Here is a 57671-nt window from a genome sequence, read left to right on the forward strand (position 1 = left end):
GGATCTGGAACCCTGGCGCGCCGTCTATCGGCTATACGGCCTCTATCTGGCAGATCAGGTGTTCAATGCGCTGGACTTGTGTCAGGATCCCGCTCGCCACTTCTGGCCCGAAGTGGATGATCTGCTGACGAGCTGGCAATGATTTCTCGAATGACTTTTTAAAAACCCACAAAAAAGCACGACCGTTCGCACACAAAACAGACAGGACCATCATGAGCAGCAAGATCTACTTCAACACCCGCCGCTTCAGCCCGATCAAATGGCTGCTGGGGCTTGGCACCCGGTTGCATCACAGACTCGCCCCCGCTCACGCCAGGCGCACTGCCAGCAAGCTGCTGCTCACCCCCCAGCGCAATCAGCGGGATGAGGCGGCGCCTGCGGGCCTGGTGAAGCAAGCGGTGCACACCAGCGAAGGGATATTGATGAGCTATCGGCTCGGCCAGGGGCCGGTCTGGCTGTTGATGCACGGCTGGTCCGGCAGTGCCAGCCAGTTTTATCCGCTGATGAGCCATATCGCCGCCCAGGGCTTCACCGCCATCGCCTATGACCATCCGGCCCATGGCCATAGCGCCGGTCATACCGGTCACCTGCCCCGCTTCGTGCGCGCCTTTGACGAGCTGGTGGCCGAACAGGTCGCCAAATTCGGTCCCCTCAGTGGCGTCATCGCCCACAGTATGGGAGGTGCCGTCACTCTCTCCAGTCGCCAACAAGCCCTCGACCAGTTGCCGCTGCTGCTTGTTTCGCCCGTGCTCGACTATGTGCCCCAGCTCTACGGCATGGTGGCCCGCTCCGGCTATTCCATCCGCCTGTTCGATGCGGTAGTGAAAGAGATTGAGCAGGAGTACCAGCATCCCCTCAGCACGGTCGACCCTCTGGGGCGTCTCGCCAGCCGCAGCGGCGCCGCCATCATAGTGCACGACGAGGAAGACAGGTTTGCCCCCTACGGCGACTCCCAACGAGCAACCCTAGATGGCCGCACCCGACTGGTCAGCACCCGTGGGTTGGGTCACGGCCGAATCCTTGCCAGTGCCCCCCTCTTTGCCGCCTTCGATAGCCTGGCAGGCTCCCATTCACCGGCATAACCACCGTTGAAACCAGCCTGCTGAAAAAATGGTGCGCAGACCTGTTTTTATATTCGATACAGCGCCTTATAGTTAAATTGCTCGGTGGCAACACCTTCAGTGGCAACCATAAGGCGCAGTATCATGGCCAGACCCAACACAGCTCTTCTCTTGACCGGTGGCGGTGCTCGCGCGGCCTATCAGGTCGGTGCCCTCAAGGCCATCGCCGAGTTTTATCCCCGCAATCTCGGCATTCCATTTCCCATACTGTGCGGCACCTCGGCCGGTGCCATCAATGTCACAGCGCTGGCCTGCTATGCCTCCTGTTTCCACCTGGGGGTACGTAAGCTGGAGTGGGTCTGGCGCCGTTTCGAAACCCACCATATCTTCGACTTTCACCCCGGCAGATTGCTGTGGCGGCTGTTGTATGAAGGCTCGGCCGGGCTTATCAATCCTCACACCAATCACGCCTTTCACCTGTTTGACAACGCCCCCCTGCGCCGCCTGCTGGATCAGCTCATCGACTATCACCGCATCGACGACAACATCCTCTATGGCAGCCTGGAGGCGCTGGCCATCACAGCGTCGGACTATGATGACGGCCTCTCAACCACCTTTTTTCAGGGACGGGCCGACCATCTGCCGTGGGAGCGAGCCAGACGGCGCGGGGTGCGCACCCTGCTCACCTCGGATCACCTGCTGGCCTCCTCGGCGTTGCCGTTTGTCTTTCCGGCGACCCATATTGGCGACAAGTTTTACGGCGATGGTTCCATTCACCAGTTGAGCCCATTAAGCCCAGCCATCCATCTGGGGGCGGAGCGGATCCTGCTGATTGCGCTGGATCCACCTGCCCACTCGGCCCCCACCTTTCGCCATGGCCACCTGACCAGCTCCAACATCGCGAGCCACCTGCTCGATACCGTCTTTACCGATACCCTGAATTCGGATCTGGAGCGGCTATGGCGTATCAATCAGACCCTGGATCTCATACCCGAGCGGGAGCGCAGACGCCTGAAACTCAAACGGGTGGAAACCTGCGTGCTGAAACCGAGCCAGGATCTCGACACCATAGCGCTGGCCTATCTGCGCAAACTGCCTGTACACCTGCGCCGCCTGTTGCGGGTGCTGGGAGTGTCGGGGGACGAGACCAGCAGCCTGGCCAGCTTTCTGATGTTCTATCCCGGCTACTGCCAGCAACTGATCAAGCTGGGTTACAGGGACACCCTCAACGAGCGGGCGCGGGTCGAACAGTTTCTAGGGATTGAAGAAATGATGCGGGAAGAGGCGTAAATCAGCTTGTCGGCCTTGTGCAGCGCAAGGCCTAACGCCCCTCCAGCAACTTTTGTTCCGCCTGCTCCATCGCTACCGCATTGCCAAACAGCACCAGCCTGTCCCCTGCCGCCAGCCGCAATTCGGGCCTGGGCTCCAGGCTCTGTTCACCGCGTTGCACCTCTTTTATTCGCACAGCGTCAAGCGCCAGCGCCTGGACAGTCTGCCCCACGGCCCAGGCCTGATCGTGCAGCAGCACGGGATGCAGACGCTCGAGCAACTGATCCGTCTCCAGATTGCTGGCACTCTGGTCCCCCCAGTAGAAGCCGTGCAAAAAGCGATACTGGCTGCTGCGTTCCAGCTCCATGCGCCGGATCACCCGGCCGATGGGGATGTCGCAATTGAGCAATAGATGAGAGACCAGCATCAGGGCCCCTTCCTGGGATTCCGGGATAACCTCATGCGCCCCAGCCTGCTTGAAGGCCTCCAGAAAGCTGTCGTCCCGGGTCCGTACCAGTACCCTGACCTGCCCCGCCAGCTCCTTTATCAGCGCCAGCATGGCCTCGACCCGCTTGCGATCGTCGAAGGTGATGATCACCAGGCGAGCCCGCAGCAGACCGGCGGCCAGCAGGATATCGCGCCGGCTGGCATCGCCAAATGCCACCTGCTCCCCCGCCGTCTTGGCTTCGCCCACCCGCTCGGGATCGAGATCCAGCGCGAGGAAGGGAATGTCTTCCAGCTTGAGAAAACGGGCGCATGTCTGCCCGGCACGGCCAAAACCGGCGATGATGACGTGTTGATGTTTGCTCAGCCCCGACTGCGCCACCTCGGAGCGAGTCAGCAGGGCCGAGTCGGTGAGCGAGCGCGCCAGACCGTGCGCCTTTTGCACCAGCCAGGGGGTCATGGCGATGGAGATCACCCCTATGCCAATCAGCAGGGAGACCAGCTGATGGTCGAGCAGCGCGTGGTGGTTGGCCAGCGCCAGCAAGACGAAGCCGAACTCGCCGACCTGGCTCAGCATGATCCCCGCCGCCATGGCATCCCGCTTGCGCTCCCCCATCAAACCTCCCGCCAGCAGTACCAGCAGGGATTTGATCAAGATGAGGCCAAATACGCAGAGGATAACCTGCCACCAGGCCAGCGCCACCAGTTGCCAATCCATGGTCATGCCGATGGTGATAAAGAAGAGTCCCATCAACACATCCCGAAACGGCCTTATGTCCACCTCCAGCTGATGGCGATAGTGGGACTCGCCCAGCATCATGCCCGCCAGGAAAGCCCCAAGCGCCATCGACAACCCCAGCGAATGGGTCATGAAAGCCGCCAGCAAAGCCACCAATAGGGCACTGAGCACGAAAAGTTCATCGGAGCGGGCCCGCGCCACCTCGTGAAACAGCAGGGGCAGCAGCCACTTGCCGACGGCAAGCAGGCTGAACAGGGCAAACAGGCCTTTGAGGGTGGCCCAGGCGATCTCCGCCAGCAGGGCACTGCCCTGGATCTCGGGTCTGGCCAGTATGGGGATCATCACCAGCAGCGGCACCACCGCCAGATCCTGAAACAGCAGCACGCTGACCCCTAGTTGAGCGCGGCGGGTATGCAGCTGTTTTTGCTCTCCCAACTGCTTGATCACCACGGCGGTGGAAGAGAGCGCCAGGGTGCCCGACACCACCAGCGCCTGAGGCAGGCTCAGCCCCCACCACCAGCCAAGCCAGAAGAACAGCAGGGAGGTGAACAGCACTTGCAGACCACCGACCCCCACGACCAGCATCCGCATGGCGATCAGACGCGGCAACGAGAACTCCAGCCCCAGTGAGAACATCAGAAAGACGATGCCAAGCTCGGCGATGGTCTGCATGTTCGCCTGCTCGGAGAGAACGGCGGCCCCATGGGGACCCAGCAGAACCCCGGCGACCAGGTAAGCGAGGATCACCGGCTGGCCGAGGCGCCGGAAAATCGCCACCAGCAAGACGGCGGCAAACAGCAGGATCAACACATCTGCGTACAAATTTTTCCTCCCTTTTTATCCACTTAAGCCTAGTCAGCCGCCCTTGCTCACATTGAACATATTTTAGGCACAGGGATTGCAGAGAAGTGGCAGGTAGTAGGATGTATGAGGGCTGTACCGTGGAAAACACATCGTCATTGAATGGTTTGGGGCATGGCATCGAGTTGTGGGTTCGGCAGATGGAGCGGCTCACGCCGCTGGCAAGTCAGGATCGCAACCAGTTGCTCGAGCTGTTGCTGGCACAGTCGGATCTCGACAGCCTGCTGGCAACCTTTGCCGATCGTGCGGCAAGAGTTGTCCGTATACATAGCCTCTATTTTGACAACCCCCAGCCACAGAGGCTGATCCAGCAGCCACCCCAGGCCAGCCTGACGCTCCACAGCTACCCGTTTGAACTGCGCGGCCAGCACGGTCAGCTGTTCGGCCAGTTGCACTACACCCTGGAACACATACTGAGCGGCAGCCAGCAGCGGATCCTGCAGCAATACCATCAGCTGCTCTGCCAACCGCTGCCACTCTACCTGCGGCTGGCGCAGCTGGAGCAGCAAGTACGACTCGATCACCTGACAGGGCTCGGCAACCGCTCCTATTTCGACGAGGCCATAGGTCGCGCCGTGGAGCAACACAGCCGGGAATCCCACGGTCTGGTGCTGGTGCTGCTGGATCTCGATCACTTCAAACAGATCAACGACACCTGGGGTCACCCGGTCGGCGATCTGGTGCTGAGCCGCTTTGCCCATCTGCTCCAGAGCTGCATCCGCAGCACGGATCAGGCCTTTCGCCTCGGTGGCGACGAGTTTGCCCTCTTGCTGCAACCCGCCGAGCCCGAGGCCTGGCGCCCGGTCTGGCTGCGGCTGCAACACATGCTGCTGACCCACAAGGAACTCAGTACCTTCTCGGTCGGTTGCAGTCTGGGGGCGGCCAGCTGGCAATCCGGGGTCGCAGTCCAGAGCCTGTATGAGGCGGCCGATGCTCACCTCTATGCCCGCAAGAAAGCCGGAAAAGCGGGTCTGTTGGACTGAGCACCACAGCGCTATGGCCTTAAAAAAGCCCGCCAGGCTAGCTGCATGGCGGGCCTGAGCTCACTGCGGGATGCCGCTGTCGGCCGCTGGCAGCCACTGCCATCCCATCCCCGCTTCTTGCGTCATAAATCCGTCACAGATAAAGAGTCCGGCCACTGCCGCCACCTGCTCGCCATAGTAGAGGATGGGAATACGGCCCCGCAGCCAGGAAGGTACCCCATACTCTTGCAGCAGCTTCTTGGAACGGCGGCTGCCGCTGCGCCCCACAGGTTTGAGCATGACACCGGGCGTCACCTGAAAACGCACCGACAAAGGCTCCCCCATCCCTGGCAACCTCAGCCCCTCCCCGTCCGGCCTTGCCGACACTTGCACCCGCCCCAGCCCATCGGGCAGGATCACGGACTCGCCGATAGTGACAGCCAGTTGTTCGTGACGGGGCGTCAACCCGGGCCGAACCAGATGCAGCCGCCCCTGAAAACGGCGGCAATCGAGGTTTTTCAGGCTGAACTGAGGGTTGGCATCCTCCCGCGCCAGCGCCACCTCCTGCCACAGCAGAGCGAGCTGATCCCGGGAGGGCATCTCGCCCCCCAGGCGGCGGATCCAGTAACGCAGCAAGTTGTTGCGCCGGGTGGGCGACAGGGTTAGCAGGGGCACAATCTGCAGCGATGAAGCCGGTAATGATGAAACGTGTAGCGCCTCCCCCCCACAGGCCAGCTGCCAGTCTTCTTCGGCCAACTCCTCCAATAACGCCTCCTGCTCGGCGCACAGTGCCATGCTGCGGGCGGCGGTACGAGCCATGGCCGGCCAGCGAGCCTTGAGCTGGGGGATCAACTGCTGACGCAGAAAATTGCGGTCATAGCTCACGTCCTGATTGCTCTCATCCTCCACCCAGCCGAAGGGGAGGGTCGCCGCCGCCTCGGCCAATTCGGCGCGGCTGAACTCAAGCAGGGGGCGCAACAAGAGGCCACCGGCAAAGGGCTGGCTCGGCAAGATCCCCGCCAGACCGCGCAGACCGGCACCTCGCTTGAGGGCCAGCAGCAAGGTCTCCAGCTGATCGTCCTGATGATGAGCGGTGAGCAGCCACTCCCCTTTTTCCTGCCTGGCGGCCAGCCGCTGATAACGGGCATCCCGCGCCTGTGCCTCCAGACTCTCGCCATTGCTACGCACCAGCTGCACCCGCTCCACCATGAGCGGCACCGCCAGTTGCTGACACACGGCTTCGCAGTGGGCAACCCACTCATCGGCGTGGGGGCTGAGGCCGTGGTGGACGTGCAAGGCGCGCAGCGCAAGCCCATGCTCGCGGGCAAACTGCGCCGCCAACGCCAGCAACACTGTGGAATCGAGCCCGCCACTGAAGGCTACCAACAGGCCCCGGGAACCTTCCGGCTCAGGCAGGGTCTGACAAAAACGAGAATAAATACGAGAAATCATAGGCTTCCCCAAAACGACCTGGCCGATCTTAGCAGAGTCGGGCTTATCAAGCTGTAACCCGACTGCTAGAGTGATGTGCGCCCTGCATGGGCAAGGAAGCTGAATAACCCGAATTGGAATCCAACAGAATGAACAACAAGAAAAGCATACTGGCCGGCCTCATTGGGTTGGCCCTGTTAGCCGGTTGCAGTCAGGCGCCGGACACGGCAGACAAGCACTCGGGCCTGGCACTGGCCAACATGGATACCCGGGTCAAACCCGGTGATGATTTCTTCCGCTACGTGAACGGTCACTGGCTGGCCACCGCCAAGATCCCGGATGACAGGCCCGCCGATGGTGCCTTCTATATGCTCAGGGACAAATCCCTGGCGGATGTACGAGTGCTGGTGGAAGGGCTTGATGCCAAGGCCCCCGCCGATACCCAGGCCCGGCAGATCCGCGATCTCTACACCAGCTATCTGGATCAGGCTGGTCGGGATGCCAAGGGCACCACACCGCTGCTGCCCCTGCTCGGCGAAATCGATCAGATCCGCGATCAGAACGGACTGGCTCGCGCCTTCGCCCGCTCGGGCCAGCTGGGGGGCGGCGCCCCGTTCGGCTTCTGGATCGGTGCCGATGCCAAGGCACCGGACAGCCATGCCGTCTATCTCTATCAGTCCGGGCTCAGCCTGCCGGACAGGGATTACTACCTCAAAACCGACGCCAGCAGCCAGGCCCTGCGCCAGAAATACGAGCAGCACATCGCCGGTATGCTGACACGCTTTAGCGAAGCGGACGCGGGCGCAAAGGCCAAGCGTATCCTGGCCCTTGAGACCCAACTCGCCCAGATCCAGTGGGACAACGTGACCCTGCGGGACAGGGAGAAGAACTACAACAAGGGCTCCCTCGGCGAGCTCAAGCGTCTCGCACCCCATATCGACTGGAACGGCTACCTTGGCCAGGCCGGTCTCGCCGGTCAGCAGAGCCTGATCATCGGCCAGCCCAGCTATCTTGCTGCCCTTGATGGCCTGATACAGCAGACTCCCATCGGTGATTGGCAGGCTTACCTCAAGTGGCAGCTCATCACGGATTATGCCCCCTATCTCGACAGCCAGACCGACGCCCAGAATTTCGCCTTCTTCGGCACCACTTTGAGCGGCACCCCCAAGCAACGCGCCCCCTGGGAACGCGCCCTCGGCATACTGGACGATCACCTTGGGGAAGCGGTGGGCAAGCTCTATGTGGAACGCTACTTCCCGCCCCAGGCCAAGGCCCGCATGGAGCAGCTGGTGGAAAACCTGCGCACCGCCTACGGCCAGAGCATTCAGGAGCTGGACTGGATGTCACCGGCCACCAAGACCCAGGCACTGGAAAAGCTTGCCAAGTTCAGGCCCAAAATAGGCTATCCGGACAAATGGAAGGATTACAGCGCCATCGAGATCCGCGCCGATGACCTGGTAGGCAACCTGCAACGGGCTCGCGCCTTTGAATATGCCGACAGCCTGGCACGCCTGGGCAAGCCGGTGGACAGAGACGAGTGGCACATGTCGCCGCAGACGGTGAATGCCTACTACAACCCGAGCAACAACGAGATCGTCTTCCCGGCCGCCATATTGCAGCCCCCCTTCTTCGACATGCAGGCCGATGATGCCGTCAACTACGGTGCCATCGGCGGCGTCATTGGCCATGAAATGGGTCACGGTTTCGATGATCAGGGGGCCAAATCCGACGGTGATGGCGTGATGCGCGACTGGTGGACACCGGCCGACCTCAAGGAGTTTCGCTTTCGTACCAGCCGACTGGTTGCCCAATACAACCGCTTCGAGCCCATCAATGGCCAGTTCGTCAACGGCCAGTTCACCCTGGGGGAGAACATAGGCGATCTGGGCGGTCTCACCATAGCCCACAAGGCCTATCTGCTGTCACTCAAGGGCGAGGAAGCCCCCGTGCTGGACGGCTTCACAGGCGAACAGCGCTTCTTCCTCGGCTGGGCCCAGGTGTGGAAAGGCATGTACCGCCCCGAGCTGATGCAGATGCTGCTCTCCTCGGATCCGCACTCCCCGCCGGAGTACAGGGTCAACGGCGTGGTGCCGAACATCCCCGCCTTCTACGAGGCATTCAACATCAAGCCGGGGGACAAGCTCTATCTGGACCCTGCCAAACGGGTCAAGATCTGGTAACGGACGCCCTGTGCGAAGAGCCGGGACAGGCATCACCTGAACCCGGCTCACATATCAACATCCGTGACGGGCAGGAGATACCCGCCCGTCACCACAGTCACAAGGATCACATCCATGAAAGCCTTGCTCATGACACTCGGTCTGCTCACCCTGCCACTGACTGGTCAGGCGGCAGAAGGGTTCTTCAAACAGCTGACACTGCCCACAGGTCAGGTGCTTGCCATCAGCGAGGGGCGCGGTGAGCCCGCCTCCATCGGCAGCTACGACGTGCGTCTCTATTCCGGCGCCAACCCCCAGTTTCCCCTCGATCAGTTCATCGATGGCAAGGTACTGGCCCGAGATGGCAGCATCAAGGAGCTGAAGTTGCAGGATCTCAATGGCAACAAGCAGCCCGAGCTCATCGTCATCATCGAAAGCGCCGGCAGCGGCAGCTATCGCAGTGCCGACGCTTTTACCATCAATCCACAGGAGGGGCTGGAGATCTTCAACCACGTAGAAGGGCTGGCCCCCGACGAGGATGTGATCCAGGCGCTCAAGACCCCCCGCGATTGACCCACCACTCTCATACAGCCAAGGCCCCGCAATGCGGGGCTTTGACTTTGCTGGCGCAGCCGATAAGGCCACTGTCTCCGTGTACCCGGACCCACCTCACCACGGGGGCAAGAGACAGAGGCCCCCGATGGACGGCTATTTTTTCTGTGCTTATAATCGGCACACCTTGTCATCACAAAAAATAAGGAGGTAAAAAATGGTTATCCAAGCGTGTCCGATGTTCTCGGCTCGCCTGTTCGGCACATTCCAGTGCTCTTGCCTGCATACCATCGCGCTGCGATAGCGGGTTCGAGCAAAGCCGATTCCCTTCCAAACCGAGACCTTTCTCGACTCTGCCGTTGTCGCCAGCGCTCCTGATGACAGGGATTTTCGATCCCGTGATTTTAGAGAGCAAGAGCATGACAACCCTGATGAGTACCCATTCCCTGCACATGACGGCAGGACACCTGCCTCTGTTTGACAGCGTCGACCTCAGCATCCGCAGCGGTGATCGCATCGGCCTTATCGGTGCCAATGGCAGCGGCAAGAGCACACTCCTCGCCCTGCTGGCCGGTCAGCTCGATCCCCATGACGGACGCGTGCATCACGCAGCGGCTTGCCGCTGTGAATTCGTGGCGCAACATCTGCCCGCACGCCTGCAGGCGCTCACCGCCCGCGCCGTACTGCTCGATGCAGTGGACGGGGATCCCGCGCTCGACTGGCAGGTGGACAAGATGCTGACCGAGCTGCAACTTGAAGCACAGGCCGCGTTACCGGTCAGCGCCCTGAGCGGCGGCCAGCACACCCGATTGCAGATAGGCCACGCCCTGCTGCGCCAGCCCAATCTGTTGCTGCTCGATGAGCCCAGCAACCACCTGGACTTGCCCGCCCTGCTCTGGCTGGAACGCTTCCTGCTGGGCTGGCGCGGCGCTTTCGTGCTGGTGTCCCACGATGGCCGCCTGCTCGACAGGGTCACCCGCGAGACCCTGATCCTGCGGGATCGATGCCTCTATCGCTTCGCCCTGCCTTGCAGCCAGGCCAGGGCGGCCCAGGCCGAAGAGGACGAACAAGCCCGTTTGCGCCGGGCCGACGAGCAGAAGGAGATCGACCGCCTGAGCGCCAGCAGCAAACGCCTCGCCATCTGGGGGCGGGAGCATGACAACGAGAAGCTGGTGCGTCAGGCCAAATCCATGGAGAAACGGATTGCCAGGATGCAGGAGGAGCAGAGCGTTGTCGGTGCCGGCGCCCCCTGGCGCCTCGAACTGCACGGGCAGGCACTGCCCGCCGATGCCCTGCTGCGGCTGGACGCCCTCGACGTGCGCCCCGCTCCCGGCTTGCCTCCCCTGCTGCGGGCCGAGGATCTCGGACTGCGAGCCGGAGACAGGGTTGCCCTGCTCGGTGCCAATGGCACCGGCAAGTCCTCCCTGCTGCGTCAGTGCTGGCACGATCTGCACGCTCAACTACCGGGTGAAGGCTGGCACCGCCACCCCGGCGCCAGCATCGCCTACTACGATCAGTCCCTGCAGCAGCTCGATGACGCTGCAACGCTGACCGATGCCCTCTATCCTCTGGCCCCCCTGCCCGAGGTGACGCTGCACCAGGCCTTGATCCGTGCAGGTTTCCCCTACTCCCGTCACGGGCAACGCGTGCATAGCCTGAGCGGTGGTGAGCGGGCCAGGCTGCTGTTTCTCGCCCTGTCGCTGGCGAGCCACCATCTGCTCTGGCTGGATGAACCCACCAACCATCTGGATCTGGAAGGAAAAGAAGATCTGGCCGAGGCGCTGTCGCGTTTTGCCGGTGGCGTGCTGCTGATCTCCCACGACCGGGATCTGATCGAGCGCAGTTGCAACCGGTTCTGGGTGATCAGGGAAGGCCGGATTGTCGAAGCCCACAGTGCCGAGCGGGCCTATGCCGAGTTGCTCTGTGATGAACCCATGGACCTTTCAATCAGCCCCGCCACCACTGGCAGTCCGCAGGAGCAAGCCACTGTGGAGGATGACGAAGAGGCGCTGCTGGCACGCTGGTACGAGCTGGATGCCCTGCTCGCCGCCGACCTCGCCCGCAAGCCCAGGCATCAGACACCCCGGCTGCAACAACAGTGGCGCGACGAGTTGCAGCAGCTGGCCGGTTTGCTTGGCCTCGCAGCGAACTGACACCAGCAGTCACACCTTCACACGACTGTCTTTCCCAATCAGGCGGCCTGCCAACACAGGCCGCACAGGAGAAGAGCATGAATTCACGACAAGGGAGCGAACTGCGGCTCGACCCTATCACGACTGCCGATCTGCCCCACATCTATCGCGGCCTGTCGGATCCAGAGGTTATTGCCCACTACGGCATCAGTTACGATAGCCTGACGGCCTGTGAGGCCCAGATGGCGTGGTACGCCGACCTGGTGCGTCAGGGCACTGGCGGCTGGTTTCTGATCCGCAGTCAGCACACCGACCTCCCCATGGGGGCCATCGGCTACAACGATGCCGATCCGCAGCACAGAAAGGCCGAGCTAGGTTATTGGCTCTATCCCGAGTACTGGGGCAAAGGGGTAATGGGCAGGGCCCTGCCCCTTTTCCTGACCCACTTCTATGGCACCACTACGCTGCACCGGCTGCAGGCCCTGGTGGAGGAGCCCAATGTCGCCTCCGCCCGCGTCCTGCTCCGCGCCGGATTTCGCTACGAGGGGACGGCGCGGGAGTGCGAATGGAAGGGGGATCAGTTTATCTCCCTGCAACACTACGCCCTGCTGCGCAGCGACCAGCCAAGCGCCAGGTAGCCAACACGCCTGATAGACAAAGAACCCCGCACTGCGGGGCTCTTTGTCGGGCTGGTTACTTGATGGCGCAGATATTCTCCGTGGCCCGGGTGCGGCGCAGATAGCGGCGCCACAGGGAGAAGAGACCGTAACCTGCACTCAGCAATACGGCATAAAACACCTGGGAGGCGAGCGCCACCAGCACGGCGAGGCAGAGCAAGACGCTCAATCCCGCCAGCCCCTTGCCCATGCCGCCTAGCAGGCGCCAGCCTGCCGCCATGCAGAGCAGGTAGACCAGCACGAAGTTGCCGTTGGCGTAGCGGATAAGCTCATCCAGCGGCAAACGCAGCCAGAGGATCAAGGTGATGGAGACAAGGCAGATGGCGAGCACCCAGCACAGAGCATTGAGCGGCGCCCCCCGGGCCGAGAGACGAGCCAGCGAGGTGGGCAGCTTGCCCTCCCGCGCCATGCTCCAGATAAGGCGCGCAAACCCCTGCAGATAGATGTTGATGCTGGCAAAACAGGAGAGATAACCCAGGATTGCCACCAGCCACTTGGCGGTAGGGCCGAACAGCAGCGAGAGCAGGGCCGGAATGGCGGTGGCGTTTTTTGCCTCGTCGCCATAGAGCCCATATTTGAGCACCACCAGCGAGTGGACCCAATAGATAAGCCCCGCCAGCAGCACGCCACCAAGCAGTGCCAACGGGTAGTCCCGCTCAGGTCGCTTGAACTCCTCCCCCATGTGGGCGAAGGCTTCCAGCCCCACGAAGCACCAGAACATCACTGCCAGCGCCGTGCCCATGGCGGGCCATTCGCTTGCGGTCGGCAACGGCTGGGCCCCGTCGCGCCAGCTGAGATCACCCTTGAACCAGATGAGCAGGGTCAGCCCCAATATGGCCAGGGCGATCAGCAGTTGCAGGTTGCCGGAGGATCGTGCCCCGCGCAAACCCAGCAGAAACACCCCGAGCAGGGTCAGCAGCTGTATGCCCCACAGGGTCCACTCCTCCATCTCGAACAAAGCATGCCAGAAGCCGGCGGCAATGGTGAGTGCGGCAGGCAATCCCACCGGCAGCACAGCCAGAAACAGGAAGGCGGAGAAGCGCTCGGCGCCGTTGCCAAAAGCAAGACCAATCAGGTGCGGCGCCCCGCCTGCGTGAGGATAGCGACGGCCAAGCCGGGCGAAGGTAAAGGCGATGGGCAGCACCAGCACGATGAGCAGCACCCAGGCCCAGAGCGAGGCCCCACCGGCCAGCGACGCCGCGGTCGCCGGCACCACGAAGATACCGGTACCCAGCAGTGAGGTGGCGAGCAGCCCCATTCCCTGCCAGAGCCCGAGATCCTTTTTCAAAGCAGACATATTCCTTTGTCCCGATTAATAAACACACATCGGGCCATGTTAGGCCGCAACCCCTTGCTTGTTAAGGACTATCCCTTGCTCAAACAAAAAAAGCCGCCTCTTGCGAGGCGGCTTCTTCATTCAACAGTGTAACCGGAATTATCAGGCAATCAGCTTGTAGATGATACCGGACATGGCGATCAGGCCAATCAGGGTCACGAAGCCGTTGCTGATGTTGCCAGCGTATTTGCGCATGGCAGGTACCTTGGTGATGGCGTACATCGGCATCAGGAACAGCAGCATGGCGATGATGGGGCCGCCCAGGTCTTCGATCATGCCGAGGATGCTGGGGTTGACGGTAGCCACAGCCCAGGTGGTCAGGATCATGAAGACGGCAGTCACCTTGTCCAGTTGCTTGATGTCGACCTGCTTGCCTTTCTCGCGCAGCGCCTTGGCCATCAGACCGTTCATGCCCTCTTTGGCACCCAGATAGTGGCCGAGGAAAGACTTGCTGATGGCAACCATGGCGATCAGCGGAGCCGCTGTGGCAATGAAGGCGTTATCGAAATGGTTGGCCAGGTAGGACAGAATGGTGATGTTCTGTTCCTTGGCGGCAGCCAGATCAGCCGGGGAGAGGCTCAGTACGCAGCTGAACACGAAGAACATGACGGTCATGACCATCATGACGTGGGCACCCAGCAGTATGTTGCCGCACTTCTTCTCGGCACCGGCGCCGTAACGACCCTTGTTGTCTACCGCGAAGGAGGAGATGATCGGGGAGTGGTTGAAGGAGAACACCATCACCGGAATGGCCAGCCACAGGGTCTTGATGAAGTCGCCGTTGAAGGCATCGGACAGGGCCGGCGCTTCTGTGATGATGGCGCCGTTCCAGTGTGGAACCAGATAGAAGGCCAGGCCCATCAGGGTCAGCACGAACGGGAATACCAGCACGCTCATCGCCTTGACGATGAACTGGCCACCGAGGCGTACCACCGCCATCAGACCCAGGATCAGTGCCAGCGACAGGACGGCACGGGGTGGTGCTGTCATACCGAGTTGGTGAACCAGCAGGCTTTCAACCGTGTTGGTGATGGCGACCGAGTACATCAGTACTATGGGATAGATGGCAAAGAAGTAGAGCAGGGTGATGAACTTGCCTGCGGTCTTGCCAAAGTGCTCTTCCACCACTTCGGTGATGTCGCCATCACGGGTGGAGCCGGACAGTACGAAGCGAGTCAGACCACGGTGTGCAAAGAAGGTCAGCGGCAACGCCAGAAGCGCCATGGCCACCAGCGGCCACAAACCACCTACGCCGGCGTTGATCGGCAGGAAGAGTACACCGGCACCGATAGCGGTACCGTACAAACCCAGCATCCAGACCAGATCGGCCTTGGTGTTGCCACGGGAAGACGCATTACTGGCTGCGCTGCCTTCTACTGCAATGTTCATGTCAGACATAGTGGTGTTCCTGTCATCAAGGAAAATAGAAAAAATCTAGTCAACCGGGCGCAATGCCCTGTCCCATTTCCCTGGAACTCCTGCCGTTCATCCCTGTTTTTTCTTCCCCCCAAACCCGGCAAGGTGGTCATTACTCCATGCAATAACCAAATTGCAACAAACAGGTCAGTGGGTCATCAGCCTGGGGCTGTCAGCGCGTCAACCGTTACAACTCGTTAACGCACCTTTGTTCTGATGGGCTGACTCTAATTAAATCCCCTTAACGATCACAGTGTTTTTTTGAATTAATCAACCAAAGTTTGACTAGAATCGCCTTTCTGGCGTCATGGATCACGTTATCAGCTCAATCGTGTGAACAACCGTTAACAAATACAGGTAGTTTCACCAGTATCTATATCCTTATAGGTATAACAAACCGCTTACAGTCGGTCATTTATTGGTCAGGTTGTGCCTAGCCTTGCCCTGACGTACCCTGTTGTTCACCCTTTTTTTCCCCTGAGTTGTCATGGTCATCACCCGTACCGATCTCGCCGAACTGGCGGTTTTTGCCGCCGTGGCCCGTCATCAGAGTTTCAGCAAGGCCGCCCTCGAACTCGGCGTCTCGGCCTCCGCCCTGAGCCACAGCCTGAAAGGGCTGGAGACCCGGCTCGGTGTCAGACTGCTCAATCGCAGCACGCGCGCCGTGGTGCCGACCGATGCGGGTCAACGTCTGCTCGAGCAGTTGCTGCCGACCCTCAATACCCTGGAAGAGGCCCTCGACGAGCTGGCCCATCACAGCAATGAGCCTGTCGGGCGACTGAAAATAAGCGCACCAAGGGAGGCCATCAACGACTTGCTGGCCCCTGTGCTTATCGATTACATGGTGCGCTACCCGCGCATGCAGGTAGAGGTGGTGGAGCAGGAGCTGATGCCACGGCTTATCGAGGATGGCTATGACGCCGCCATCTTCTACGGCGATCTGCTGCCCAAGGAGATGATCGGTGTGCCACTGGGACCACACCAGCGTTATCTGGTGGTGGGCTCACCGGCCTATTTGAGCAAACACGGCACACCGCAACACCCTCGCGAGCTGTCGCGTCACGCCTGCATAGGTTATCGGTTGACACCTTCCCACCATTATCGCTGGGCGTTTACCGAGGGAAAGGGGAGCATGCTGGAAATCGAGGTGACTGGGCCGCTCACCACCAGCACGCCAGCCCTCTATCTTGGCGCTGCCGAGGCAGGGCTGGGATTGGCTTACTGTCCGGAAGAGGAGGTCAGCAAGCAGCTGGCAGAAGGGAAACTGTTGCGAGTGCTGGAGCCCTGGTGCCCAACCTTCGTGGGATTTTCACTCTTTTATCCAAGCCGTCATCAACTGGGTAAAGGTCTGCGCGCCCTGATCGACATGCTCAAGGCACATTACCAAACCCGGTGATTACTGAATTTTACTCATCAATCCATCAATCTCAAGGCGGATTATCAACAAAAATGTATTAATTTAGACTGTCGGCTCGATAATCGAACTCCCCAAGAGAATAGATATGTCTGCCTACTTCACATTGCGCCAGCGGGCGATGACCCGCCGTTTCTGGGGCTATGCCCTCCCCTCCATCATGGCCATGCTGGTTTCCGGTGCCTACTACCTGGTCGATGGCATCTTCGTCGGTCACTACGTGGGCGCCGCCGGCCTCGCCGGCATCAACCTGGTCTACCCGGTCATCATGGTGCTGATCGGTCTCGCCGCCATGATCAGCATGGGCGCGGCCACCGCCATCTCCTTCCAGCAAGGGGCCAAGAACCTCAAACTCGCCCGCCAGGCACTGGTCAATGCGCTCTGGCTGCTGGCCTTGCTCGGCACTCTGGCCCCCCTGCTGCTGCACCACTGGCACATCGATATCCTGCTGGCATTGGGAATAGAGCAAGGCACAGAGACCTGGAAACAGGCCAGTGACTACCTCTACTGGATTGGTGGCGGTACCCTGCTGCTGGCCAGCAACCTGGCGGTGCCCTATCTGCTGCGCAACGACGGCAAACCCAGGCTGGCCATGATCCTGGTCAGCGGGGGCGCAGTGCTGAACATCATTCTCAACTACATCATGGTCGGTCGGCTGGGGCTGGGACTGATAGGCTCTGCCCAGGCAACACTCATGTCCGAGGGGATCGTCAGCCTGCTGGGCCTGGGTTACTTCTTTACTTCCCACGCCAAACTGAATTTGTCATGGCGCCATATGGTGCCCAATTTTCCGGCCATGCCCAACCTGCTCTTTACCGGCCTGCCGAGCCTGATCGCCCAATTCAACCTGGGACTGCTGCTGCTGCTGCACAACAGCCAGCTGATGGCGTATGGCGCCATCAAGGATCTGGCCGGTTACACGGTAGCAGGCTACACGGAGGCAATATTCATCGTCATCCTGCAGGGACTGGCATTTGGCATCCAGCCTCTCGTCAGTCAGGCGGCGGGGGCCAAGCGCTACCGTGATCTGAAATTCCTGATGGAGATGGGGCTCAAGATCACGCTGGTCTATGGCATGGCAGTCTGGTTGCTGATCCAGCTGTTGCCGCGCCAGGTGGCCATGCTCTACACCGGCGGTCAGGATGCCGAACTGCTTGCCGCTGCCGTCAGCAGCCTGACTCTCAACCTCAGCGCCATTCCGCTGGAAGGGATCATCATCTTTGGCATAGTGCTGCTGCAATCCATGGCTCGCACCAAGCAGGCACTGATCATCTCGGCGGCCAAGACACTGCTGCTGCTGCCACTGATCTTTTTGCTGCCGATGCAGTGGGGACGCGAAGGTGTACTGCTCGCCCAGCCCACGACTGTGCTGCTGTTGACCCTGCCGCTGTGCTGGCTGCTGTGGCGAGAGTGGCGTCGCCTCAAGCTGGCGTGCGCTCCTCAGGGCCTGCACCAGGCCACAGGGCTAACCGCTCGTCAGGCTCTGCGGCTGGCACGTCGCCCGAGCTAGACACAAGTAGCACGGCTACGTGCTAAAGCCGGGTAGCCTGCTCACGCACCTGTGGCAGCACCATCGCCTGCTGGGCTGCCACCAGTTGCAGCTCATAGGCTCCGGCCAGCCAGGTCTGGGCCACGACTGCATCGACGCTGGCATTGGTACGCTCGAACGCCGCCACAGGCGTGAAACCTGCCAGCAGATTGGCCAGCATGGTGGCGCTCAGCAGATCACCGACTCCGATGGGATCGCGAGCAAAGGGATAGAGGGGGCGTGAGATATGAAACGCCCCCTCTTCGCATACCAGCAGCATTTCGAACCTGTCCATGGCCAACCCCGCCTGCCCGAGAGACTTGACCATCACCAGCTTGGCCCCCTGATCCCGCAGTTGCTGGCATGCTGCCAGAGCCTGGGGCACATTGCGGATCTCCCGCTCGGTCAGCTGTTCCAGCTCAAGCAGATTGGGGGCCAGCATATCGGCGCAGGCCAGCGCCCGGTTTTTGAGAAAGTCGGCGACACCAGGTGCGACTATGCACCCCTTGTCGGGGTGACCCATGACGGGATCACAGAAATAGAGGGCGTTCGGATTGAGCGCCTTGAGTCTGGCCACCGCCGCCAGTATCTCTTCCCCCTGCTCGGCCGAGCCGAGGTAACCGCTTAGCAGCGCATCGCACTGCGCCAGCACGCCTATGTCGGCCAGACCGGTTATCAGCTGGCGGATATGGCCATCCGGCATCACCATCCCCTGCCACCCCTGACTGTATTGGGTGTGGTTGGAAAACTGCACTGTGTTGACGGGCCACACTTCCATGCCCATGCGGCGCATGGGAAATACGGCGGCACTGTTGCCGGCACAGCCAAAGACGACGTGAGATTGAATGGAGAGAATGCGCTTCATGACGACTCACAAAATGGATAAAAAACGCAGGGAAAAACGGGCCTTGCGGCCCGTTGTTGTCACTTTGATTAGCGCAGCACCTTGACTGTGTAGCTGCCATCGGCCTGACGATAGAGGCCGTGGATATCGGTCTCGAAGCCCGGGTAGTGGGCACCGATCTCGCACAGCATCTCGAGGAACTCAAGCACCGGCAGGGAATCAGCCGTTACCATCTCGCCCGGCAGAACCAGGGGTACTCCCGGCGGGTACGGCAGTATCATGTTGGCGCTGATGCGATTCACCATCTCACGCAGCGGCACCTCTTCCAGATTGCCCGCCAGCTCCTGTTGCCAGGCGAGGTGCGGGGTCATCTTCATCTCCGGCAGCACGTCGAACGCCTTGAACATCAGCTCCGGCAGACGGTACTTGCAGGTCAGATCGTGGATGCTCTGGGCCAGCTCCTGGATCCGCATGCCTTCGTAGAAGCTCGGGTCTTCACGATAGAGACTCGGCAATATGCTCTTGATGGTCAGGTTCAGGTCATAGCCACGCTTGAACTCGGTCAGGGCGCGCAGCAGCTGCATCGCATTGGACTGATCGATCCCGATGGAGAAGAGGAACAGCAGGTTATAGGGACCTGTCTTCTCCACCACTATGCCGCGCTCGTCGAGGAACTTGGAGACCAGAGAGGCAGGCAGGCCACGCTCAAGCAGCTCTCCCTGACGGTTCATCCCCGGGGTCAGCAGCGTGACCTTGATGGGATCCAGGTACATGTGGTCATCGTCGATGCCGTTGAAACCGTGCCAGTCATCTTTGGGATCCAGCTTCCAGCACTCGACTGTGTCTATGTTGTCCGGCTGCCATACATCGAAGAACCAGCCTTCGCTCTGATCACGCAGCCGCTTGATCTCCTTGCGGAAGGAGACGGCGCGATCAATGGAGTCCTTGATCAGACGCTTGCCGCTGTTGCCCCGCATCATGGCGGCGGAGATCTCGGTGGATGCCACTATGCCATATTGCGGCGAGGTGGAGGTGTGCATCATGAAGGCTTCGTTGAAGGTCTCTTCCTCAACGTCACCCTTGATGTGGATCATCGAGGCCTGGGAGAAGGCCGCCAGCAGCTTGTGGGTGGATTGGGTTTCGTAGAACACCTTGCCCGGCATGGCGTCGCCACTCATGCCGCATTTGCCCTCATAGATGGGGCTGAAGTTGGTGTAAGGCACCCAGGCACTGTCGAAGTGGATGTAAGGGGTATCCAGACTCTCCTTGATGAAGCCGGTGTTGTAGAGCAGGCCGTCGTAGGTGGAGTTGGTGATCACGGCGTAACGGGGTGCCTGGGCACCCGGGGTGGCAGCAACCTTGGCCGCTATGGTTTCGCGGCTGAATTCGCTCTGCGGAATCCCCCCCAGAATGCCGTAGGCGTTGCGGGTCGGACGAAAATAGATAGGGGTCACGTCACTCATCATCATCAGGTGAGTGAGGGACTTGTGACAGTTGCGATCCACCAGCACTGTGCTGCCCGCCGGGGCGGAGAACATGCCGACAATCTTGTTGGCGGTGGAGGTGCCGTTGGTGACTATGTAGGAGCGGTCGGCATTGAAGGTACGGGCGATATACTCCTCGGCCTCCTTGTGCGGGCCCGAGTGATCCAGCAGGGAACCCAGCTCCGGCATGGAGATGGAGACATCCGCCTTGAAGGCGTTGGGGCCGTAGAAGTCATAGAAGATGCTGCCGGCCGGGCTCATCTGGAAGGCGGTACCGCCCATGTGACCCGGGGTACAGAAGGTGTACTTGCCCTCTTCCACGTACTTGAACAGCGCCTTGGTGAAGGGCGGCAGTATGGCGTCCTGATACGCCTGAGTAGCCTGGCCCATCTTGAGGGCGATGTCGTCGGCCATGCCGAGACGATACTCGAAGAAGTGGACGTTCAGACGCAGGTCGGTCAGGTGAATGTCCAGAGTGGACTGGTCGTTGGCGAAAGCGAAGATCGGCAGCTTCTCGTTGCGATCGTGGATCTCCTTGCACAGACCCAGTGAATATTTGTCCCAATCGAAAATGGCGCCGCAGACACGGGGATTCTTCTCGATAAGCTTCAGCAAGTCGGCCACATCGACCGGATACACAACCTGAAAGCCTTTGCGCTCCAGGGAAGCTTGCAGCTGGCGAATGGGTTCTTCTTTGAAGAAAACGCCCAAGTGGTTGAGGATGGCAATGATATTCATCTTGATGCTCCACACATGAAGGGGCGCTCTCCATCAGGGATGGTGAGTGAAGAGCGCTCGGAAGAAGAAAAGGGAATTAGTGGCTGGCTTGCTCTTTGAGCAGGGCGTCGTGTTGACGCAGCCCCTGTTTTTTGGCGTAGAACATCAGAATGATGAGCGACACCACGAAGGTAGCAGTAAGGTTTGACCCCTTGGCGCCCATCAGGGCCACCAGACAGAAGACACAAGCGACGCCGGAGAAAATCATGGTGCCTATGCTGCGGGAGGTCATGCCCTCGAAGCGAATGAGGTTAATGCTGGAGTAGAAGTAGGGCAGCATGGTCAGCAGCACAGCATCCGTGGTCAGCACGTTGAACAGATCGGCGGCGTGAGCGGACCGGGAGGTAAAGGCGGTCAAGCCGATCATCAGGGCAGTCATCTTGAGGGAGCCGAGGATCAGGCCCTTCTTGGCCACACCGTTCTTGTCCAGCTCACCATAGATTTTCGGGAAGTTGCCGTCGTTGGCGGCACGCTTGCCCGCCTCGCCCACCAGCATCATCCAGGAGCCCAGCGAGGTGAAACAGGCCAAAGCGGTAAAGGCAGACACGAAGGGAGCAGACCAGTTGCCAAAGATGGCGGAGGAGGCCATGGCAAACGGTGCGCCGGAGGCTGCTACTTCACCGGCCGGGAACATGCCGCTGATCACCTGGGTAGAGAGGATGTAGATAACACCCGCAATACCCGTGCCCAGCATGGTGGCTAGGGGGACGGTGCGCTTGGGGTTCTTCACCATGCCGGAAGAGACGGCGGCAGATTCCACGCCGACGAAAGACCAGAGGCAGATGAGCACAGCACTGATGACCGCATGCAGGTCGCTGCCGCTGGTGGTGTTCCAGTTCTGGCTGTAGACGCTGGTATCAAAATGCCCCCACCCCATCACGGCAGTACCCACCACAGGCAGCAGGATCAGCACCAGACCCAGGGTACAGAGTCGGCTCACCCAGCTGCCGCCGAGCAGGTTGACGAAGGTAAAGATCCAGACCGCCGCTATAGTGGCGATGGCCGCCGGGATAGGGTTGTTGAGGATGGGGAAGAACACCGACAGGTAGGAGACGCCGGTAATGGCGATGGCCAGGTTGCCGATCCAGTTGGCATGGTAATAGAGCACACCGGTCTGAAAACCGAACACCGGAGAGATCTCGCCAGCGTACGCAATGGGGCCACCCTCTTGCGGGTTCTTGGTAGCAAGGCGGGCGAAGACAAAGGCGAGGCCCATGGCACCCACCAGACAGATGGCCCAGCTGAAAATGGAAATGGAACCTATGGTAGCCAGTGCCGAAGGCAGCAGTGCGATACCGCTCCCCATCATGTTGCCGGCCACCACACCAGTACAGGCGATAAGGCCAATCTTCTTGCTCGTATCTAGGGACATAAGATCTCCGGTTCTATAAAAGGTCGGGTCGTCACATACACATTTGGCGGAACGCCCCGCCAACGAATGGGCACAGACTAGGCCTCTCGTCCCCGGAAAACATAAGGACCCGCTAACGGATAAAAATATGAGCCAATTTTTTTCGCCGCCTCGTCGATTTTGCTAAAAAGCATTTAAAAACAGTAAATTGAAATCAAGCCACACCGCCATCTTGATAAAACCTTGATATCCGGCCACCCCGTTTTTGCCTCTTGATAACCCCCTTATCTCGCCGTCTTGATATTTTTCCGGGGATAAACCCGGGATAACGGGGCTCGCATAGCGCCCCCTCCCATTACGGCCATCCGAGAGTCCCTCTGACCATCACTCCAAGTGGCCACTCACCCCTGTTCAACCCTCTGCTCGTCTCATCACCACCCCGGCTCAGAGGAAAACCTCAGCGGCAATACCCGGTTCCCGGTGACCGGCAGGCCATACCCGCACTCACAGTGGGATAGCGGCAGCGAGCAGTGCTCATAACGCAAAACCGGACAAGCGCAAATGCGGCGAGCCAGTCAAACGCGGGTGACAATGAGCAGCGGGAGATAAATCGGGCTGAGCCAAACTGGCTATTCCCTTGGGCAGACAGACGGATTGACGCAGACAGAAACGACACAGGCCGCCCGAAGGCAGCCTGTGGATACGGCCGGCAACAGTGCCGACCGAGGGAAAACAAGCGCTTCGGCGCTAGAAGAGCTTCACCTTGCTCTGGCTCAGCGCATTGAACAGGGCTGGGGTGAGGGTCTCCATATTGCTGTAAAAACCGAGCTGCTGGCAGAGCAGATAGGTCTGCTCGGTCGCCTCCATCAGGAAGGCCTGACTGTAGGCATCCCCCGCAGCCTCGGGGCGACCGTCCAGCTCCGCCAGCTTGCCCTGCAGTATGTAATAGAGTACGGAGCGGCCACGGCTGGCGGCCTGCTCCAGCAGCTGACTCGCCTGCTGCGGCTGGTTGTTGAGAATGGCTTGCAGGGTCAAAGCCTCCCACACCCGAGCGGGCACGACGACATCGCTTTGCACCACGCTGGCGAGATGAGTACCTATCCCCATCAGATGCTCACTCTCGGACTTGCCTGCCAGGGTTGCCAGCGCCTCCCCCGCCAGATAGCGCTCCGCCAGCAACAACGGCTGATCCGGCTGGACGAAAAGAGAGTTGTCGAGCAGCGCTATGCCACGCTTGAGGGCCACGGGATCCTGACTGTTGATGTAGTACTGCGCCTCCATCATGGCCATCAGGGAAGTATCATCGGTGGGCCATCCCATGCCGGGCAAGACGTCCGGCTGATCGAGGGCCCGCAGCAGATCCTGACTGCTCGCCTGCAGCACAGCGTGTACCTTGTGACGGCTGAGCTGGTACTGGTGGCTGAACAGCACCCGATTGGTATTGATGTTGCGATACTCCAGATCCAGATAGGTGCCCCGCGGCTGGCGGGAGACCCGCACGCTCAGCTCCTTGCCGGGCAGGATGCCCCCCATCAGATTGGTGGCGCCGTACTGAACACGCAGCGGGGTAACCGCAGCCACCTCCCCCATCAGGGCACGAGTGATGCCATCGGCCAGACGCACGTTCTCGTTGTTGTCATCCATGCCGGAGTGAAAGCGAAACACCAGCAAATTGGGATCCAGCATGGTGTGAACCTGGGGGCTGGCGTGCTGATAGCTGAGCATGCTGACGATGGCGACCAGGATGACGGCCACGAAGATATCGAAGCTCACCATCTTCCAGCGGCTGCGGGCATCCTTGGCGTGAGTCGAGATGGCGCGGGTCAGAGGCCCGGCGGGAAAAGGGGCTGCATTGGGCTGTGTATTATCATCGTCGGCCGTGGCGGGCGGGCTCAGATCGGAGAGGGTCGGATTGACCGCTGGCACGGGCTGCTCGTCCGCCATCAGCAGCGAAACCACCTGCAGCGGCCGCACCGATGCCACCAGCTTGTAGCCGCGCTTGGGCACGGTAACGATATAGTCGGCCGCATCAAAGCGACCATCTTTGAGGATCTTGCGCAACTCGAAGATGGACTGGGTGACCACCTGATCGGTCACCTCGGCGCCGTCCCACACCTCCTTGATCAGGGCATCGCGGCCAAACACTGTGCCCGTATGGCAGGCCAGAAACCGCAACAGATTGACCAGTCTGGGTTCAAGGTAAACCTCGCGGTCGGCGCGACACAGCATGTTGTCGTCAACCCTCAGGGTCCAGTCGTGGATCTCAAAAACCGATTCGCTCATGATTCACTCGCTGCAGATGGAGACAATGCACAATGAGAGTGACGCAAACCTGGACTGACTGAACGGAACAAGGCGCTGCCAGTGCGAGGTGGCAGAAAAAAGGGAACCGGAGCAGTAAACATCGCTGTGAGTCAGTCTGGCCAGGCCATCCTGCGTACGTCTGAAGAGCATCCTTGCGGGCATTCCAATCGGGTCGATCGGAAGGGGGCCACTTTAAGCAAAACGGGAGCGGGATCCCACTTTTATTGGCCATTAACCACAGCTGAATTGATCCAACACAGGGGTTTTCGGCAAACGGGGGGCCGACTGATATCCATATGAACAGCACTTTCCTCGCGCCCAAAAAAGAAGGCCCCCGCATACGCAGGGGCCTTTTGACACCATTTAGAGAAGCATGCCGAGCTTAGCAGTAGCCATAGCCCATCAGGCGCTGGTAGCGCTGCTCCAGCAGCTGATCGGTCTCGAGCGGACGCAGGGCATTCAGATCCTGCTTGAGACGCTCCTTCAGGCGCTGTGCCATCAGGGGCACATCGCGGTGGGCACCACCGAGCGGCTCTTCGACTATGGTGTCGATGAGCTTGAGCTCTTTCAGGCGCTGGGCCGTGATGCCCATGGCATCGGCGGCCACGGGCGCCTTGTCGGCGCTCTTCCACAGGATGGAGGCGCAGCCTTCCGGCGAGATGACGGAGTAGGTGGAGTACTGCAGCATGTTGACGCGATCACCCACGCCGATAGCCAGGGCGCCGCCGGAGCCGCCTTCACCGATCACGGTGCAGACAACGGGCACGGTCAGGCCGGCCATCACTTTCAGGTTGCGGGCGATGGCTTCAGACTGACCACGCTCCTCGGCACCCACGCCGGGGTAAGCACCCGGGGTGTCGATGAAGGTGATGATCGGCATCTTGAAGCGCTCGGCCATCTCCATCAGACGCAGGGCCTTGCGATACCCTTCCGGGCGCGGCATGCCGAAGTTGCGCTTGATCTTCTCCTTGGTCTCACGACCCTTCTGCTGACCAATCACCATCACAGGCTCGCCGTCGAGACGGGCGATACCGCCGACGATGGCCTTGTCATCGGCATAGGCGCGATCGCCAGCCAGCTCGTCGAAGTCGGTGAAGATGTGCTCGATATAATCGAGGGTGTAAGGACGCTGAGGATGACGCGCCATCTGGGATACCTGCCAGGCACCCAGATCGCCGAAGATCTTCTTGGTCAGCTCTTCGTTTTTCTTCTCCAGCCGGCGAATGTCTTCATTGAGATCGACAGCACTGTTGTGCTCACTCACATGACGGAGTTCATCAATCTGCGCCTGCAACTCGGCAATCGGCTGTTCAAAATCCAGAAAAAGACTCATAGGGCCTATAGATCCTCTAATCAAAAACCAATTCAACCCGCTCTCGTCCCAGCAGGACACGCAAGTCATCTATCAGTTGATCGGTGGGCGTCACCCGCCACTCGGTACCGAGCGTCAATCGCACCCGTGAGCCGGGGCGACGATAGTTTACCTGAACCGGACAGACTCCGGCACGGGCGGGTTCCAAAATCTCGCACAAACGCGGGAAAAAGCGATCATCAATCCGCTGTTCATCGAGGGAGATGCGGATTGCCCTGGCAAAACGCTCCCTCGCATCGTTGATATCCAGTAATTCACGGGCCGACATTTTAAGGCCACCGGAGAAGTCATCAAAGCTGACCTGTCCAGAAACCACCAAAATACGGTCTTTTTGCATCAATTCTTCATATTTTTCCAGCGCTTCACTGAACAGGGTCACATCCAGACGGCCGGATCTGTCGTCCAGGGTGAAGATCCCCATCTTGTTGCCACGCTTGGTCACCATGCTGCGGGCCGCTATCACCAGCCCCGCCGCCGTGGTAACCGTATCCCGGGAGGTGGGATGCAGATCGCACAGACGGCCGGACGTGTAGCGACGCAATTCGCCGCTGTACTGGTTGATGGGGTGGCCGGTCAGGTAAAGGCCGAGCGTCTCCCGCTCCCCTTCCAGCCACACCTTGTCAGGCCAGTGCGGCACGTTGGCGAACGCCTTCTTGACGTCGTCAATCTCCTGGGTCAATACCCCGAACATGTCGACCTGGCCCACGGCCTGTGCCTTGGCGTGCTGCTCGGCGGCGCGCATCGCCTCTTCCAGGGTCGCCATCAGGGCGGCGCGGTGAGGACCGAGCCTGTCCATGGCGCCGGAGAGGATGAGTTTTTCCATCACCCGCTTGTTGATCTTCTTGATGTCGACCCGGTTACAGAAGTCGAACAGATCGCGAAACGGGCCGTCCTGATCCCGTGCGCTGAGAATGGCGTCGATAGGGCCTTCCCCCACCCCCTTCACAGCCCCTATGCCGTAGACGATGTGGCCATCTTCGTTGACGCTGAACCGGTAGCGACCGGTATTCACATCCGGCGGTATGACGGTGAGCCCCATACGCTGACATTCGTCCACCAGGGTCACTATCTTGTCGGTGTTGTCCATATCGGCGGTCATGACCGCCGCCATGAACTCGGCCGGGAAGTGAGTCTTGAGCCAGAGGGTCTGGTAAGAGACCAGCGCATAGGCGGCGGAGTGGGACTTGTTGAAGCCGTAGCCCGCAAACTTCTCCACCAGATCGAAGATCTTTACCGCCAGTTCGCCGTCAATGCCGTTCTTGACCGCCCCTTCCTCAAACCCGGATCGCTGCTTGGCCATCTCGGCCGGGTTTTTCTTGCCCATGGCCCGGCGCAGCATGTCCGCCCCACCCAAGGTGTAACCCGCCAGCACCTGGGCTATCTGCATCACCTGCTCCTGATAGAGGATGATGCCGTAGGTGGGCTCAAGGATCGGTTTGAGACTCTCGTGTTGCCACTTCTCGTCCGGGTAGGAGATCGCCTCCTTGCCGTGCTTTCGCTCGATGAAGTTGTCCACCATGCCCGACTGGAGCGGGCCCGGACGGAACAGGGCCACCAGGGCTATCATGTCTTCGAAACAGTCAGGCTGCAGCCGTTTGATGAGGTCCTTCATGCCGCGGGATTCGAGCTGGAATACCGCCGTGGTCTCGAACCGCTGCAACAGATCGAACGACTTCTTGTCGTGGATGGGGATGGCGGCGATGTCGACCGGCGGCTTGCCCTCTTTGGCAAGGCGCGGGTTTATCATGCCGAGCGCCCAGTCGATGATGGTCAGGGTACGCAGCCCCAGGAAGTCGAACTTCACCAGCCCGGCATACTCCACATCGTTCTTGTCAAACTGGGTGACAGGGTGATTACCGGAGTCATCGCAGTAGAGCGGCGCAAAGTCGGTGATCTTGGTGGGCGCTATCACCACGCCACCTGCGTGTTTGCCGGCGTTGCGCACCACACCTTCCAGCCGGCGCGCCATGTCGATGAGGTCTTTGACCTCCTCGTCCTGCTCATAAAGCTCGGGCAGCTTGGGCTCGGCCTCGAATGCCTTGGCCAGGGTCATGCCCGGATCAGGCGGGATCAGCTTGGATATGCGATCGACGAAACCATAGGCGTGGCCCAGCACCCGGCCCACGTCCCGTACCACCGCCTTGGCCGCCATGCTGCCGAAGGTGATGATCTGGGACACCGCATCCCGGCCATACATGTCGGAGACGTGCTCGATCACCTCGTCCCGTCTGTCCATGCAGAAGTCGACGTCGAAGTCGGGCATGGAGACCCGCTCCGGGTTCAGAAAGCGTTCGAACAGCAAGTCAAATTCAAGCGGGTCGAGGTCGGTGATCTTGAGCGCGTAAGCCACCAGTGAACCCGCCCCCGAGCCCCGGCCCGGGCCAACGGGGATGCCGTTGTCCTTGGACCACTGGATAAACTCCATCACTATGAGGAAGTAACCCGGGAAGCCCATCTGGTTGATGACTTTCAGCTCGATCTCGAGGCGCTCGTCATACTCGCCGCGCTTGACGGCGCGCACGGCCGGATCCGGGAACAGGAAGGCGAGACGCTCTTCCAGGCCCTCTTTGGATTTGGCCACCAGAAAGTCTTCGGTGGTCATGTCGCCGGTCGGGAAATTGGGCAGGAAGTATTCACCCAGACGCACAGTCACGTTGCAGCGCTTGGCGATCTCCACCGTGTTTTCCAGCGCTTCGGGGATGTCGGCAAACAGCTCGGCCATCTCCTCCTGGCTGCGCAGGTACTGCTGCGGGCTGTAACGGCGCGGGCGACGCTTGTCCATCAGGGTATAGCCATCGTGGATGGCAACCCGGATCTCGTGGGCGTCGAAGTCCTCGGCGTTGAGGAACACCACCTCGTTGGTGGCCACCACCGGCAGCTCGAACTCGGTGGCAATGGCCACCGCCATGTGCAGGTAGACCTCTTCATCGGGTCGACCGGTACGCAGCAGCTCCAGGTAGTAGGCGTCGGGAAAGTGGGTCTGGTAGAAGGCGAGACACGACTCCGTCATCTGCCGGTTGCCCTTGAGCAGGAACTTGCCCACGTCCCCCTCCCGTCCACCCGAGAGCACTATCACGCCCTTGGCGTGATCGGTGAGCCACTCCTTGTCGATGACGGGACGCCCCTGCACATGCCCGCGCTGATAACCGCGGGAGATGAGCAGGGTAATGTTCTGGTAGCCGTCATTGTCCATGGCCAGCAGAGTGAGGCGGAACTGCTCGTCCCCCAGCTCACTGCTTTGCACCCAGAAGTCGGCCCCGACGATGGGCTTGATGCCCTTGCCGTGGGCGGCGCCATAGAAACGCACCAGACCGCACATGTTCATCTGGTCGGTCAGGGCCAGCGCCGGCATGTTGTTGGCCGCAGCGGCTCCGACAATAGGATTGATCTTCTGCAGACCATCGACCATGGAGAAATCGGAGTGGACGCGCAGGTGGATAAAACGGGGTTCAGCCATCGTCATACCCTCTCGTTGCTCAAACAGAAATGCATTGGCTATTCGATCCCAAGTGCATGGCGCACCGGCTTGAAACTCTTGCGATAAGCGGGCAAGGGCCCGCGCTCGGCCAGAATGGCGAGGTGCTCAGGGGTCGGATAGCCCTTGTGACGGGCGAAACCATATTCGGGATGACGGCTGTCCAGCGCTGTCATCTCCGCATCGCGAGTCACCTTGGCGAGGATGGAGGCGGCGCTGATGGCAGCCACCAGACTGTCGCCCTTGACCACGGCGCGCGCTTCCATCGGCAAGCTTGGACAACGGTTGCCGTCGATAAAGACCAGCTCAGGGGTGATGGACAAGCCCGCCACAGCGCGCTGCATCGCCAGCATGGTGGCGTGCAGTATGTTGAGCTCGTCTATCTCTTCGGGACTGGCACGGCCTATGGCCCAAGCCAGCGCCTTGGCCTTGATCTCGTCAAACAGCGCCAGACGCTTCTTCTCGGAGAGCTTCTTGGAATCGGCGAGCCCGGTGATCGGGTTGGCCGGATCCAGGATCACAGCGGCGGTGACCACGTCACCCACCAGGGGGCCACGACCCACCTCGTCCACCCCGGCAACCAGCTTGTCTTCGGGAATATCGATCATCATCTTGCAGCCTTGAATCAAAACAGGCCCCGCAGGGCCTGACATGGGGTAGATGAGCGCAGCGCTATCGGCCACCCTGCCTGTTATCTGCCGAGCAGTTCGGCCACCGCATCCGCGGCCTGCACGTCGGCGTTGCAGCGAATGCTCTGGTGCAGCCGGGTGAAGGTGGCGATGAGCTCACGGTTGTCGTGTTCCAGCAGCTTGCTGACTTCATCCACCAGATTGTCCGGGGTGCACTCGTGCTGAATAAGTTCGGGCACCAGCATCTGATCAGCCAGCAGATTGGGTAGCGACACATAGGCGGTCTTCACCAGCCGCTGAGCCAGCCAATAGCTGAATGGTTTGAGCTTGTAGCCCACCACCATGGGCTTTTTCACCAGCATGGCTTCCAGCGCTGCGGTACCTGAGGCAAGCAGCACGACATCGGCAGCTATCATGGCTTCGCGACCCTGACCTTCCAGCAACACCATGTCGAGATCCGGCGCCAGCTCGGCCTTGATGGCCATGAACTGCGCCCGTCGCGCCTCGTTGACCAGCGGCACGATGAAACCGAGATCCGGATAACGTACCGTCAGCCGCTTGCAGGCCTCGAGAAATACCGGTGACATGAAGCCCACCTCAGCGGTGCGACTGCCGGGCAACACGGCCAGCCAGCGTCGGCCCGGGTCAATGCCGAGCGCCTGGCGCACGGCAGCCTGGTCCGGTTCGAGCGGGATCGCATCGGCCATGGTGTGACCCACGAACCGGCAAGGGGCAGCAAAGCGATCGTAGAAGGCTTTCTCGAACGGCAGGAAGGCGAGCACCATGTCGGTGGCGGCCTTGATCTTGTGAATGCGGTTCTGACGCCAGGCCCAGACAGAGGGACTGACATAGTGAACCGTCTTGATACCGGCGCGGCGCAGCTTCAGCTCCACCCCGATATTGAAATCCGGTGCATCCACCCCGACGAAGATGTCAGGTGGATTGGCAATGAAATGGCGCAGCAGTTCACGGCGAACCTTGAGGATGCGCGGCAGACGGCCCAGCACCTCTGTGATCCCCATGACGGAAAGCTCTTCCATCTCGAACAGGGCCTTGACGCCGAGGACCTGCATGCGCGGCCCGGCGATCCCTTCAAACTGCGCATCCGGATAACGGCGCTGCAGCTCGCGCACCAGGCCAGCGGCCAGGATGTCGCCGGAGGTCTCTCCGGCGACGATACCGATGCGAACGGGATCAGGCACGGATGATCCCGCGCTCGTTGTCCTTGAGGAAATCCACGTAGAGCTGGACGGCCGATTCGGTGGCCGCCATCTCGGTCAGCACGGGCAACACCTCTTCGACTGTCTTGCCGGAGCGGAAGATCTCTTTGTAGGCACGCTTGACGGCGGAGATGGCTTCAGCGCTGAAACCGCGACGACGCAGGCCTTCGGAGTTGACCCCGAACGGCTTGGCGTAGTTGCCAGCGGCCATCACGTAGGGCGGCACATCCTTGTTCAGGGCGGCGCAGCCACCGATGAAGGCGTGGGAGCCAACGCGACCGAACTGGTGGATCGCGGAGAGACCGCCGAAGATCACGAAGTCACCGATCACCACGTGGCCCGCCAGGGTCGCGTTGTTGGCGAAGATGCAGTTGTCACCGATGATGCAATCATGGGCAACGTGCACGTTGACCATGAAGAGGTTGCCGCTGCCCACCTTGGTCAGGGATTGATCCTGGATGGTGCCGCGGTGCACAGTGCAGTTCTCGCGAAAGACGTTGTTGTCGCCAATCTCGAGGAAGGTGCGCTCGCCGGCGTACTTCTTGTCCTGGCAATCCTCACCGATGGAGGTGTGCTGGAAGATCTTGTTACCATGGCCCAGTTTGGCCGGCCCCTTGATCACCACATGGGAACCTACCCAAGTGTTGTCGCCGATTTCCACCTCGGCGCCGATGACGGAAAAGGGGCCGATTTCAACCCCTTTACCAATCACCGCAGACTCATGGACGATGGCAGTATCGTGAATGATGGCAGTCTGGTCGATCACGTGTATTAAACCTCGCGTTTGGCGCACATCAGCTCGGCGGTACAAACCACTTCACCGTTGACCGTGGCCACACCGGTGAACTTGGCAATACCGCGACGCTCTTTCAGGAACTCCACGTCAAGCACCAGCTGATCGCCAGGGCCAACCGGACGCTTGAAACGAGCGTTGTCGATGGAGGCAAAGTAATAGAGTTCGTTGGGAGACGGCTTGCCCACCATGGTAAAGGCCAGGATACCGGTGGCCTGCGCCATGGCTTCCAGGATCAGTACGCCGGGAAACACCGGCTTGGCCGGGAAATGTCCCTGGAAGATCGGCTCGTTGAACGAGACATTCTTGATGGCACGCAAGGTTTTGCGCTCATCGCTGATCTCGTAATCGTCGACCCGATCCACCATCAGGAACGGATAACGGTGGGGCAGCAGATCCATGATTTCCTGGATGCCCAGGCTCTTCTTTTCAGTAGTCAAAACAGTACCCTATACCAATCGTGATTATTCTTGATCCAGCTTCTTCTCAAGCTTGCTCAACCGCTTGTGCATCTCTTCGATACGCATCACCCGGGCGGCGGTCTTGCGCCACTCTTTATTGGTTTGCAGAGGGATGCCGGAAGAGTAGACACCGGGCTCGGTAATGGGTCGCATCACCATGGCCATGCCGGTAACGGTGGCCTGATCGCAGATCTCCATGTGCCCGTTAAAGACGGAGGCGCCGCCAATGATACAGTATTTGCCGACCTTGAGACTACCAGCCATCACGGTGGAGCCTGCCACGGCGGTGCCGTAGCCGATCTCGACGTTGTGGGCGATCTGGCACTGGTTGTCGATGATGACGTTATCCGCGATGCGGGTATCTTCCAGCGCGCCGCGGTCTATGGTGGTGCAGGCACCAATCTCGACCCGGTTGCCGATAGTCACGCCACCGAGCTGGGGGATCTTGATCCACTCGCCACGCTCATTGGCATAACCGAACCCATCGGCCCCGATCACTGTGCCGGATTGAACCAGACAGTCGGAACCCATGGTGATGTTGTGATACAGGGTGACGTTGGCCCACAACCGGGAGCGCGCTCCCAGTCGGGTATTCTTGCCAACAAAACAGCCAGGGCCTATGCGTACATCATCCCCCAGCACGACGCCGGATTCGATCACCGCATTGGCCCCGATGGCCACTCTCTCGCCCAGTTGCACGTCAGCCGCAATGACGGCGCTCGGATGGATATCCGTGGCCGGCTGCGGTGTGGTGTCCAGCAGTTGGGCTACCCGGGCAAACCCCACATAGGGGTCTTTGAGTACCAGGGCATTGGTGGGACAAAATGGCAGATCCGCTTCTGTAATGAGCACGGCCGAGGCCTTGCTCTGCTCCAGATAATGCCGGTACTTTTTATTGGACAGGAAGGTGATATCCCCCTCCCCGGCCTTTTCCAGTGTCGCTACCTTGCGGATTTCCAGGGTTCCGTCGCCATGGATCTCGGCCCCCAGTTGCTGGGCCAGCTGTGCGAGAGTGAATGCCATCAATTAGTTGCTCTTGCTTACCTGAGAAATAACCTGGCCGGAGATGTCCAGCTTGCTGGCTGCATAGGGCGCAGCATTGCGCTCAAGCACCAGATCATAGCCATTGCTCTTGGCAATGGAGTCGATGGCGGCTTGTACCTTGGTCAGGATCTTGTTGCGCTCTTCGGACTGACGACGACCGTTGTCCTGCTCAAACGCTTGACGCTTCTGGTTGAACTCCATCTGCAGCTTGGCCAGTTTTTCCTGGTTCTGCTTCTTCTGATCGGCGCTCATGAAGGCTTCATCCTTCTTGAACTTCTCGACCAGCTTCTGACCGTCGGATTCCAGCTTCTGCAGCTCACGCATACGCGGCTCGAATTCACCTTTCAGCTTCTTGGAGACAGCTTCACGCTGGGGCAGCTTTTGGAATACTTCGCCCATGTCGACCACGGCGATCTTGGTCTCGGCCAAGGCAGAGCCCATGCCGGCAGCCATCAGTGCAAAACTCAAACCAGCTACTTTCAACGCTTTATTCACACTAACTCCTTGTTCCCTCATGTGAGGGCTACCTGATTTACCTGATTATGCAAGTGGTACCCGGACCGACTTGTTACCTGGTGAGGCGCGCAAGCTGCGCGTCCCATCATTGAATACCCCCACCGGCTGGGTGGGGGCGCGTCCGTCCTTAGAAGGTACGGCCGATATTGAACGAGAAGAACTCTGTCCTGTCCCCTTCGTACTCCTTGAGCGGACGGGCAATCGCGAACACCAGGGGGCCCATGGGGGAGAGCCACTGCAGCGACAGGCCGGCCGAGGCACGGTAGTTGGTCGGATCCGAATAGTCGGTCAGATAGTTGCAACCACTGAAACAGCGGTTTTGATACTGTGCATAGTCAAAGGTGGTATCCCACACTGAACCGGCGTCGATGAAGAAGCTGGTGCGCAGCTGAGGCTGATAGGTTTCGGACGCAAACGGCGTCGGTACTATCATCTCGAGGGATGCCACCGCCAGAGCGTTGCCACCCACCGAGCTGTCGGTACCCTGAATGACGTCGTTACCGCTCAGGTTGTAGTAGTAGAGCGCCTTCGGACCTACCGTGTTGCTCTTGAAGCCACGCAGTGTGTCAAAACCACCGGCGAAGTAGTTCTCGAAGAACGGCAGGACGTGATCATAGCTGCCGTTGCTGCCGTAACCGTTACCGTAAGAGGCGCGGGCCTTGGCCATCAGCACCCATTTGTGGTCCGCATCGAACGGGAAGTAGTGAGCATCTTCGGCGTTCAGCTTGAAGTACTGCAGATCCATGCCGGGCACTGTCACCTTGGCGTTCACACGCTGACGGTCACCCGCGGTCGGGAACATCCCCTTGTTGAGGGTTGAACGGGTCCAGCCGGCGGTGACGTCAACGGTGTTGAACACCATGCGGTTGTCGCCATCCTTGTTCTTGCTGTACACCTTCCAGAACTCGTCCACCTGCAGATAGGGGTTGGGCTGGGACAGTTTGTTGTTCTCGATCCCGAGGCTGAAGTCGAGGCGGTTGTTCTCGTTGACCGGGAAACCACTGGAGAGGCGGAAGCCAACCGTGGTGTTCTCATAGTCGACGATGTTGGCGTCGGCCGCACTGAACTGGTTGTAGTAGAGGCGGCCGCCCAGGCTGACACCGTCCACGGTGAAGTAGGGATCGTTGTAGCTGAGGTCGACGCTCTTGGAGTACTTGTTGGTACTGGCGGAGATACCGATCTTCTTGCCGGTACCCATGAAGTTGTCCTGCTGCAGGCCTGCCTGCAGGCTCAGGCCCGATTCGGTACCATAACCCACACCGGCGTTGATGGAGCCAGCTGGCTGCTCCTTGACCTTGAAGTCGAGATCAACCTGGTCATCGCTGCCCGGAACCCGCTTGGTGTCCACTTCCGCGGTTTCAAAGAAGCCGAGACGGTTGAGACGGGTCTTGGACTGCTCGACGCTGTCGGAGGAGAGCCAGGTGCCTTCCATCTGACGCATTTCGCGGCGCAGCACTTCATCCTGGGTGGTAACGTTGCCGCTGAAGTTGATGTTGCGCACATAGACACGGGGACCCGGCTCTATGTTGACGATCAGCTCCACTTCCTTGGTTTCGTCGTTGACCTGGGGGAAGGTGACCACTTTCGGGTAGGCATAGCCGTAACGACCGAGGAACTTGGAGAGCACCTCTTCGGTGTGGGTTACCTGACTGGCGGAGTAGGTGCTGCCTGCCTCTATGGGGATCAGGCCCTTCATCTCGCCACCACGGTCGATCAAATCGCCCTTGAGCTGGACGCCGGAGACCTTGTACTGATCCCCTTCCTTGACGTTCAGGGTCACGTAGACACCCTTCTTGTCCGGGGTCATGGAGACCTGGGTCGACTCCTGGGCGAAGCGGATATAACCGCGGTCCATGTAGTAGGAGCGCAGGGTTTCGATGTCGCCGGCCAGTTTCTGTTTCTGGTAACGCTGGTCACCGGTGAAGTTCCACCAGGGCACATCGTCCTTGAGGGAGAGCTGGGCCAGCAGTTTCTCTTCCGGGAACACATTGTTGCCGACTATGTTGATCTGCTGGATCTTGGCCGCTTCCCCTTCCACGAAGGTGAACTTGAGGTCGACCCGGTTGCGCGGCAGCGGGGTGACGATGGCCTTGACCTTGGCGGAGTATTTGCCCACGCCGTAGTAGAAATCTTCCAGACCCTTCTCGAGGGAGCTCAGCACGGTACGATCCAGCGGATCACCCACCCGAATGCCGGAGGACTCCAGGCTCTGGGTCAGCTGCTCTTCCTTGATATCCTTGTTGCCTGAAAATTCGATGCTGGAGATGGTCGGCCGCTCCTTGACCGCCACTTGCAACACCTGGCCATCACGGTAAACCTTCACATCCTCGAAGTTACCGGAGGAGTAGAGCTTTTTGATGGCGTTGGCCAGGGTCACGGAATCGACGGTGTCGCCAACCCGGATCGGCAGGTTCAACAGGGCGGCACCCAGCGTTACACGCTGCAAGCCGTCGACCTGGATATCTTGCACCACAAAAGAGGCAGGGGCCGCCTGGGCCAGGAAACTGGCACCCAGCAGGCAACTCAACACCAATGCTTTTTTAACAGCCATTTTGTTCTTGTGTGTCCTTGTTGATGCTCTGGCCTCAGAGGCGAGCGAAATCATTAAATAGCGCAATGCCCATCAGTAACATCAGAATGGCGGCGCCGATCCTGAAACCCACTTCCTGAATTTTGTCTGATACCGGCTTGCCGGTGACTGCCTCGATGAGGAAGTAGACCAGATGGCCTCCGTCCAGCACCGGCAGGGGAAACAGGTTGATGATCCCCAGGTTGACGCTGATCAGCGCCAGAAAGCCGAGGAAATAGACCAGACCGTAATCGGCACTGCTGCCTGCCCCCTTGGCAATGGAGATAGGACCGCTCAGGTTATCCAGAGATACGATGCCACCAATCAGCTTGCCAATCATGTCAAAGGTCAGCGTGGTCAGGCTCCAGGTCTTCTGGGCTCCCTGCCACAGGGCCTGCAAAGGCCCATACTGTAACAGAATTCGATACTCATCCGGTAATGGAACCAATTGCGGTGACAAGCCGACAAAACCGACCAGCTGGCCACGCACTTTTTTCACATCCGGAGTCAGAGTCAGGGTCAGTTCACTACCTGCCCGCTCCACCACGACCTGCAATGGCTGCTCGGGGGACTGCTGGACCTGGTGCACAAACTGGGCCCACTCGGTGACCTCCTGCTCGCCCACCCGCTTGATGCGATCGCCGACCAGGATACCGGCCTTCTCACTGGCGCTCGCAGGCACTATGGCCTCGACCACGGGCAGTACCTTGCCGCCGAGGGGCACTATCCCCAGGCTGCCGACGGGGGACTCTTTGTCCGGATCGAACGTCCAATCCTCCAGCACGAGGGTCTTGTCCACCGCATAACTGGTGTTGGCCGCTTTGAGCTTGAGCTGGACGGCATCATCACCCAGGTGGCTGATGAGGGCATAGGTCACGCTCTCCCAGTCACCGGTTGCCTTGTCGCCGACACCGACGATCTCCATGCCGGGTTCAATCCCGGCAGCCGCCACTATGGAAGCGGGACGCACCTCCCCCACCACGGGTTTGACGGCTGGGACACCGATCATGAACATCAGCCAGAGGGCAAACAGGGCAAACACGAAGTTCGCCATGGGGCCCGCCGCCACTATGGCCATGCGCGCCCAGACACTCTTGTGATTGAAAGCAAATTGCTCATCGCCGGGTTTGAGATCATCGACCCGACCATCCAGCATCTTGACGTAACCGCCGAGCGGGATCAGTGCCAGCACATATTCGGTGCCATCCTTACCCATTCGGCGCCAAATAGCCTTGCCAAACCCGATGGAGAAGCGCTCGACCTTGACGCCGCAACGGCGTGCCACCCAGAAGTGGCCGAATTCATGAACCGCAACCAGCAATCCGAGGGCGATGATAAAGGCACCAATATTCCACAGCACGCCGCCCATCAGCCGATCACCTCGAGATCACACCCATTCGAATCACCGAAGGAGGCAGTAACAAAGGCAGGTTTGTCATTCCACAGCACAGCACTCATCAGCCAGTTACCTCGATTTCATGCATGGTCCGGTACCCAAAGGCAACGATAAAGGCAGCACAATGCCACGAAATACCACTCATTAGCTAAGCTCCTCAATCAAATTGTGAGCACGGGCACGGGCCGCACCATCCAGCGCAATCAAATCATCCAGCGAACCCACAGGGGAACTCCCCAGCGCCAGCATGGTGGCCTCATTGACTCTGGCAATATCCATAAAACCGATCCGCTCTGCAAGGAAAGCCGCAACGGCCTCTTCATTGGCAGCATTGAGCGCCGTGGTCGCCGCCTGCCCTTGCTGACAGGCACTCATGGCCAGTGCCAGGCAGGGATAACGCTCATAATCGGGCCGGATAAAGCTGAACTCTCCGACACTGAAGAAATCCAAAGGTTCCACTCCGGACTCAACTCGAGCCGGATAGGCCAGTGCGTGCGCTATGGGGGTACACATGTCCGGATTGCCAAGCTGGGCCATCACTGAGCCATCCTTGTACTGCACCATGGAGTGGATCACTGACTGGGGATGGATCACCACCTGGATCTGCTCGGGCGCGGCGTTGAACAGCCAGCGCGCCTCTATGTACTCCAGCCCCTTGTTGATCATGGTGGCGGAGTCGACCGAGATCTTGGCACCCATGGACCAGTTCGGGTGGGCGATGGCCTGGGCCGGCGTGACCTGTGCCAGCGCATTGATATCGGTATAACGAAACGGACCGCCTGAGCCGGTCAGCAGTATCCTGCTGATGCCCGCCCCCGCCAGATCGCAGTAGCCGGGCTGGCGCTGAATGGCTTCGGGCAGGCACTGAAAAATCGCATTGTGTTCGCTGTCGATGGGCAGCAGCTCGGCGCCATGCTCGCGCACCGCCTCCATGAAGAAGGCCCCGGACATCACCAGAGCCTCCTTGTTGGCCAGCAGGATCCGCTTGCCAGCGCGCACTGCGGCCATGGTCGGTGCCAGACCCGCCGCACCGACGATGGCCGCCATCACGCTGTGTGCATCGGGGTGAGCCGCCACCTCGCACAGGGCAGCCTGACCAGACAGCACCCGCGTCGCGCTACCGTGGGTCTTGAGCTGGCCCGCCAGTGAGGTCGCGGCAGCATCATCCACCATGACGGCGAAACGGGGGGAAAACTCGAGACAGTCCCGCACCATGGCATCCACGCTGCGAGCGGCGGTGAGCGCCAGTACTTGCCAGCGCCCGGGATTGCGGCGCAGCACCTTGAGGGTGCTCTGCCCGATGGAGCCGGAAGCCCCCAGGATCACCAGGTTATGCATCAGAACTCCTGCTTGAGTAACAAACCAATGGAGCCGGAAGCTCTCAAAACCATCAGCAAGATGTGCATCAGAACTCCTGACTGAGTAACAGATAACTGAGCAGGAAGACTGGCAGGGCCGCAGTCAGGCTGTCGATCCGGTCGAGGATACCACCATGACCGGGCAATAGAGTGCCAGAATCCTTGATGCCTGCCTCCCGCTTGAACATGCTCTCGGTGAGATCGCCGAGCACGGAAGCCAGCACGGCCAGCAAGGAGCAGAACAGCACTATCGCCATCTTGACCGGCACGAAGCCCATGAACCAGGTCACACCGACCGCCAGCAGGCTGGCGGTAAAGAGGCCACCGCACATACCTTCGATGGTTTTACCCGGGCTGACGGCCGGCGCCAGCTTGTGTTTGCCAAAGGCCTTGCCGAAAAAATACGCGCCAGAATCTGCCGCCCAGACCAGCCCCATGACGAACAACAAAATCCAGGCCCCCATCATGGGGTCGTGATAGAAGTTGTAACCACGAATGGCCACCAGGGACCAGAAGAAGGGCACCAGGGTCACCAGACCAAACAGGGATTTGAGCCAGATGGACTCTTTCCACAGCCTGGCGCTCCGGGGATAGCGCAATACCAGCAGCAGCCCCAGCAGCCACCAGCTGACGGCGGTCCAGAGCACGCCCATCACCAGCGGATGCAGATGGGGGGTCCAGAGCTGATCGACCGGCAGCCAGAACAGGCTGGCACCGAGCAACAGACAGAACACCAGCGGCAACCATTGTTGCGGCTGGGCAGAGACGAAGCCACTCCACTCGCGGCTGGCCAACAGAAACACCAGAGCTGCCAACAGGGCAAAGAATTTCAACGGCAGGAAAAATAGCGCTCCCAATACCAGGGGAACAAGCAGTAATGCGGTAATAATTCGTTGTTTTAGCAAAAGAAACCTCTCTCTTGGGAGGGGATTTAGCCGGTCTGATGCTCGGCGATCAATTCCCGTATCTGTTCACCCGTACACCCGAAGCGACGCTCGCGGGCAACGAAAGAGGCAACGGCCTCACTGAACTCGGCCTCGTTGAAATCGGGCCACAATACCGGGGTAAAATAGAGCTCGGCATAGGCGAGCTGCCATAACACAAAATTGCTGATGCGATGATCGCCGCCGGTCCGGATCAGCAGATCCACAGGTGGTAAATCAGCCATGCAGACCTGCTCGGCCAGCAGGGACTCATCGATGGCATCGGCATCCAGCTCGCCTGCCGCCACGGCTCGGGCCAGTTTACGGGCCGCCTGGGCGATATCCCACTGACCACCGTAATTGGCAGCAATGTTGAGGGTCAGCCCCTTGTTGTCTGCAGTCAAAGCCTCGGCCTTGGCGATCCTGGCCTGCAAGCGCTCGCTGAAACGGGCGGTATCGCCGATCACCTTGAGCCGGATCCCGTTGCTGTGCAGTTGCTTGACCTCACGGCCCAGCACTGTCATGAAGAGTTCCATCAGGGCACTGACCTCCCCTTCCGGACGCCGCCAGTTCTCACTGGAGAACGCAAACAGGGTCAACGCCTCTATCTTGGCGCGCGCGGCAAACGTCACCGCCTCACGAACAGACTTCACGCCCGCCTTGTGGCCATAGACCCGCATCTTGCCACGGTTCTGAGCCCAGCGCCCGTTGCCATCCATGATGATGGCAACATGACGAGGCAAGGACGAATTGGCACAATCACCTAACGCTGCCAAAAGCGACATTCATTTCTCCCACAAAGACAAAAGCGCCGTGCAGGGGCACTACACGGCGCTCGTAATATACCTGTCAGAGGCTTAGATTTCCATTAGCTCCTTTTCCTTCGCGGCCAGGGCGTCATCCACCAGCTTGATGAAGGAATCGGTGAGTTTCTGGATCTCTTCCTGAGCACGACGGTCATCGTCTTCGGAGATCTCTTTGTCTTTGAGCAGTGCTTTCAGATCGGCGTTGGCATCACGACGGATGTTGCGCACGGCCACACGGGCACCTTCCGCTTCAGCACGGACGATCTTGGTCAGATCGCGGCGACGCTCTTCGGTCAGCGGCGGCAGGGGCACACGCAGGGTCTGACCGTTGCTGGACGGATTCAGGCCCAGATCGGAGGTCAGGATGGCCTTTTCTACCGCCTGGATCATGGAACGGTCAAAAATGGAGATGGACAGGGTGCGGGCATCTTCTGCCACCACGTTGGCCAACTGTTTCAGAGGAGTGGCAGCACCGTAATACTCAACCTGGATACCGTCGAGCAGGCTCGGGTGAGCACGGCCAGTACGGATCTTGGACATCTGGGTCTTGAGCGACTCTACGCTCTTGGCCATACGGTCCTTGGCGTCGTTTTTAATCTCGTTGATCACAGTGGTTTTCCTTTTGGCGAACGAGCCATCACGCGGCTCGTGTCTATCATATTTATCTTATTTGCCGATGTGGTGGATCAGCGTGCCTTCCGGCTCACCCATGATAACCCGACGCAATGCACCCGGTTTGTTCATGTTGAACACGCGGATCGGCAGATCGTGGTCACGGGCCAGAGTAAAGGCTGCAAGATCCATCACCTTGAGCTCTTTTTCAAGCACTTCGTTGTAGCTGAGCTCATGATACAGCACGGCGTCCGGATTCTTAACCGGATCCTCGTTGAATACGCCATCGACCTTGGTCGCCTTGAGCACAACATCGGCTTCGATCTCGATGCCACGCAGGCAGGCTGCAGAATCGGTGGTAAAGAAGGGGTTGCCGGTACCGGCAGAGAAAATCACCACTTTGCCGGCGCGCAGCTGGCTGATGGCCTCGGCCCAGCTATAGGAATCGCAGACACCCTGCAGGGAGATGGCAGACATCAGACGGGCATTCACATAAGCACGATGCAGGGCATCACGCATGGCCAGACCGTTCATCACGGTAGCCAACATACCCATGTGGTCGCCCACCACGCGGTTCATGCCCGCTTTGGCAAGACCGGCACCACGGAACAAGTTGCCGCCACCGATGACCAGACCGACCTGAACACCCAGCTCAACCAGTTCCTTGATCTCTTGGGCCATCCGCTCCAGCACAGCTGGATCAATGCCAAAACCCTCGGATCCTTGCAGGGCTTCACCACTCAACTTCAGAAGAACACGTCTGTATGCAGGCTTGGGATTGGTACTCATGTCACTGATTCCTGGTCATATAAAGACCGCGACATAAGTCGCGGTCTGGGGAAACGGAAAAACCGGTTCGATTAGGCCTTCTGAGCGGCCGCGATTTGGGCTGCTACTTCAGCAGCGAAATCGGTCTCTTGCTTCTCGATGCCTTCGCCCACTTCGAAACGGGTGAAGGAGACAACGTCAGCGCCTTCTTTCTTCAGCAGCTCGGCAACGGTCATGGAAGGATCCTTCACGAACGGCTGACCAGTCAGGGAAACCTCACCGGTGAACTTCTTCATGCGGCCTTCAACCATCTTCTCGGCGATGTCTTTCGGCTTGCCGGAGTTGATGGCGATGTCGATCTGAATTTCGCGCTCTTTGGCAACGACTTCAGCAGACACGTCTTCAGGCTTGACGAACTGCGGGCTGTTGGCAGCAACGTGCATGGCCAGATCTTTGGCCAGCTCGGCAGTACCACCGGTCAGCTTGGTGATAACACCAATGCGGGAACCGTGAACGTAGGTGCCCAGGTTGTCACCTTCAACCAGCATCACGCGACGCAGGTTCATGTTCTCACCGATCTTGGCGATCAGGTTGGTGATGGTCAGTTCGACGGACTCACCGTTACCGAAGTCAGCCGCTTTCAGTGCGTCAACGTCAGCAATTTTCTGGGTCGCAGCGATATCGGCGATCTTCTGGCCCATTGCCATGAAGCTGGCATCTTTGGCGACGAAGTCGGTTTCGCTGTTCAGCTCGATCATGACGGCAACGTTGCCTTCGGTACGAGCAAAGATCACGCCTTCAGCAGCGATACGGCCTGCTTTCTTGGCGGCCTTGGCCTGACCGGATTTGCGCATGTTTTCGATAGCCAGCTCGATATCACCAGCGGCTTCTTCCAGCGCTTTTTTGCAATCCATCATGCCAGCGGCGGTGCGCTCGCGCAGTTCTTTTACCAGGGCGGCAGTAACGTTAGCCATGTCCAGTATCCTCGGTCTTGAATTGACAAGAAACAGGGGCCACAAGGGCCCCTGCTAACCAATTACATCAGCTTGGTTAATAAGGGCTTTACAGTCCTTATCAATTACTCAGCTTCAACGAAGCCATCTTGTTCAGCTTGAACAACGATGTCCTGAGCGCGAGCTTCCAGTACGGTGTCAGCAGCAGCATTCAGGTACAGCTGTACGGCACGGATAGCATCGTCGTTACCCGGGATGACGTAATCAACGCCGTCCGGGTTGGAGTTGGTATCAACGATGGAAACTACCGGGATACCCAGGTTGTTGGCTTCTTTGATAGCAATGTGCTCGTGGTCGGCATCGACAACGAACAGCACGTCAGGCAGGCCGCCCATGTTCTTGATACCACCCAGGCTCTTCTCGAGCTTGTCCATTTCGCGAGTACGCATCAGCGCCTCTTTCTTGGTCAGCTTTTCGAAGGTACCGTCCTGGCTCTGGGTTTCCAGATCTTTCAGACGCTTGATGGACTGACGAACGGTTTTCCAGTTGGTCAGCATGCCACCCAACCAGCGGTGGTTGACATAGAACTGGTCACAACGACCGGCGGCATCTTTTACGGCTTCAGACGCGGCACGCTTGGTACCTACGAACAGTACCTTGCCTTTCTTGGCAGCTACGGAGCTGATGAAGTTCATGGCATCGTCAAACATCGGAACGGTTTTTTCCAAGTTGATGATGTGAACCTTGCTGCGGGCACCGAAGATGTAGGACTTCATTTTCGGGTTCCAGTAACGAGTCTGGTGACCGAAGTGAACGCCGGCTTGCAGCATGTCGCGCATAGAAACTTTAGCCATTATATACCTCTGTATTGGGGTTAGGCCTCCACACATCCCATGTAACCGACCCCAAAGGGGCACCCCGGTACAGGTGTCGATGTGTGTGTGTTATTGATTAAGGGTGATGAAATGTGGACGCAAGTTCCCCATTCCGGCGCGCTTTATACCATACCTTTGCTCAGGACACCACCGACCACAGTGCTAAAAATGGATCCCTGCGCGCAATGCTGACCAGAGGATTTGACGTTGTGATGACAATCACACTGGAAGTAAACGGGGGTTGGGGATAAAATTTTGGCCTGATTGCAAACGCATCTATTTTTCATTACCTGATTGTTGGGCATCGACAGGATGCGCAGTCAGGCCCCAAGAGAGATCCCATGTCCATTAAAATCAAGACACCGGAAGAGATTGAAAAGATGCGCGTTGCCGGCCAGCTGGCCGCCGATGTGCTGATCATGATAGCCCCCCACGTCAAGGCAGGCGTCACCACAGATGAGCTGAACACCCTGTGCCACGACTATATTGTCGACGTGCAGCAGGCTATTCCGGCTCCGCTCAACTACCACGGCTTCCCCAAGTCCATCTGCACCTCGGTGAACGACGTGATTTGCCATGGCATCCCCAACCACAAGAAATTGCGCGAAGGGGACATCATCAACCTGGACATCACAGTCATCAAGGATGGCTACCACGGCGATACCTCCGCCATGTTCATCGTGGGTGAGACCACACCGCTGCGTCGCCAGCTGTGCAAGGTCGCCCAGGAGAGCCTCTACGCTGCCATCAAGCAGGTGCGCCCCGGCATGTGCATCACAGAGATAGGCGCCCTGATCCAGCCCATCGTCGAGAAGGCCGGTTTCTCCGTGGTGCGTGACTACTGTGGTCACGGCATCGGCAGCGAATTCCACGAGGAGCCGCAAATTCTGCACTACCGCAACGGTGGCAAGCAGGAGCTCAAACCGGGCATGTGCTTCACCATAGAGCCCATGGTCAACAGCAAGAAATATCACTGCCGCATCAACCCGAAAGATGGCTGGACAGTGACCACCAAGGATGGCGGCGATTCCGCCCAGTGGGAACACACACTGCTGGTGACCGACGATGGCTGCGAGGTGCTTACCCTGCGCCCCGATGACACTATCGACCGCTATATCAAACACGGTTAACATCAAAAACCCCGGCGCCGAAGCGAGAAGGCACCGGGGTTTGTTTTTATCAGCCGCTGTGTATGCGTGCGACAAGAGCGTGAGATGCCATGGATGCCAGCCTGCTTTCCCCCCATCTGTTACCCGACGATCAGCTCACCCGCGAGAACTGCAAAGAGTATCTGGGCCGCTTTCTCGGCTGGTTGCACGCCCGTTTCGATGCCGGCGACAACATCATAGAGCTGGTTGCGACCCGTTCCGAATACATGGATGCGCTGCTGACCCGACTGTGGCAAAAATTTGGCTTCGACAAGACAGATCTCAGCCTGATAGCCGTCGGCGGCTATGGCCGTGGCGAGTTGCATCCCCACTCCGACATCGACCTGCTGATCCTCTATGAAGGCGAGGAGCTGGACGAGGTACTGGGGCTGCGCATCGGTGAGTTCATTACCCTGCTGTGGGATCTCAAGCTGGAGGTGGGTCAGGCGGTACGCAACGTGGCCGAGTGCATCGAGCAGGGCCGCGCCGACATCACGGTCGCCACCAACCTCATAGAGGCCCGTTTCATCACAGGCCGCAAAGCCGGTTTCGAGCAGCTCACCCTGGCCACGCGTCCCGAGCGCTTCTGGCCGAGCGAGCAGTTCTTTCAGGCCAAGCGCGAAGAGCAGGCCCTGCGCCACCAGCAATTTCTTGGCACTGCCTACAAGCTGGAGCCCGACCTCAAGAGCAACCCTGGCGGACTGAGAGACATTCAGACCCTGGCCTGGGTCGCCCGCCGCCACTTCGGCGCCACCACATTGTTCGAGATGACCAGCCACGGCTTTCTCAACCGGGCGGAGTACCGTGAACTGCTCGATTGTCAGAACTTCCTGTGGAAGGTGCGCTTCGCCCTGCACATGGCCATCAACAAGGGTGACAACCGGCTGCTGTTCGACCGCCAGCGTACCGTGGCCCAGATGTTGGGGTTCGAGGGGGAAGGCAACAGCCCGGTCGAGCAGATGATGAAGCGCTTCTACCAGACGGTACGGCGAGTCTCCGAGCTCAACGAGATGCTGCTGCAGCTGTTTGACGAGGCGATCCTCGGCAACACCGCTATGGACGTGCGCCGCCTCTGCGACGAATTCCAGCTGCGTGGCCGCCTCATCGATGCGGTGGACTCAGAGCTGTTTGGCCGCGAGCCCGCTGCCATACTGCGGCTCTTCTACCAAATAGCCCAGCATCCCGAGATTGCCGGCATTCACTCTGCCACCTTGCGCCAGCTGCGCGAGGCGAGGCGCAAACTCAATTGCTGGCTGCAGGATTTGCCCGATTGCCGCCGCCTGTTCATGGCGCTGCTGCGCCACCCCAACGGCATCGGCCAGCCCCTCACCCTGATGCACAAGTACGGCATACTGGCGGCCTACCTGCCCCAGTGGAACCTCATCGTCGGCCAGATGCAGTTCGACATGTTCCACGCCTATACGGTCGATGAGCACACCCACCGGCTACTCAAGAACATTCACCAGTTTCCCAATCCGGCCAGCCGCCAGACCCACCCGCTCTGCCACGAGGTGTTTACCCGGCTGCGCAAGCCGGAACTGCTCAGCATAGCGGCCCTGTTCCACGACATCGCCAAGGGGCGCCGCGGGGATCACTCAGAGCTAGGCGCCGTGGACGCGCTGGAGTTCTGCCAGCTGCATGGCCTGGATCGCTACGAGAGCCGACTGGTGGCCTGGCTGGTGCGCCACCATCTGCTGATGTCGGTCACCGCCCAGCGCCGCGACATCTACGACCCGGACGTGGTCACCGACTTCGCCCAGAAGGTGCGCGACGAGCAGCACCTCGACCTTATCTATTGCCTGACGGTGGCCGATATCTGCGCCACCAACGACACCCTCTGGAACGACTGGAAAGGCACCCTGCTGCGCGAACTCTATTTCGCCACCCAGAAAGCCCTGCGCCAAGGGCTGGAAAACCCGCCCGACATGCGACTGCGCATTCGTGAGAACCAGCGCCAGGCCAAGCAGATCCTGGCCCAGCGGGACGTGCCGGAAGAGGCCATCAACCAGCTGTGGAGCGATTTCAAGGCCGACTACTTCCTGCGCCACACTCCTGAGCAAATCGCCTGGCATTGCCGCAAGATCATCGAGCACGGCGACAATCCGGCACCGCTGGTGATCATCGGCAAGCACCCGACCCGGGGTGGCAGCGAGGTATTTATCTACTGCCGAGACACACCAAATCTGTTTGCCACCGTGGCCTCGGCACTGGATCAGAAAAACCTCAACATCCATGATGCCCAGATCATGAATTCCCGCAGCGACTATGTGCTGGATACCTTCGTGGTGCTGGAGCCCAGCGGCGAGCCCATCAGCCCCAACCGCACAGCCACCATCAGAAAGGCGCTGGAGAAAGCACTGCAGGAACCGGGCAAGCTGTTGCTGCGCAACAAGCCGCTGTCGCGGCGCCACCGTCAGTTCAGCGTGCCGACCCGGGTGGTGTTTCTGCCCCACAAGGGCGAAACCCGTCACACCCTGCTGGAGCTGACGGCACTGGATACCCCTGGCCTGCTGGCTCGTATCGGCGCCGTGTTCCAGCAGTGTGGCCTCTCCCTGCACGCGGCCAAGATCACCACCATAGGCGAGCGAGTGGAGGACTTTTTCAGCCTCACTACACTGGCGGGGGAGCCGCTGAATCAGGCCGAACAACTGGCGCTGGAGGATCGACTGGTGAGCCAGCTCAACCCGCAGGAATCGGCGGATGAAGCCCCTGACGGCGAGCCGTTGACAGGCCTCACAAGGCGCCTTTCTTCATCCTGATTCTTCAAATAGAACAAGTGGTTGGGCCACGTGAGTATAATAAATCGCCATTCTCCTGAAGAAATCGGCTTGAGCCCTTAAAAACAATTGGAAAAGTGTGATACAACAAACCGAATTTTTTAAAGGAAACCTGTCATGACCGAGTTGCAACAGATCATCGAAGCGGCCTTCGAGCGCCGTGATTCCATCACTCCCGGCTCCGTCGATGCCGCCACCAAGTCCGCCATCCTGCAGACCATAGACCTGCTGGACGCCGGCAAGGCCCGTGTCGCCGAGAAGATTGCCGGCGAGTGGGTGGTACACCAGTGGTTGAAGAAGGCGGTGCTGCTCTACTTCCGCATCAATGACAACGGCATCATCAAGGGCGACGATGCCCAGTACTACGACAAGGTTCCTCTCAAGTTCTCCGACTACACCGCCGAGCAGTTCAAGGAAGCGGGGGTGCGTGTGGTGCCGCCTGCGACGGCTCGCAAAGGCTCCTTCATCGCTCCCAATACAGTGCTGATGCCTTCCTACGTCAACATAGGCGCCTTCGTCGATGAAGGCACCATGGTCGATACCTGGGCCACAGTGGGCTCCTGCGCCCAGATCGGCAAGAACGTACACCTCTCAGGCGGCGTCGGTATCGGCGGCGTGCTGGAGCCGTTGCAGGCCAACCCGACCATCATCGAAGACAACTGCTTCATCGGTGCCCGCTCCGAAGTGGTTGAAGGGGTTATCGTCGAGGAAGGTTCCGTCATCTCCATGGGCGTCTTCATCGGCCAGTCCACCCGCATCTATGATCGCGAAACCGGCGAAATTCACTACGGCCGCGTGCCGGCGGGTTCAGTGGTCGTTTCTGGCTCCCTACCCTCCAAGTGTGGCAAGTACAGTCTCTACGCCGCCGTCATCGTCAAGAAGGTAGATGCCAAGACCCGTGCAAAGGTCGGTATCAATGCCCTGCTGCGTTCCATTGACGAGTAATGCCTCTCACCATTGAGAACAAGGGCGCCTGATGGCGCCCTTTTGATTTTGGCGCCCCTGTCACAGGCAAGCCGCATCGACTCGGTTAAGATAGATTGGTCAGGATCGTTTCAAACCGAGGAAGCCCGATGTACGAAAATCTGAAGAGCCTGGGGATCCAGGAACCCACCTCAGTGGACAGCTATACCCTGCGCCAGGAAGCCAATCACGACATCCTCAAGATCTACTTCAAGAAGCAGAAGGGCGAGTTCTTCGCCAAGAGTGTCAAATTCAAATATCCTCGCCAGCGCAAGACCATGCTGGTCGACTCGGGTACTCATGAGTACAAGGATGTCACCGAGATCAACGCCAATCTCAAGTACGTGGTGGATGAGCTGGACAACCTGACTCAGGGCGTACATATCCAGGCAGACCCGGATATCAAACAGAAGATACTGCGTGACCTGCGCCACCTGGAAAAAGTGGTGCAGAACAAGATCAGCGAAATAGAGCGGGATCTGGAAAAACTGTAAGCCAGCACCAACAACAAGGGCGCCCATCAGGCGCCTTTTTTTTGGCTTGAATACGTGTCACACCACTGGCTCATGACGCTGGTATCAGGTGTTGGCACCTCACGCCTGCGCACTTCTCCCTTGAGGCACTTTTCGATACAGCAAGCCAAGATACCTGAATATTCCTTATCCAGGCTCTTTACCAGGTCAAAAAGCGGCCAGCAAAAAGGGAGGCTTGCGCCTCCCTTTTCGGAACTCTGAAATCTAGGCAACAGGATTAGTTGCTCTTCATCCAGATATCCATGTCGGTTTTCAGGTTGTCGGACTTGGTACCGAAGATGGCTTGAACACCGGAGCCAGAGACTACCACACCGGCAGCACCCAGTTTCTTCAGACCAGCCTGGTCAACCTTGGCCACATCCTTCACGCCAACACGCAGGCGGGTGATGCAGGCATCCAGAGAGGCAATGTTCTCTTTACCACCGAAGGCAGTCACCAGAGCCTCAGACATGCCGTCCTTGCTTTGGCTGACAGTCTCTTCAGCAGTCTCGTCTTCACGACCTGGGGTTTTCAAGTTCATGGCACGGATAACGAAGCTGAAGACCACGTAGTAGATACCAGCGTAAACCAGACCCAGACCTACCAGCAGCAGCATGTTGTCGGCACGGGGTGATTGAACCACGAAGTCGATGAAGCCGTTGGAGAAGGTATGGCCATGTACAACGCCCAGCATGTTGGTCAGCACATAAGCCAGACCAGCCAGTACGGCGTGGATGGCGTACAGTACCGGAGCGATGAACAGGAAGGAGAATTCAATCGGCTCGGTGATACCGGTCAGGAAAGAGGTCAGGGCAGCGGAGGCCATGATACCAACAATCTTGGCGCGGTTTTCCGGCTTGGCAGCGTGGGCAATGGCAAACGCAGCAGCAGGCAGACCGAACATCTTGAACAGGTAACCACCAGCCAGTTGACCGAATCCGTTACCGGCAGCGCGGGAAGCGTCATCAGCGGTCAGGAAGCAGGTCATGATACCGTGGACAGTTTCACCGGCACCATTGACACAGGTACCCGCCTGATAGAAGAAAGGCACGTTCCAGATGTGGTGCAGACCAAACGGGATCAGGGAGCGCTCAACCACACCGTAGATACCGAAGGCCAGTACCGGGTTCTGGTTGGCAGCCCAGTCAGAGAAGGCACCGATGGCAGAGCCAACTGGCGGCCAAATCACGGACAGGATCACACCCAGACCGATGGAAACGAAACCTGTGATGATGGGCACTGCACGTTTGCCAGCGAAGAAGCCCAGGTACTCAGGCAGCTGGATCTTGTAGAAACGGTTGAACGCCCAGGCGGCGACACCACCGGCGAGGATACCGCCCAAAACACCCGTGTCGATCTTGTCAACACCCATCACTGGCGCCATGACTGACAGGGTGGCGGTCATGATGCCGTAACCAACGATGGCTGACAGACCGGATACACCGTCGTTATTGGTAAAGCCGAGGGCAACACCCACCGCGAACAACAGGGCCATCTGGCCAAATACCGAGCCACCGGCCTGTTCCATCAAATGGGAAACAATTTCTGGCAACCAGCTGAAGTTTGCAGCACCGACACCAAGCAGGATACCTGCGACTGGCAATACGGAGACGGGCAACATCAGCGATTTACCAACCTTTTGCAGATTAGAAAACGCATTTTTCATCATGTGTGTATGCTCCTGAATGGATTGTCTTCCCGTAAACGGTTCAGTCCAATTGATAGACGATCACCAGCATCATCTTTCATTGGCGTGAATTCGATTGGGGTTGTTTATTTTGACCCGCTGAATATAACCCAGCAGATCGGAAATTTCTTCCATCAGGCACAAGGGAATAAAAATTTTGGAGGGGAGATCACAAGATAATTTCGAGGGGAATTACAGATTAATCAGGAATATATTTCGGCATTTTCATTGTATGCCACAAATATGAAAAGTGCTGTTTCGCATTGTATTTTAACCAATCAAATCAATACACAAAGAAACGCATTGTAACTCAATGTAACCATTTGCTGTTTTTTCTATTTTAGTCTACCGATTAAAAAGGCCTCCAACAAGGGAGGCCTCAAATAAATATTACAATTTAAAGGCTAGAAAATATTCAGCCTTTTTGCGAACGTTTGACCGCATCAATAAAAATGGATTTAGCCTTGGTTGAACCGGCACGCTCGGCCTCACTGACCAGTTGCATGGCCTTGTCGATATCACCGGCTTTCACCGCTTTCTCAATCTGGGACTGATAGAAGGCTTCGGTCTCGGTCAACATGGCGGGCACGGGTTTGGCAGCAACCGCAGTTGCCGTCACCGCACTGGCAGCCACTGCGGCAGTTGCTGGCGCGGCCTGGCTCATCGCAACCTTGTCTGCGTACTCGGGTTTGAACACAGCCTCAAGGCCCTGCCCCTTGGCCATATCGACCACCTCGATCTGTACCAGCCCCCATGGTGAATGCGGGATCACGGGATCCGGCACTGCTGGCTCAACCGTTTGGTTGGCACGGGCGAAGGCTTTGGCTGGGTGCAATATGGTGGTACTGCCCGCCAGCTCGCTGGCCGGGGCATAGACAATCATATAGGTTTCGGCAGCCGGGTTGCCCGGCATGCTGCGATCGACAAAGATATTGCCTTCAATCCGATCGTTATTTAGCAGGTGGGCTGGCTGGTAGCTGAACACTGACTCACCCAGCACCCGTGTCACCTTGAACTGGGCATCCAGCATGATCACTTGCGGCACCAGTACCGTCTTGCTTACCTGAGATGCGACCTTGATGGCCAGGTTGCCTGTGTTGGCTGGCAGGCGATAAGCCGCAAAGTAGCTCATCCCCTCGTCAAACTGAAAACTGGGTTGCTTGCCGTCGAGGGCCAGCAGGGTATCGCCTTCCGGCAAGGCCACATAATTGAAGTCGTTGAAAGCATTGCAGCAACTGGTCGCCTGTGAGAGTGCCTGCTTGGCCTGTTCGGCATTGCTCAGAATGGATGCGTGATCCTGCATGGGGACCACCATGCTACCGGAACAACCGGCCAACAGCGCAGTAACCACGGCTGCGATAGACATCTTTACCAATTTCATTCTTCTTATCTCCATAACCCGGTTGCCGTTACCCGGCGAAACAAAACTGCCCCCATACGGGGGCAGTGACTAACTTAACTGAAAGAGGTGCTTACCACCAAGCTTCCGCTTGAACACCAACTTGGTAGGTGTCTTTGGAGGTGCCGCTTTCGAAGACTTTCTGATCTTCGTCGTTGGCCAGGTAGGAGGCGAACACACGGATTTCAGGACGAGCCCAGAAGCTGGAGCCGGCAGACCAGGCTTGAGCCAGGGTCAGCTTGTAACCAGAGTCATCAACGGAAGTACCGTTGGTGGACTTGTTCTTGTCCTTGAAGTAGCCGCCTTCGAAGATGGTCTTGTTGAAGTCATCCCACTTGTACATGGGGCGAACAACGGCTGACATGGCTTCCCACTTGTCGTTGCCATCCCACATATCGTTGCCTACACCGTAGACCAGCTGGTGACCCATCTCGAAGTTGTTGCCCATCGGGACAACACCCCAGTTGATGATGCGATAACCATCAGCACCGTCTTTGGCTTCGGCACCGTACCAGGAGCCGTCGCCGTAGAAGGCCATGGTCTTGGAATAACCTTCAGTACCGTATTGCAGCACTGTCTTGTTAAAGCCACCCAGAATGCCGGCGGTCAGTTCGGCAGTCAGCATGACGCCGTCTTTCATGTTGTTGTTTTTCAGCGGTTTCTGAGCTTCGGTCTCGTTAACCAGCGCATAGTCTACGCCCAGTTCCAGAGAGGCTTCGCTCCACAGCGGGATACCGGCATAACGCAGGTCCAGTGTGTTGACGTTCAGGTCTTCATTCTTTTGATAAACCGGGTTGGCGACAGTACCAGTGTTGGTGTACTGACCGAACACATCGGCCGCGCTGCGGTCGTTGCGAACCCAGGCGAAGGAGATCTTGCCAGGACCGGCCTGGATGCCTTCAATACCGGCACCGGCACCGGAGATGTTCCAGTAGTAGAAGTCAGAGATATGGACATCGTGACGTTGGTAGTAACGCTTACCGGCCCACAGGGTGGCTTCCGGCGCGAAGCCCAGCAGACCTTTGGCCTGTACGTTGAACTGGCGCAGGGCGAAATCGGAGTCGCCATTGCACTGTTTGGCATCGAAGTTACAAACGGTACCGGTACCTTCCCAGTCGTTTGAACCGTTGGAAGCCATGGCAAACATGGAGTCAACGTAGAAAGTCTTGCCATCCTTGTTGAATACTTCCTGACCCAGCTGAACTTCGCCATAGGTATCATTTTCGTTACCCAGACGGCCAACTTTGTTCACGTTGTATTTAACCATGTCTCCGTCACCGGAAACGCCTACACCTGAACGGAAGTAGCCGTGGAAATCAACGGCGAAGGCGGCTTGGGAAGCCAGGGCTGCGGTTACTGCTGCAGCGATCGGGAGCCACTTTGCTTTCATTTTCATTTTCCTTATTCCCGCTGAGAGGAGTGTGATCCTGATATTCAAGTTCTTATCACCAAGAAAAACGTTTCGGTGATAACCGGGATGGATTATAGGTAGCCAATTTCGAGACAAACATGAGCTGATTCACAAAATGGCGACAAATCGCCCACCACCACTGCCAATGGGGTTAAACAAAGATCAAAGACCAATAATTAGCAATAAATCACCCTTAAAACATAAAAAAACGCGCAAACAAAATATTGAAAACGCTATCAACAATTAATTCGCTTCGAGCATTAAGATGAAAAATGTCAATTCAATGACAAAAACATGACTGAAATCGCTTTCAATGCGGAACTTTTAATTTTCCTGCATGTCGGTCAGGACTGGAATAAATGCTCAAATACATGATTGGGAGACAGGAAAATAATCGGAGAAATAGTGGGAAATAGACTCAACTGACAGGCATGAAACGCAGAAATAAACATCCCCGTGGTCGAACCCATCGGGGATGAATAAAAAATGACGAGGGAATGGCCCTAGAGTTTATTTTCCCAGCTGGTGAGCCAGGCCAATGCCACCTTTTCCGGTTCATCATCGACGGCGGCATCTATCTCAAGGCGGGGTAATAGCGCACTCGCTCCCAGCTCCTGCAACAAGCCGTCGAGCTGACGACCGGCACCGCAAAAGTGTTCGTAGCTGCTGTCCCCCATGGCGATAAGGGCATAACGCCAGCCTTTCATATAGGGAGCCCGATCCGCCAGAGCGGCGGCCAAGGGTTGCAGGTTGGGCGGAATATCGCCCTGCCCCGTGGTGGCGGTGATCAGCAGCAGGAAGCGGGAGGCATCTATGTCTTCCAGCACGGCCTCATCGAAAATCTGACATACATGTCCGACTTGCTGCAGATGTTCAGCCAGCGTCTCGGCCACCAGCATGGCTGAGCCATAGACGGTTCCCACTACAAGATCTATCTGAGCCATAACGGATTCCTTTGACGAGTATGGCTTCACAGCATGCCACAGCGCCGTCAAAGGCAACACCCTGTCAGGATGAAGGAATAGAGGGGATGATCAGTAGTCACTTTCACTGCCAGGCCAGCCCAGCTCGGCGAACAGCTGCAATAGGTCAGGACCCAGCGGCGCCTGGATCCGCATCGGGACCTTGAGGATCGGGTGCTCGAAGCTGAGAGTACGAGCTACCAGCAGCAGGCGTTCGCAGCCGAAGTGTTCACGAAAGAAGCGATTGTGGCGACCATCACCATGAGTGGTATCGCCCACTATTGGGTGGAAAAGATGTTCCATATGGCGGCGCAACTGATGCTTGCGACCGGTTTTCGGGAACAACTTGACCAGACTATAGCGACTGGTGGGGTGCTTCTTGGAAACCGCATGAGGCAGTTCGACCTGATGCAGGCAACGAAATGCCGTTACCGCCTCCTGGGCCGGGCGATCAGGATTGCTCATGGCATCGGCGATCTTGTCCAGCTGCTCCTTGAGGGGGTAGTCGATCACTCCCTGCTCCGGGGCCCAGCCCCGCACCAGCGCCAGATACTCCTTGTGTACCTGCCGGGCGGCAAAGGCCTCTGTCAGGATACGGGCAACGGCAGGATCCAGAGCAAACAGCAGCACGCCCGAGGTGGGGCGATCGAGGCGATGCACGAGGTAGACATGACGCCCCCCGATCAGATCCCGGGTCATCTGCATGGCGAACCGGGTCTCGGCCTTGTCGAGCCAGCTGCGGTGCACCAGCAGACCGGAGGGTTTGTTGACCGCTACCAACCAATCATCCTGATAGAGCAGAGTCAGTTTCATTGCATCACCACGTCGTCACCCGGCTGCGTTTTTCTCTGAAAGCGCAAGGTCAAACTCATTTTTCCACCACTTTACCGGTCAGCAGCAGATCGAAGCGACCGATGAGACGCAGCAGGCTCGCCATCTCGGCCAGCTCGTTCTTGTAAACTTCGCTCGCCATGGGATAGAGGGAGACGCTGGTAGGCAAGGGGGCTTGCAGCATGACAAGCTGCTCCATGCGCGGGATCAGCACGAATTGCAACCACTGATCAAAGCTCAGGGTATCGACACAAAACGGCAGCTCGCTCGCCAGAGCCTCTTTGCCAGGATGCTCGTCTTGCCAACGCCCCAGGCGCTGCAACTCGGCAGTGAGTTCACCCAGCAGGCCGGCTACCAGCAGATATTGATTCATCTCGTTCTCTTCCTCTTACTGCGATACCGGCCTGACGCTCCTCTGCATGGCAGATAACGGCTGGCCGGGTTCCTCAAAAAAGGGCGCTACTATACACCGTCCCCCTCCCCCTCTGCCATGTTCCATTGGCAAGCGGAACGCAGAACCCAGCCCCTGCTGGCTATCTGATGCAACCGCTTTATACAGATTGACCCGCAGCGCCCTGATGCGTCTTTTTCAGCTCGTAACAGGGTGGCCTTGGAACCCCCACTGGCTATCTGATACAACCGCTTTATACAGATTGACCCGCTGCACCCCTGATGCATCTTTTTCAGCTCGTGACAGGGTGGCCTTGGTGCCCCCACTGGCTATCTGATACAACCGCTTGATACAAATTGACCCGCAGCGCCCCTGATGCGTCTTTTTCAGCTCGTGACGGGGTGGCCTTGGTGCCCCCACAGGCTATCTGATACAACCGCTTGATACAGATTGACCCGCAGCGCCCTGATGTATCTTTTTCAGCTCGTGACAGGGTGGCCTTGGAGCCCCCACTGGCTATCTGATACAACCGCTTTATAATCGGCCCGCATCACTCTTAGCCGGATCACATCATGTCTACCATCAATACGCTGACCGAGTTTCTGACCCAGGCCGATACCCAGTTTCAACTGTTTGACATGGGTCGCCAGGTGCGGCCGCTGGCAAGCGACGCCTTCGAACGCATAGAGCAGCAGCAAGAGCCCTATCCCTGGCCACTGCAGCAGCACGCCTGGCTCGGCGTTCATTTCTTCCAGCCGGCAGAATCCCGACACTATCTCTGGTTCCTCAAGTTTGCACTCGATGAGCGTGGCCTGCTCATCGGCAGCGGCCCCAAGCTCTTTATGGATCAAGTGGTCGAGACCCTCGGCTACAAGCTGACCGGCGATCTGGATGAAGAGAAGGCCCAACGACTGGCCGACAATCCCTATACTTTCCGTCCTGCCGAAGCCAAGATGGCCAGCCTGCATGCCAAGCTGGCTCGCCAGCTGGAACAGGCTCCTTCCGCCTACTATGAGGGCCTGTGCCACTATCTGGCTGCGCCGGGTGACGAGGGCTGGCAGGCGTTGGGACTGCAAGGT

The 57671-nt window shown here is 58.8% G+C and carries 46 protein-coding genes (2 of these 46 running past the window's edge); 15 read left to right on the forward strand and 31 right to left on the reverse strand.

Going from position 1 to position 57671, the window contains the following annotated elements:
* From ONZ54_RS16595 to ONZ54_RS16605, 3 genes are all read left to right on the forward strand, one after another.
* Window positions 1-142, forward strand: the 3' end of a protein-coding gene (locus ONZ54_RS16595; protein WP_005312128.1) for a TetR/AcrR family transcriptional regulator. Its footprint begins 440 nt before the window's first position; only the last 142 of its 582 coding nucleotides appear in the window; its start codon lies off the left edge, out of view; it ends in the stop codon at window positions 140-142.
* Between the two features lie 70 nt (window positions 143-212).
* The gene (locus tag ONZ54_RS16600; protein ID WP_271786715.1) at window positions 213-1082 is read left to right on the forward strand and encodes an alpha/beta hydrolase; all 870 of its coding nucleotides are present in this window, start codon (window positions 213-215) and stop codon (window positions 1080-1082) included.
* Window positions 1083-1205: 123 nt separating this feature from the next.
* Entirely contained in the window at window positions 1206-2351 is a 1146-nt protein-coding gene (locus tag ONZ54_RS16605; protein ID WP_058393465.1) for a patatin-like phospholipase family protein, read from the forward strand.
* 31 nt (window positions 2352-2382) lie between these two features.
* Here ONZ54_RS16605 and ONZ54_RS16610 read toward each other — a convergent pair whose 3' ends face one another.
* A complete protein-coding gene (locus ONZ54_RS16610; RefSeq protein ID WP_192895991.1) occupies window positions 2383-4335 on the reverse strand; it encodes a monovalent cation:proton antiporter family protein in 1953 nt (650 codons plus the stop codon).
* 101 nt (window positions 4336-4436) lie between these two features.
* Between ONZ54_RS16610 and ONZ54_RS16615 the strand changes: the two genes are divergently transcribed.
* Window positions 4437-5357 (forward strand): GGDEF domain-containing protein, encoded by a 921-nt coding sequence (locus ONZ54_RS16615; protein WP_034523696.1) that lies wholly within the window; start codon window positions 4437-4439, stop codon window positions 5355-5357.
* 60 nt (window positions 5358-5417) lie between these two features.
* Here the strand turns inward: ONZ54_RS16615 and tilS are convergent, their stop codons facing one another.
* Window positions 5418-6788 (reverse strand): tRNA lysidine(34) synthetase TilS, encoded by a 1371-nt coding sequence (gene tilS / locus ONZ54_RS16620; protein WP_271786716.1) that lies wholly within the window; start codon window positions 6786-6788, stop codon window positions 5418-5420.
* 128 nt (window positions 6789-6916) lie between these two features.
* On the opposite strand from tilS, the gene ONZ54_RS16625 reads away from it, so the two are divergent.
* The 4 genes from ONZ54_RS16625 to ONZ54_RS16640 all read left to right on the forward strand — a co-directional run bounded on the left by ONZ54_RS16625 (window position 6917) and on the right by ONZ54_RS16640 (window position 12248).
* Entirely contained in the window at window positions 6917-8947 is a 2031-nt protein-coding gene (locus tag ONZ54_RS16625) for a M13 family metallopeptidase (RefSeq protein ID WP_271786717.1), read from the forward strand.
* 114 nt (window positions 8948-9061) lie between these two features.
* Window positions 9062-9499, forward strand: a complete 438-nt coding sequence (locus ONZ54_RS16630; RefSeq protein ID WP_271786718.1) for a PliI family lysozyme inhibitor of I-type lysozyme — start codon at window positions 9062-9064, stop codon at window positions 9497-9499.
* 398 nt (window positions 9500-9897) lie between these two features.
* A complete protein-coding gene (locus ONZ54_RS16635; protein ID WP_271786719.1) occupies window positions 9898-11631 on the forward strand; it encodes an ABC-F family ATP-binding cassette domain-containing protein in 1734 nt (577 codons plus the stop codon).
* A gap of 77 nt (window positions 11632-11708) precedes the next feature.
* Window positions 11709-12248 (forward strand): GNAT family N-acetyltransferase, encoded by a 540-nt coding sequence (locus tag ONZ54_RS16640; RefSeq protein ID WP_271786720.1) that lies wholly within the window; start codon window positions 11709-11711, stop codon window positions 12246-12248.
* A 55-nt stretch (window positions 12249-12303) separates the two neighbouring features.
* Here the strand turns inward: ONZ54_RS16640 and yjeH are convergent, their stop codons facing one another.
* Both yjeH and ONZ54_RS16650 read right to left on the reverse strand, forming a co-directional pair.
* On the reverse strand, window positions 12304-13584 hold the full coding sequence (gene yjeH / locus ONZ54_RS16645; RefSeq protein ID WP_059167925.1) for an L-methionine/branched-chain amino acid transporter: 1281 nt from the start codon (window positions 13582-13584) through the stop codon (window positions 12304-12306).
* Between the two features lie 141 nt (window positions 13585-13725).
* The gene (locus tag ONZ54_RS16650) at window positions 13726-15021 is read right to left on the reverse strand and encodes an HAAAP family serine/threonine permease (protein ID WP_058393475.1); all 1296 of its coding nucleotides are present in this window, start codon (window positions 15019-15021) and stop codon (window positions 13726-13728) included.
* A 505-nt stretch (window positions 15022-15526) separates the two neighbouring features.
* Here ONZ54_RS16650 and ONZ54_RS16655 point away from each other — a divergent pair.
* Window positions 15527-16435 (forward strand): LysR family transcriptional regulator, encoded by a 909-nt coding sequence (locus ONZ54_RS16655; RefSeq protein WP_021139723.1) that lies wholly within the window; start codon window positions 15527-15529, stop codon window positions 16433-16435.
* Window positions 16436-16541: 106 nt separating this feature from the next.
* The gene (locus tag ONZ54_RS16660) at window positions 16542-17963 is read left to right on the forward strand and encodes an MATE family efflux transporter (protein ID WP_271786721.1); all 1422 of its coding nucleotides are present in this window, start codon (window positions 16542-16544) and stop codon (window positions 17961-17963) included.
* Between the two features lie 22 nt (window positions 17964-17985).
* Here ONZ54_RS16660 and pdxY read toward each other — a convergent pair whose 3' ends face one another.
* The 21 genes from pdxY to rpsB form a co-directional block, all read right to left on the reverse strand.
* Window positions 17986-18846 (reverse strand): pyridoxal kinase PdxY, encoded by an 861-nt coding sequence (pdxY, locus tag ONZ54_RS16665; protein WP_271786722.1) that lies wholly within the window; start codon window positions 18844-18846, stop codon window positions 17986-17988.
* Window positions 18847-18914: 68 nt separating this feature from the next.
* The gene (locus ONZ54_RS16670; RefSeq protein WP_005312101.1) at window positions 18915-21047 is read right to left on the reverse strand and encodes a lysine decarboxylase CadA; all 2133 of its coding nucleotides are present in this window, start codon (window positions 21045-21047) and stop codon (window positions 18915-18917) included.
* A 76-nt stretch (window positions 21048-21123) separates the two neighbouring features.
* Entirely contained in the window at window positions 21124-22458 is a 1335-nt protein-coding gene (cadB, locus tag ONZ54_RS16675; RefSeq protein ID WP_005312099.1) for a cadaverine/lysine antiporter, read from the reverse strand.
* Window positions 22459-23184: 726 nt separating this feature from the next.
* The gene (gene cadC, locus ONZ54_RS16680; protein ID WP_271786723.1) at window positions 23185-24720 is read right to left on the reverse strand and encodes a lysine decarboxylation/transport transcriptional activator CadC; all 1536 of its coding nucleotides are present in this window, start codon (window positions 24718-24720) and stop codon (window positions 23185-23187) included.
* A 403-nt stretch (window positions 24721-25123) separates the two neighbouring features.
* Window positions 25124-26074, reverse strand: a complete 951-nt coding sequence (gene accA, locus ONZ54_RS16685) for an acetyl-CoA carboxylase carboxyl transferase subunit alpha (RefSeq protein WP_005312096.1) — start codon at window positions 26072-26074, stop codon at window positions 25124-25126.
* Window positions 26075-26090: 16 nt separating this feature from the next.
* Window positions 26091-29570: a DNA polymerase III subunit alpha gene (gene dnaE / locus ONZ54_RS16690; RefSeq protein ID WP_021139728.1), complete on the reverse strand. Its 3480-nt coding sequence runs from the start codon at window positions 29568-29570 to the stop codon at window positions 26091-26093.
* 38 nt (window positions 29571-29608) lie between these two features.
* A complete protein-coding gene (rnhB, locus tag ONZ54_RS16695) occupies window positions 29609-30199 on the reverse strand; it encodes a ribonuclease HII (RefSeq protein WP_058393481.1) in 591 nt (196 codons plus the stop codon).
* Between the two features lie 80 nt (window positions 30200-30279).
* Window positions 30280-31419 (reverse strand): lipid-A-disaccharide synthase, encoded by a 1140-nt coding sequence (gene lpxB, locus ONZ54_RS16700; protein ID WP_271786724.1) that lies wholly within the window; start codon window positions 31417-31419, stop codon window positions 30280-30282.
* Window positions 31412-32203, reverse strand: a complete 792-nt coding sequence (gene lpxA / locus ONZ54_RS16705) for an acyl-ACP--UDP-N-acetylglucosamine O-acyltransferase (protein WP_271786725.1) — start codon at window positions 32201-32203, stop codon at window positions 31412-31414. The genes lpxB and lpxA overlap by 8 nt, the downstream gene beginning before the upstream one ends.
* Before the next feature lie 5 nt (window positions 32204-32208).
* Window positions 32209-32670: a 3-hydroxyacyl-ACP dehydratase FabZ gene (gene fabZ / locus ONZ54_RS16710; protein ID WP_005312091.1), complete on the reverse strand. Its 462-nt coding sequence runs from the start codon at window positions 32668-32670 to the stop codon at window positions 32209-32211.
* A 24-nt stretch (window positions 32671-32694) separates the two neighbouring features.
* Window positions 32695-33714, reverse strand: a complete 1020-nt coding sequence (gene lpxD, locus ONZ54_RS16715) for a UDP-3-O-(3-hydroxymyristoyl)glucosamine N-acyltransferase (protein WP_042467152.1) — start codon at window positions 33712-33714, stop codon at window positions 32695-32697.
* 3 nt (window positions 33715-33717) lie between these two features.
* Window positions 33718-34230, reverse strand: coding sequence for an OmpH/Skp family outer membrane protein (locus tag ONZ54_RS16720; protein ID WP_011898992.1), 513 nt, complete (start codon window positions 34228-34230; stop codon window positions 33718-33720).
* 148 nt (window positions 34231-34378) lie between these two features.
* Window positions 34379-36802: an outer membrane protein assembly factor BamA gene (gene bamA / locus ONZ54_RS16725; RefSeq protein WP_125595757.1), complete on the reverse strand. Its 2424-nt coding sequence runs from the start codon at window positions 36800-36802 to the stop codon at window positions 34379-34381.
* A gap of 34 nt (window positions 36803-36836) precedes the next feature.
* A complete protein-coding gene (gene rseP, locus ONZ54_RS16730) occupies window positions 36837-38189 on the reverse strand; it encodes a sigma E protease regulator RseP (protein WP_059167933.1) in 1353 nt (450 codons plus the stop codon).
* Window positions 38190-38360: 171 nt separating this feature from the next.
* The gene (gene ispC, locus ONZ54_RS16735) at window positions 38361-39554 is read right to left on the reverse strand and encodes a 1-deoxy-D-xylulose-5-phosphate reductoisomerase (protein ID WP_271786726.1); all 1194 of its coding nucleotides are present in this window, start codon (window positions 39552-39554) and stop codon (window positions 38361-38363) included.
* Between the two features lie 67 nt (window positions 39555-39621).
* Window positions 39622-40479, reverse strand: a complete 858-nt coding sequence (locus ONZ54_RS16740) for a phosphatidate cytidylyltransferase (RefSeq protein WP_096118000.1) — start codon at window positions 40477-40479, stop codon at window positions 39622-39624.
* A gap of 26 nt (window positions 40480-40505) precedes the next feature.
* Window positions 40506-41282: a polyprenyl diphosphate synthase gene (gene uppS / locus ONZ54_RS16745; RefSeq protein ID WP_005312081.1), complete on the reverse strand. Its 777-nt coding sequence runs from the start codon at window positions 41280-41282 to the stop codon at window positions 40506-40508.
* 72 nt (window positions 41283-41354) lie between these two features.
* The gene (gene frr, locus ONZ54_RS16750; RefSeq protein ID WP_005312078.1) at window positions 41355-41912 is read right to left on the reverse strand and encodes a ribosome recycling factor; all 558 of its coding nucleotides are present in this window, start codon (window positions 41910-41912) and stop codon (window positions 41355-41357) included.
* A gap of 57 nt (window positions 41913-41969) precedes the next feature.
* Window positions 41970-42704 carry a UMP kinase gene (gene pyrH, locus ONZ54_RS16755; RefSeq protein ID WP_005312076.1) on the reverse strand — a complete coding sequence of 245 codons (735 nt, stop codon included), beginning with the start codon at window positions 42702-42704 and terminating at the stop codon, window positions 41970-41972.
* A gap of 71 nt (window positions 42705-42775) precedes the next feature.
* On the reverse strand, window positions 42776-43657 hold the full coding sequence (tsf, locus tag ONZ54_RS16760; RefSeq protein WP_005312074.1) for a translation elongation factor Ts: 882 nt from the start codon (window positions 43655-43657) through the stop codon (window positions 42776-42778).
* 104 nt (window positions 43658-43761) lie between these two features.
* Complete coding sequence (gene rpsB / locus ONZ54_RS16765) at window positions 43762-44490, reverse strand: 30S ribosomal protein S2 (protein ID WP_005312073.1); 729 nt, start codon at window positions 44488-44490, stop codon at window positions 43762-43764.
* Window positions 44491-44852: 362 nt separating this feature from the next.
* On the opposite strand from rpsB, the gene map reads away from it, so the two are divergent.
* The 4 genes from map (at window position 44853) to ONZ54_RS16785 (ending at window position 49893) form a co-directional block, all read left to right on the forward strand.
* Entirely contained in the window at window positions 44853-45641 is a 789-nt protein-coding gene (gene map / locus ONZ54_RS16770) for a type I methionyl aminopeptidase (protein WP_005312070.1), read from the forward strand.
* A gap of 89 nt (window positions 45642-45730) precedes the next feature.
* A complete protein-coding gene (gene glnD / locus ONZ54_RS16775; RefSeq protein ID WP_271786727.1) occupies window positions 45731-48418 on the forward strand; it encodes a bifunctional uridylyltransferase/uridylyl-removing protein GlnD in 2688 nt (895 codons plus the stop codon).
* A gap of 135 nt (window positions 48419-48553) precedes the next feature.
* Window positions 48554-49381, forward strand: a complete 828-nt coding sequence (dapD, locus tag ONZ54_RS16780; RefSeq protein ID WP_005312067.1) for a 2,3,4,5-tetrahydropyridine-2,6-dicarboxylate N-succinyltransferase — start codon at window positions 48554-48556, stop codon at window positions 49379-49381.
* 128 nt (window positions 49382-49509) lie between these two features.
* On the forward strand, window positions 49510-49893 hold the full coding sequence (locus tag ONZ54_RS16785) for a DUF3461 family protein (protein WP_005312064.1): 384 nt from the start codon (window positions 49510-49512) through the stop codon (window positions 49891-49893).
* Between the two features lie 256 nt (window positions 49894-50149).
* Here the strand turns inward: ONZ54_RS16785 and ptsG are convergent, their stop codons facing one another.
* The 6 genes from ptsG to ONZ54_RS16815 all read right to left on the reverse strand — a co-directional run bounded on the left by ptsG (window position 50150) and on the right by ONZ54_RS16815 (window position 56574).
* Entirely contained in the window at window positions 50150-51580 is a 1431-nt protein-coding gene (ptsG, locus tag ONZ54_RS16790; protein WP_005312062.1) for a PTS glucose transporter subunit IIBC, read from the reverse strand.
* A 433-nt stretch (window positions 51581-52013) separates the two neighbouring features.
* Window positions 52014-52979, reverse strand: a complete 966-nt coding sequence (locus tag ONZ54_RS16795) for a MalM family protein (protein ID WP_059167936.1) — start codon at window positions 52977-52979, stop codon at window positions 52014-52016.
* A gap of 91 nt (window positions 52980-53070) precedes the next feature.
* Window positions 53071-54387: a maltoporin gene (locus ONZ54_RS16800; protein WP_282684564.1), complete on the reverse strand. Its 1317-nt coding sequence runs from the start codon at window positions 54385-54387 to the stop codon at window positions 53071-53073.
* Between the two features lie 524 nt (window positions 54388-54911).
* Window positions 54912-55352, reverse strand: coding sequence for a flavodoxin (locus ONZ54_RS16805; protein WP_271786728.1), 441 nt, complete (start codon window positions 55350-55352; stop codon window positions 54912-54914).
* Between the two features lie 90 nt (window positions 55353-55442).
* The gene (truC, locus tag ONZ54_RS16810) at window positions 55443-56183 is read right to left on the reverse strand and encodes a tRNA pseudouridine(65) synthase TruC (protein WP_271786729.1); all 741 of its coding nucleotides are present in this window, start codon (window positions 56181-56183) and stop codon (window positions 55443-55445) included.
* 55 nt (window positions 56184-56238) lie between these two features.
* Entirely contained in the window at window positions 56239-56574 is a 336-nt protein-coding gene (locus ONZ54_RS16815; RefSeq protein ID WP_005312033.1) for a YqcC family protein, read from the reverse strand.
* 590 nt (window positions 56575-57164) lie between these two features.
* Here ONZ54_RS16815 and ONZ54_RS16820 point away from each other — a divergent pair.
* Window positions 57165-57671: the 5' end (the start) of a DUF3549 family protein gene (locus ONZ54_RS16820; RefSeq protein ID WP_059167939.1), read on the forward strand. The gene runs 522 nt beyond the window's last position; only the first 507 of its 1029 coding nucleotides appear in the window; its start codon is at window positions 57165-57167; its stop codon lies off the right edge, out of view.

Source organism: Aeromonas salmonicida, assembly GCF_028355655.1.
GTDB classification, from domain to species: domain Bacteria; phylum Pseudomonadota; class Gammaproteobacteria; order Enterobacterales; family Aeromonadaceae; genus Aeromonas; species Aeromonas salmonicida.

Excerpts from the sequence above, each read along its gene's own strand:
- ONZ54_RS16600 (WP_271786715.1), top strand. The coding sequence starts at position 213 with ATGAGCAGCAAGATCTACTTCAACACCCGCCGCTTCAGCCCGATCAAA.
- ONZ54_RS16605 (WP_058393465.1), top strand. The coding sequence starts at position 1,206 with ATGGCCAGACCCAACACAGCTCTTCTCTTGACCGGTGGCGGTGCTCGC.
- ONZ54_RS16615 (WP_034523696.1), top strand. The coding sequence starts at position 4,437 with ATGTATGAGGGCTGTACCGTGGAAAACACATCGTCATTGAATGGTTTG.
- tilS (WP_271786716.1), bottom strand. The coding sequence starts at position 6,788 with ATGATTTCTCGTATTTATTCTCGTTTTTGTCAGACCCTGCCTGAGCCG.
- ONZ54_RS16625 (WP_271786717.1), top strand. The coding sequence starts at position 6,917 with ATGAACAACAAGAAAAGCATACTGGCCGGCCTCATTGGGTTGGCCCTG.
- ONZ54_RS16630 (WP_271786718.1), top strand. The coding sequence starts at position 9,062 with ATGAAAGCCTTGCTCATGACACTCGGTCTGCTCACCCTGCCACTGACT.
- ONZ54_RS16635 (WP_271786719.1), top strand. The coding sequence starts at position 9,898 with ATGACAACCCTGATGAGTACCCATTCCCTGCACATGACGGCAGGACAC.
- ONZ54_RS16640 (WP_271786720.1), top strand. The coding sequence starts at position 11,709 with ATGAATTCACGACAAGGGAGCGAACTGCGGCTCGACCCTATCACGACT.
- yjeH (WP_059167925.1), bottom strand. The coding sequence starts at position 13,584 with ATGTCTGCTTTGAAAAAGGATCTCGGGCTCTGGCAGGGAATGGGGCTG.
- ONZ54_RS16650 (WP_058393475.1), bottom strand. The coding sequence starts at position 15,021 with ATGTCTGACATGAACATTGCAGTAGAAGGCAGCGCAGCCAGTAATGCG.
- ONZ54_RS16655 (WP_021139723.1), top strand. The coding sequence starts at position 15,527 with ATGGTCATCACCCGTACCGATCTCGCCGAACTGGCGGTTTTTGCCGCC.
- ONZ54_RS16660 (WP_271786721.1), top strand. The coding sequence starts at position 16,542 with ATGTCTGCCTACTTCACATTGCGCCAGCGGGCGATGACCCGCCGTTTC.
- pdxY (WP_271786722.1), bottom strand. The coding sequence starts at position 18,846 with ATGAAGCGCATTCTCTCCATTCAATCTCACGTCGTCTTTGGCTGTGCC.
- ONZ54_RS16670 (WP_005312101.1), bottom strand. The coding sequence starts at position 21,047 with ATGAATATCATTGCCATCCTCAACCACTTGGGCGTTTTCTTCAAAGAA.
- cadB (WP_005312099.1), bottom strand. The coding sequence starts at position 22,458 with ATGTCCCTAGATACGAGCAAGAAGATTGGCCTTATCGCCTGTACTGGT.
- cadC (WP_271786723.1), bottom strand. The coding sequence starts at position 24,720 with ATGAGCGAATCGGTTTTTGAGATCCACGACTGGACCCTGAGGGTTGAC.
- accA (WP_005312096.1), bottom strand. The coding sequence starts at position 26,074 with ATGAGTCTTTTTCTGGATTTTGAACAGCCGATTGCCGAGTTGCAGGCG.
- dnaE (WP_021139728.1), bottom strand. The coding sequence starts at position 29,570 with ATGGCTGAACCCCGTTTTATCCACCTGCGCGTCCACTCCGATTTCTCC.
- rnhB (WP_058393481.1), bottom strand. The coding sequence starts at position 30,199 with ATGATGATCGATATTCCCGAAGACAAGCTGGTTGCCGGGGTGGACGAG.
- lpxD (WP_042467152.1), bottom strand. The coding sequence starts at position 33,714 with ATGGCATTCACTCTCGCACAGCTGGCCCAGCAACTGGGGGCCGAGATC.
- bamA (WP_125595757.1), bottom strand. The coding sequence starts at position 36,802 with ATGGCTGTTAAAAAAGCATTGGTGTTGAGTTGCCTGCTGGGTGCCAGT.
- rseP (WP_059167933.1), bottom strand. The coding sequence starts at position 38,189 with ATGGGCGGCGTGCTGTGGAATATTGGTGCCTTTATCATCGCCCTCGGA.
- ispC (WP_271786726.1), bottom strand. The coding sequence starts at position 39,554 with ATGCATAACCTGGTGATCCTGGGGGCTTCCGGCTCCATCGGGCAGAGC.
- uppS (WP_005312081.1), bottom strand. The coding sequence starts at position 41,282 with ATGTCGCTTTTGGCAGCGTTAGGTGATTGTGCCAATTCGTCCTTGCCT.
- pyrH (WP_005312076.1), bottom strand. The coding sequence starts at position 42,704 with ATGAGTACCAATCCCAAGCCTGCATACAGACGTGTTCTTCTGAAGTTG.
- tsf (WP_005312074.1), bottom strand. The coding sequence starts at position 43,657 with ATGGCTAACGTTACTGCCGCCCTGGTAAAAGAACTGCGCGAGCGCACC.
- rpsB (WP_005312073.1), bottom strand. The coding sequence starts at position 44,490 with ATGGCTAAAGTTTCTATGCGCGACATGCTGCAAGCCGGCGTTCACTTC.
- map (WP_005312070.1), top strand. The coding sequence starts at position 44,853 with ATGTCCATTAAAATCAAGACACCGGAAGAGATTGAAAAGATGCGCGTT.
- glnD (WP_271786727.1), top strand. The coding sequence starts at position 45,731 with ATGGATGCCAGCCTGCTTTCCCCCCATCTGTTACCCGACGATCAGCTC.
- dapD (WP_005312067.1), top strand. The coding sequence starts at position 48,554 with ATGACCGAGTTGCAACAGATCATCGAAGCGGCCTTCGAGCGCCGTGAT.
- ONZ54_RS16785 (WP_005312064.1), top strand. The coding sequence starts at position 49,510 with ATGTACGAAAATCTGAAGAGCCTGGGGATCCAGGAACCCACCTCAGTG.
- ptsG (WP_005312062.1), bottom strand. The coding sequence starts at position 51,580 with ATGATGAAAAATGCGTTTTCTAATCTGCAAAAGGTTGGTAAATCGCTG.
- ONZ54_RS16795 (WP_059167936.1), bottom strand. The coding sequence starts at position 52,979 with ATGAAATTGGTAAAGATGTCTATCGCAGCCGTGGTTACTGCGCTGTTG.
- ONZ54_RS16800 (WP_282684564.1), bottom strand. The coding sequence starts at position 54,387 with ATGAAAGCAAAGTGGCTCCCGATCGCTGCAGCAGTAACCGCAGCCCTG.
- ONZ54_RS16805 (WP_271786728.1), bottom strand. The coding sequence starts at position 55,352 with ATGGCTCAGATAGATCTTGTAGTGGGAACCGTCTATGGCTCAGCCATG.
- truC (WP_271786729.1), bottom strand. The coding sequence starts at position 56,183 with ATGAAACTGACTCTGCTCTATCAGGATGATTGGTTGGTAGCGGTCAAC.
- ONZ54_RS16815 (WP_005312033.1), bottom strand. The coding sequence starts at position 56,574 with ATGAATCAATATCTGCTGGTAGCCGGCCTGCTGGGTGAACTCACTGCC.